This is a genomic window from Paenibacillus campinasensis (genome assembly GCF_002272015.1).
GTDB lineage: Bacteria > Bacillota > Bacilli > Paenibacillales > Paenibacillaceae > Paenibacillus_AQ > Paenibacillus_AQ campinasensis.
In genome coordinates this window covers 57,672-102,692 of record NZ_NPBY01000059.1, presented here as the reverse complement: position 1 = coordinate 102,692, position 45,021 = coordinate 57,672, and the positions used below count along the sequence as shown (strand labels likewise).

At 49.1% G+C, this 45,021-nt stretch carries 42 protein-coding genes and 2 pseudogenes; 9 read left to right on the top strand and 35 right to left on the bottom strand.

Translation table 11 applies throughout. From position 1 onward, the window contains the following. The 8 genes from CHH67_RS26540 to CHH67_RS18660 form a co-directional block, all read right to left on the bottom strand. Window positions 1-269, bottom strand: a 269-nt coding sequence (locus CHH67_RS26540; protein WP_218832036.1) for a hypothetical protein, incomplete at its 3' end; no start/stop codon positions are given. 48 nt (window positions 270-317) lie between these two features. Next, entirely contained in the window at window positions 318-1,424 is a 1,107-nt protein-coding gene (locus tag CHH67_RS18690; RefSeq protein WP_095266737.1) for a TolB-like translocation protein, read from the bottom strand. A gap of 95 nt (window positions 1,425-1,519) precedes the next feature. After that, window positions 1,520-2,932, bottom strand: a complete 1,413-nt coding sequence (locus CHH67_RS18685; protein ID WP_179292164.1) for a sensor histidine kinase — start codon at window positions 2,930-2,932, stop codon at window positions 1,520-1,522. Further along, complete coding sequence (locus CHH67_RS18680; RefSeq protein ID WP_095266751.1) at window positions 2,904-3,617, bottom strand: response regulator transcription factor; 714 nt, start codon at window positions 3,615-3,617, stop codon at window positions 2,904-2,906. Before CHH67_RS18680 ends, CHH67_RS18685 begins: the two co-directional genes overlap by 29 nt. 303 nt (window positions 3,618-3,920) lie before the next feature. Next, on the bottom strand, window positions 3,921-4,286 hold the full coding sequence (locus tag CHH67_RS18675) for a GntR family transcriptional regulator (protein ID WP_095266735.1): 366 nt from the start codon (window positions 4,284-4,286) through the stop codon (window positions 3,921-3,923). Next, complete coding sequence (locus CHH67_RS18670) at window positions 4,286-4,945, bottom strand: ABC-2 transporter permease (protein WP_342351963.1); 660 nt, start codon at window positions 4,943-4,945, stop codon at window positions 4,286-4,288. Before CHH67_RS18670 ends, CHH67_RS18675 begins: the two co-directional genes overlap by 1 nt. Continuing rightward, on the bottom strand, window positions 4,932-5,786 hold the full coding sequence (locus CHH67_RS18665) for an ABC transporter ATP-binding protein (RefSeq protein ID WP_095266750.1): 855 nt from the start codon (window positions 5,784-5,786) through the stop codon (window positions 4,932-4,934). Before CHH67_RS18665 ends, CHH67_RS18670 begins: the two co-directional genes overlap by 14 nt. Before the next feature lie 114 nt (window positions 5,787-5,900). Continuing rightward, window positions 5,901-6,350 (bottom strand): MerR family transcriptional regulator, encoded by a 450-nt coding sequence (locus tag CHH67_RS18660; protein WP_095266731.1) that lies wholly within the window; start codon window positions 6,348-6,350, stop codon window positions 5,901-5,903. Window positions 6,351-6,517: 167 nt separating this feature from the next. Here CHH67_RS18660 and CHH67_RS18655 point away from each other — a divergent pair, with 167 nt between their 5' ends. Continuing rightward, the gene (locus tag CHH67_RS18655) at window positions 6,518-7,369 is read left to right on the top strand and encodes an aldo/keto reductase (RefSeq protein WP_095266729.1); all 852 of its coding nucleotides are present in this window, start codon (window positions 6,518-6,520) and stop codon (window positions 7,367-7,369) included. A 75-nt stretch (window positions 7,370-7,444) separates the two neighbouring features. Here the strand turns inward: CHH67_RS18655 and CHH67_RS18650 are convergent, their stop codons facing one another. After that, a complete protein-coding gene (locus CHH67_RS18650; protein ID WP_095266727.1) occupies window positions 7,445-8,041 on the bottom strand; it encodes a LysE family translocator in 597 nt (198 codons plus the stop codon). A 114-nt stretch (window positions 8,042-8,155) separates the two neighbouring features. Between CHH67_RS18650 and CHH67_RS18645 the strand changes: the two genes are divergently transcribed. Beyond that, window positions 8,156-8,710: a helix-turn-helix domain-containing protein gene (locus CHH67_RS18645; protein ID WP_095266725.1), complete on the top strand. Its 555-nt coding sequence runs from the start codon at window positions 8,156-8,158 to the stop codon at window positions 8,708-8,710. Window positions 8,711-9,217: 507 nt separating this feature from the next. On the opposite strand, the pseudogene CHH67_RS26840 reads toward CHH67_RS18645, so the two are convergent. The 10 genes and pseudogenes from CHH67_RS26840 to CHH67_RS18595 all read right to left on the bottom strand — a co-directional run. Then, window positions 9,218-9,372 (bottom strand): annotated as a pseudogene (locus CHH67_RS26840) (short-chain dehydrogenase); the annotation flags it as partial. A gap of 23 nt (window positions 9,373-9,395) precedes the next feature. Next, window positions 9,396-11,168 carry a stalk domain-containing protein gene (locus CHH67_RS18635; RefSeq protein ID WP_095266723.1) on the bottom strand — a complete coding sequence of 591 codons (1,773 nt, stop codon included), beginning with the start codon at window positions 11,166-11,168 and terminating at the stop codon, window positions 9,396-9,398. Between the two features lie 232 nt (window positions 11,169-11,400). Further along, window positions 11,401-12,312, bottom strand: a complete 912-nt coding sequence (gene cas7c, locus CHH67_RS18630) for a type I-C CRISPR-associated protein Cas7/Csd2 (RefSeq protein ID WP_095266721.1) — start codon at window positions 12,310-12,312, stop codon at window positions 11,401-11,403. Beyond that, window positions 12,309-14,096 carry a type I-C CRISPR-associated protein Cas8c/Csd1 gene (gene cas8c, locus CHH67_RS18625; protein WP_095266719.1) on the bottom strand — a complete coding sequence of 596 codons (1,788 nt, stop codon included), beginning with the start codon at window positions 14,094-14,096 and terminating at the stop codon, window positions 12,309-12,311. Before cas8c ends, cas7c begins: the two co-directional genes overlap by 4 nt. Further along, window positions 14,093-14,827 carry a type I-C CRISPR-associated protein Cas5c gene (cas5c, locus tag CHH67_RS18620; RefSeq protein ID WP_095266717.1) on the bottom strand — a complete coding sequence of 245 codons (735 nt, stop codon included), beginning with the start codon at window positions 14,825-14,827 and terminating at the stop codon, window positions 14,093-14,095. Before cas5c ends, cas8c begins: the two co-directional genes overlap by 4 nt. A gap of 21 nt (window positions 14,828-14,848) precedes the next feature. After that, window positions 14,849-17,080, bottom strand: a complete 2,232-nt coding sequence (locus CHH67_RS18615; RefSeq protein ID WP_095266716.1) for a CRISPR-associated helicase/endonuclease Cas3 — start codon at window positions 17,078-17,080, stop codon at window positions 14,849-14,851. Window positions 17,081-18,218: 1,138 nt separating this feature from the next. Continuing rightward, a complete protein-coding gene (locus CHH67_RS18610; protein WP_095266714.1) occupies window positions 18,219-19,829 on the bottom strand; it encodes a hypothetical protein in 1,611 nt (536 codons plus the stop codon). Further along, window positions 19,813-20,541 (bottom strand): ABC transporter ATP-binding protein, encoded by a 729-nt coding sequence (locus CHH67_RS18605; protein ID WP_155618909.1) that lies wholly within the window; start codon window positions 20,539-20,541, stop codon window positions 19,813-19,815. Before CHH67_RS18605 ends, CHH67_RS18610 begins: the two co-directional genes overlap by 17 nt. Window positions 20,542-20,802: 261 nt before the next feature. Next, a complete protein-coding gene (locus CHH67_RS18600) occupies window positions 20,803-22,230 on the bottom strand; it encodes a serine hydrolase domain-containing protein (protein WP_095266711.1) in 1,428 nt (475 codons plus the stop codon). Between the two features lie 53 nt (window positions 22,231-22,283). Further along, a complete protein-coding gene (locus tag CHH67_RS18595; RefSeq protein ID WP_095266709.1) occupies window positions 22,284-22,856 on the bottom strand; it encodes a TetR/AcrR family transcriptional regulator in 573 nt (190 codons plus the stop codon). A gap of 226 nt (window positions 22,857-23,082) precedes the next feature. Between CHH67_RS18595 and CHH67_RS26835 the strand changes: the two genes are divergently transcribed. The 3 genes from CHH67_RS26835 to CHH67_RS18580 all read left to right on the top strand — a co-directional run bounded on the left by CHH67_RS26835 (window position 23,083) and on the right by CHH67_RS18580 (window position 24,276). Next, a complete protein-coding gene (locus CHH67_RS26835) occupies window positions 23,083-23,271 on the top strand; it encodes a response regulator (protein ID WP_095266707.1) in 189 nt (62 codons plus the stop codon). Further along, window positions 23,205-23,354, top strand: coding sequence for a response regulator transcription factor (locus tag CHH67_RS26830; protein WP_095266747.1), 150 nt, complete (start codon window positions 23,205-23,207; stop codon window positions 23,352-23,354). Before CHH67_RS26835 ends, CHH67_RS26830 begins: the two co-directional genes overlap by 67 nt. Before the next feature lie 280 nt (window positions 23,355-23,634). After that, window positions 23,635-24,276, top strand: coding sequence for a CPBP family intramembrane glutamic endopeptidase (locus CHH67_RS18580; RefSeq protein ID WP_244908249.1), 642 nt, complete (start codon window positions 23,635-23,637; stop codon window positions 24,274-24,276). 122 nt (window positions 24,277-24,398) lie between these two features. Here the strand turns inward: CHH67_RS18580 and CHH67_RS18575 are convergent, their stop codons facing one another. Next, window positions 24,399-25,025, bottom strand: a complete 627-nt coding sequence (locus tag CHH67_RS18575) for a type 1 glutamine amidotransferase family protein (RefSeq protein ID WP_095266704.1) — start codon at window positions 25,023-25,025, stop codon at window positions 24,399-24,401. Window positions 25,026-25,267: 242 nt separating this feature from the next. Further along, entirely contained in the window at window positions 25,268-26,278 is a 1,011-nt protein-coding gene (locus CHH67_RS18570; protein ID WP_095266703.1) for a carbohydrate-binding protein, read from the bottom strand. 614 nt (window positions 26,279-26,892) lie between these two features. Here CHH67_RS18570 and thyX point away from each other — a divergent pair. After that, window positions 26,893-27,576, top strand: coding sequence for an FAD-dependent thymidylate synthase (gene thyX / locus CHH67_RS18565; protein ID WP_095266701.1), 684 nt, complete (start codon window positions 26,893-26,895; stop codon window positions 27,574-27,576). Between the two features lie 168 nt (window positions 27,577-27,744). Here thyX and CHH67_RS18560 read toward each other — a convergent pair. From CHH67_RS18560 to CHH67_RS18535, 6 genes and pseudogenes are all read right to left on the bottom strand, one after another. Next, window positions 27,745-28,445: pseudogene (locus CHH67_RS18560) on the bottom strand (aspartate/glutamate racemase family protein). A 188-nt stretch (window positions 28,446-28,633) separates the two neighbouring features. Continuing rightward, the gene (locus CHH67_RS18555) at window positions 28,634-29,590 is read right to left on the bottom strand and encodes a hypothetical protein (protein ID WP_095266700.1); all 957 of its coding nucleotides are present in this window, start codon (window positions 29,588-29,590) and stop codon (window positions 28,634-28,636) included. 238 nt (window positions 29,591-29,828) lie between these two features. Then, complete coding sequence (gene rlmH, locus CHH67_RS18550; protein ID WP_095266699.1) at window positions 29,829-30,308, bottom strand: 23S rRNA (pseudouridine(1915)-N(3))-methyltransferase RlmH; 480 nt, start codon at window positions 30,306-30,308, stop codon at window positions 29,829-29,831. A gap of 247 nt (window positions 30,309-30,555) precedes the next feature. Further along, window positions 30,556-31,131 (bottom strand): GNAT family N-acetyltransferase, encoded by a 576-nt coding sequence (locus CHH67_RS18545; protein ID WP_095266698.1) that lies wholly within the window; start codon window positions 31,129-31,131, stop codon window positions 30,556-30,558. Between the two features lie 424 nt (window positions 31,132-31,555). Next, window positions 31,556-31,723, bottom strand: coding sequence for a CxxH/CxxC protein (locus tag CHH67_RS18540; protein WP_095266697.1), 168 nt, complete (start codon window positions 31,721-31,723; stop codon window positions 31,556-31,558). A gap of 273 nt (window positions 31,724-31,996) precedes the next feature. After that, window positions 31,997-33,331 carry a S1C family serine protease gene (locus tag CHH67_RS18535; RefSeq protein WP_095266695.1) on the bottom strand — a complete coding sequence of 445 codons (1,335 nt, stop codon included), beginning with the start codon at window positions 33,329-33,331 and terminating at the stop codon, window positions 31,997-31,999. A gap of 691 nt (window positions 33,332-34,022) precedes the next feature. Here CHH67_RS18535 and CHH67_RS18530 point away from each other — a divergent pair. Continuing rightward, window positions 34,023-34,286, top strand: a complete 264-nt coding sequence (locus CHH67_RS18530) for an alpha/beta-type small acid-soluble spore protein (protein WP_176475600.1) — start codon at window positions 34,023-34,025, stop codon at window positions 34,284-34,286. A 154-nt stretch (window positions 34,287-34,440) separates the two neighbouring features. Here CHH67_RS18530 and CHH67_RS18525 read toward each other — a convergent pair whose 3' ends face one another. The 5 genes from CHH67_RS18525 to yycF all read right to left on the bottom strand — a co-directional run bounded on the left by CHH67_RS18525 (window position 34,441) and on the right by yycF (window position 39,924). Then, window positions 34,441-35,244, bottom strand: coding sequence for an MBL fold metallo-hydrolase (locus CHH67_RS18525; protein ID WP_095266693.1), 804 nt, complete (start codon window positions 35,242-35,244; stop codon window positions 34,441-34,443). 8 nt (window positions 35,245-35,252) lie between these two features. Further along, a complete protein-coding gene (gene yycI / locus CHH67_RS18520) occupies window positions 35,253-35,999 on the bottom strand; it encodes a two-component system regulatory protein YycI (RefSeq protein ID WP_095266691.1) in 747 nt (248 codons plus the stop codon). A gap of 72 nt (window positions 36,000-36,071) precedes the next feature. Then, complete coding sequence (locus tag CHH67_RS18515) at window positions 36,072-37,367, bottom strand: YycH family regulatory protein (protein WP_095266690.1); 1,296 nt, start codon at window positions 37,365-37,367, stop codon at window positions 36,072-36,074. Next, the gene (gene walK / locus CHH67_RS18510) at window positions 37,364-39,193 is read right to left on the bottom strand and encodes a cell wall metabolism sensor histidine kinase WalK (protein ID WP_095266688.1); all 1,830 of its coding nucleotides are present in this window, start codon (window positions 39,191-39,193) and stop codon (window positions 37,364-37,366) included. Before walK ends, CHH67_RS18515 begins: the two co-directional genes overlap by 4 nt. Then, a complete protein-coding gene (gene yycF / locus CHH67_RS18505) occupies window positions 39,193-39,924 on the bottom strand; it encodes a response regulator YycF (protein WP_095266687.1) in 732 nt (243 codons plus the stop codon). The genes walK and yycF overlap by 1 nt, the downstream gene beginning before the upstream one ends. A 307-nt stretch (window positions 39,925-40,231) precedes the next feature. Between yycF and CHH67_RS18500 the strand changes: the two genes are divergently transcribed. Both CHH67_RS18500 and CHH67_RS18495 read left to right on the top strand, forming a co-directional pair. Next, a complete protein-coding gene (locus CHH67_RS18500; protein WP_095266685.1) occupies window positions 40,232-40,576 on the top strand; it encodes a DUF4181 domain-containing protein in 345 nt (114 codons plus the stop codon). Between the two features lie 107 nt (window positions 40,577-40,683). Then, window positions 40,684-40,869: a hypothetical protein gene (locus CHH67_RS18495; protein WP_095266683.1), complete on the top strand. Its 186-nt coding sequence runs from the start codon at window positions 40,684-40,686 to the stop codon at window positions 40,867-40,869. 98 nt (window positions 40,870-40,967) lie between these two features. Here CHH67_RS18495 and CHH67_RS18490 read toward each other — a convergent pair whose 3' ends face one another. The 3 genes from CHH67_RS18490 to CHH67_RS18480 form a co-directional block, all read right to left on the bottom strand. Beyond that, window positions 40,968-42,533: a peptidoglycan DD-metalloendopeptidase family protein gene (locus CHH67_RS18490; RefSeq protein ID WP_095266682.1), complete on the bottom strand. Its 1,566-nt coding sequence runs from the start codon at window positions 42,531-42,533 to the stop codon at window positions 40,968-40,970. Window positions 42,534-42,784: 251 nt separating this feature from the next. Then, entirely contained in the window at window positions 42,785-43,480 is a 696-nt protein-coding gene (locus CHH67_RS18485) for a hypothetical protein (RefSeq protein WP_095266681.1), read from the bottom strand. A 203-nt stretch (window positions 43,481-43,683) separates the two neighbouring features. After that, window positions 43,684-44,970, bottom strand: coding sequence for an adenylosuccinate synthase (locus tag CHH67_RS18480; protein ID WP_095266680.1), 1,287 nt, complete (start codon window positions 44,968-44,970; stop codon window positions 43,684-43,686). Between the last annotated feature and the right edge of the window lie 51 nt (window positions 44,971-45,021).

Here is a 45,021-nt window from a genome sequence, read left to right as displayed (position 1 = left end):
CGGAAGTCCTGGTGCCCCCGGAAATCCTCCTGGAATCCCCGGTCCCCCCGGCACACCGGGCCCGCTTGGAGGTCCCGGAAATCCTCCCCCGGCCCCAGGCGGTGGAAAAAACCCCATATATAATCGCTCCTTTCCAACGAATAGGCATAATCATCATATGCATTCGCGGAAAGGATGCCCGGGCGAAGGCCCATAACAACCTGTTCTTTCCCTACTTCTAATTCATCCGTGCCAACCGGGGAATTCATTTGCGGCGGGTTATAATACATCCGCTCAAGGCCAATACTGTGGGGCTAGCCCCCTCTTGCTCACTATAGTTACAATGAAGAATCTATATGAACGATGTGGCTATTGAACTGCGTCCCGCTCCATTCTGTATACGCCAGCGATTCGCCTGACGGGCTCCATCGCGTCACGGTATTTCCGATGCCCACCGCAATCTGGGTCGACTCGTCGCTTAGCATATCGTACACATAAAGACCGTGGGTCGTCCCGCTGACATCCGCTTTGAGGCTGTACGCAATCATCCGCTGATCCTGCGACCAGGATACGCCTCCAAGCTCGGCTCCTTCCGCAATCGTCTTACGATTGCCCCCGGTCTCATCACACCACACCAGTGTGCTTCTATCCCCAACCTGCTGCAGCACAAGCAGCTGATCTCCGCTCGGCGATGGTACGACATCGTACACATGCTCCAAGCCGAGGCTTGCCTTCTCCTTGGTTGCAAGGTCCAGCACCTGCAAGGTTTCATCAGCACTGGTGTTGTAATACCATTTATCCTTCATCTTGTGAACGATGAATAACGCTTCCTCCTGTAATTCATCAATCGTTGTGATCTCCCCTGCTTTAGTCGCCATATAAGCACCGCCGCTGTATGCCGCACCGATGATCGTATCATTATCGGCCCATCTGGCGCTCATAGCTCCACCAATCGATTCGCCGTAAAGACCGACTTCCTCCCCCGTATCAAGGTTCATCATATAGTACACCGGGTCGCCTAAAGAAACTTCGCTATAGAGCAGATAGCCTTTGTCTGCGGATAAGGCAGCTTCCCCCAGAAAGGCGTTCTCCCGTTCCTTCAGCAGCTCATATTCCTTAGTATCAAGATGGTATACATACAGGCTTCTCGGGTAAGCATCCGACAGCTCTGCCAGGCTCATCTTCTCCAAAGCTTCGTTGTCCTTGGCAACGATCACCGTATCTTCATCCAGCCAGTCGGAAATTTGCATATTCTCATACGGGTCGATCCGCTCTACCTTGATGCTCGGCCTGCCTGCGGGTTCACCGGCATCTTCAATGACGGTAATCGTGCCGCCCGGCTTTTCAATGACGGTTGTATTCCCCTCCTTCTCCTCTTCACAGGCTGTTATGGTGAACAGCAATGCCAATATCGACACAGCTTTTAGCAGCGTTGTATATTTCATAAGTTCATCTCCTCCTTGCTCCTTATGCTATCAGGAGATTGTTTCCGAATTCGCCGCCACCTATTTCGAAGATGTAAACAATTGTTTCGAAAATATTACCGTCCACCCGTACCCGAGAAATCACAGGCTGGCAACGAGACGCGGAACGTTGTTCCTTCCGTTCCGGTCTGCACCAGCTCGACGGAGCCTTCCTGCGATTCGGCGTACTTCTTGGCAAGTGCCAGCCCTAAGCCGACCCCGCCGCTCTGCCGGGATCTGTTCTTGTCCACGGTATAGAACGGTTCGAAGATTTGCCGCGCCACCTCATCCGGGATGCCGATGCCAGTGTCGGCAACTTCAATGACCGCCCGGCCGTCCTTCAAGTAATTCTTTACCACAATACGCCCTCTAGGCTTATTGTACTTAATGGCATTGTCCAACAGGTTAGCAAGGATAATGGTCAGGATGTCTTTATCCGCCTCGGCGTAAACTTCCGTCAGACGTTGTTCCAATTGAATGCCAAACTTGTCCATCTTCCCCTTCAACCCGTCCAGAACCGGTACAACCACTTGCCGTATATCCAGCCGCTCTTTGCTGAATTCGAAATCGTACTTCTCTAATGCAGACAGCTGCAGCACTTTATCGACCATCTCGTACAGCCTCTCGGTTTCGCTCCTTATAGTCGCCTTTGCCGTTTCCAGCAGCTTCGGATCGTCCGGATACATATCCAGCAAGTCGAGATAGGCCTTCACGGAGGTGAGCGGCGTTTTAAACTCATGCGTGACGTTGCCGATAAATTGCTTCTGCTGCTCGATATGTCCCTTGATCTGCTCGCTCATGGCATGAATGCCTTCACTGAGCGTTCCCATCTCATCCTTGCGTTTAAGGACCATCGTTTCATATCGACCTTCCCGGACACTGTTCACCATGCGGTTCAACCGGATGATCGTATTCGCGAATGAATTAAAATAGACATAAGCCAACACAAAGCTAAGCATAAATACGCCGCCGCCGATCCAAATAAAAAGCTGCCTGATTTGATTATAGAACGCCAGGTTCTCCGATAAGGAGTAGTAGAACTGGACGACACCCACCTGATCGTTACCGACCCTTAGCGGGGTCATATAATACAGGGAATCATGCTCAGCCCAATAAGCGGTTTTATTGTCAAGCGCAAACGTCAGTGTCTCCTTCAAGCCGTCGGATAAACGAGCGGAGCTCCTGGAGCTGACGACGGCCCCTTCCCGGTCGTATAGAACGACCGACTGCCCGCTGATCAATGCCAGCCGCTCTGCAAACTGTTCTCCTTCGGACGCAAGGAACGCTTCAGGAACCTTGCTCGGTTCAGCCAGGATGGTCTGGATAAAGAATATGTTCGCCGTGACCGCCTGCTGGGCTAAATATTGCTCATACGAGCTCTGCTGATTTCGTTTGATTCCCTCCAATACGAGCAGGCTCAACACAAATACGGTAAGCAGCAATAAGACGGCCAGAAAAATACTAAATTTTATTCTTATGCTGTTGGTCACTGCGCCCTCCTGCTGCTTTATAACCGACGCCATGAACCGTCTGGATCAGGTCGCTGAACTCCGCCCCGAGTTTCTTTCTCACTCGCTGGACATGAATATCCACGGTGCGTGTGCCCCCGATGTAGTCCATTCCCCATACCGAATCCAGCAGCTGCTCCCGCGTATACACTCGGCCGGGGTTTACCGCCAATAGGGCCAATAGGTCATACTCCTTCGGTGTTAGCTCCAGAGGAATATCGCCTGCCACCACACTTCGCCTGCCCACATGCAGCCTCACGCCGCCCAGGTCAATCTCTTCCGGCTCCGGCTTCTCCGCTGCAGCCTGCATTCTCCGCAGCAGTGACTTCAAGCGAGCCAGCAGCTCTCGCATATCAAACGGCTTGGTCATATAATCATCCGCTCCGAGCTCCAGTCCCAGCACCTTGTGGACAATATCCTCTTTGGCCGTAAGCATAATGACGCCCATACTGCCCCGGTCAGGAAATTTCTTCAGGATATCGTAGCCATCCATTCCCGGCAGCATCACATCCAGAATAACGGCATCCGGCCGAAACTCAAGCATCTTCGGAATGGCCGCTCCGCCATGATCGACCACCTCGACGCGATATCCCTCTCTTCTGAGCGCATAAGCGATAGCATCCGAAATCTGCCTTTCATCCTCCACCACTAGAATTTTCTCATTCATCGGACGGTACGTCTGCGATGGGTTCGTGAACCACGCACACACAGCGGTGCTCCGTCCAGCCTGCCAAAGCCCTTTTCGAAGATACGTTACATTCGGTTACTCCCTGGCTCATCACATGCCCTCCCCAACAATAACTTCCTTCATCCATAATATCGCAAGCGGGATAGAACATGCACCTGGGAATGAGTATCTGATCGGCTCCTATTTTATTCTGTTGAGGATATATATGAAAAAAAACCATTGACGCACTCCCGCCATCAATGGTTGTTTGGTTCCTCGGTACATGTCATTTATGCTTTCGTTCTAATATACCTTCTTCAACATCTCAATCGCTTCATCCAGGGTAAGCCCGAAGGATTTGTAATACGAGGTGTCAAGAAGCATTTGCTTCAGGATCATTTCATTGCGAATCTCCAATTTTCGATCAGCGGATAGTTCGGCGACAAAACAGCCCTTCCCTGTTACGGTATGAATCAACCCGTATCGCTCTAGTGCCTCCCAAGCCTTTTTGACCGTAATGACACTGATGCTAAGCTCCTGAGCCGCTTGTCGGATCGGTGGAAGACAATAGCCGTTTTCCAATTCTCCCTTCAGAATCTGGGCGCTGATTTGCTCAAAAAGCTGCTGGTATATCGGTTTGTCCGATGCGTTCGAGATTGCAATGTTCATTAGACTTCCACTTGGAGGAATCGTTTCACCGCAAGCCGATTAGCGATGACGGAAAACGCCGAGAAGATCACGATTCCAGAGATCAGGATGAAGGCCTGGAGCCTCACTTGCTGCGCGCCGGTTCCGTAGAAAATCTCATTCACAACCGGGCTTTGAATGCCGATCCATTGGGTGATTCCGGCGAACAGCATGGCGGCCGTAACGGCGGCGAGCAGCGCCCAGCCGAATTTGTAAGCCGTTTTATAGAACATCGGGATAAAGATGAGGTTAAAGATCGCAAACATGACAAAGTTTAACCCCCAGAAACCCATATTCGGCGGGAAAAAATAATAGGTTACATTCGGATATAAGCTCATCGAAATGGAACCGAAGATCGCGGCAATCACAATATGCAGCAGTTCAAAGCCGGCGACAAGGGTTACCCTTGCTTTTACCATATCTCGTTTGGCGACAGGCATCACCGACGTAAACATCAAATCGTTCTGCGCTTTAAATTGGTTGAACACATTCGGAATCGTGATCCAGCAGAAATACAGCGGAACCACAAAGTAAATCCAACCGGGAATGAGCATTAAGGCACCAAACAAGAGAGGAAACAGAAAGAAAAAGGGGGGCACGGCCAGCCGTACATCCTTCATCACCAGGTTATACATACTCATCCTCCTTCTTCGCATAATAGACCATGATCTCCTCCAGGCTCGGCGTTGCCGCCTTTATGTTCCAGGAGTTATCGAAGTCACTCGCGGGAATCAACCCTGTAAATCCAAAAGAATTCATCCTATAGGAAATCAATCTGTCCTTCACCTGGTTCAGCTGCGCTGCAGAACCATTGAGAAGAAGATAGGACTCTTTGAACTCTTCCTTCTCCCCGCTGTGGACGATTTGCCCATCTACAATGAAGGTTATATAATCCGCACACTTCTCCAAATCTGAAGTAATATGCGTCGAGAACAAAATGCTGATTTCCCCGTCGGCGACAAGTCCTTGAAAAATATCCAACAGCTCGTTCCTTGCCACCGGGTCAAGCCCGCTTGTCGGCTCATCGAGAATGAGAAGCTTTGCCCCGTGGGACAAGGCGATGGCAATGCTGTATTTCACCTTCATTCCCGTCGATAGCTCGGCAATCCTTTTGTTCTCATCCAGCTTGAATCTCCGAAGGTAATTGCGGTAGGTTCCCTCGTCCCATTTGGCATAGAACTTCTTGATCACATTGGTCAATGTCTTCAATTTGCTTCGGGTGTAGAAATCTACACCGCCCATGGCGTACCCAATCTCCTGCTTCAGTTCAAGTTCGTACTCGGCCATATTTCTCCCCAATACATGAATTTCTCCGCTATCCATGCGGGTCATATTCAGAATGGATTTGATCGTTGTGGTCTTCCCTGCGCCGTTCGCACCGATAAAACCCATAATATAGCCCTTCTCCAGCTGAAACGATACATTCCTAAGTTGAAAATTGGGGTATGTCTTATTTACATTTCGAATGTCTAATGCAAGCACCTCATCCATCCCTCCTCACCAAATTGTGCATATCGTGTATTCACAATATATCTCTTGCGAGGTGATCTTGTCAATGCCTGCCAAAAAGTTTTTATCGAGAGGCTTATAACGATCTCACGCTCTACGCGCAGCGCTGGAGTAAAACACATCCCCATGCATATGCTGAATTCTGTCCCAGTGCGCGGGGTTCATTGTATCTGGAGAGCGATTCTCCAGAATGCCCTGGTACAGCGCTGTCTTCTCTACCAAATGGGCAACGTGCCGTTTGGCTTCTTCGAGCTTAGCGAGCGCTGCTTCTTTATGCTCCATCATGAGTGCGTAGCGTTGCGGAATGGTCGAATCCCCCTCGAGACATAAATCGATGTACTTCTTAATGACATCGATCGGCATCCCGGATTGCTTGAGGCATTTGATGCCATGCAGCCAGTTGATCGATTCTTCGTCGAATAATCGAATATTATGCGCATTGCGCTGTATGCTTGGCACCAGACCTTTATCTGTGTAAAAGCGAACGGCGTGCTCCGTGAGTCCCGTAATCTGAGCGGCTTCTTTGACCGTATACATGTGGATTCCCCCTTAAAAAAATAAAAGCCTCTTGCCTTCGTGTTACACGAAGGCACTAAGCTTATTGTAAAGCAGCTGAGCCGTAATCGGAAATCCCGCTCCAGTCCCCGATGCTCGGGGATACGCACCAGTTGCTGTTATACATTTGAACCATAGGAGGAATCGCAATGCAAACTGTAACTTTGAATAATGGTGTGAAAATGCCCATCCTAGGCTTCGGGGTGTACCAAATTCCCGATGCGGAAGAGTGCGAGAACGCCGTGTACGAAGCGCTGTCGGCCGGTTACCGCTTGATCGACACCGCCGCCGGTTACCTTAACGAGGAAGCGGTTGGACGTGCGATCAAACGCAGCGGTGTGCCGCGTGAAGAGATGTTCATTACGACCAAGATCTGGGTTCAGGATGCTGGCTACGAGAGTACCAAGCTTGCGTTTGCCAAATCCCTGAAGAAGCTGCAGCTGGACTATCTCGATCTATACCTGATTCACCAGCCGTTCGGCGATTACTACGGCACTTGGCGGGCGATGGAAGAGCTGTACCGGGAAGGCATCATCAAGGCCATCGGGGTCAGCAATTTCATGCCGGATCGTCTGATGGACCTGATTGTGCATAACGAAATCGTCCCCGCCGTCAACCAGATTGAAACGCATCCGTTCTATCAGCAGACAGAGAGCGCTGCCTTCTTGAAAGAGCAGGGCGTGCAGCACCAGTCATGGTCGCCGTTCGCGGAAGGACGGGGCAACCTGTTCGGCAACGAAGTATTGACTTCGATTGCTGAACAACACAACAAGTCCGTGGCCCAGATCGTATTGCGCTGGCTTGTTCAACGGGAAATTGTTGTCATTCCAAAGTCGGTTCGCAAAGAACGAATCATTGAGAATTTCAACATTTTCGATTTTGCATTAAGCGAGGACGATATGGAACGCATTTCGGCTCTCGATACACGGGAGAGTCTATTCTTATCGTACCGCGATCCGGAGGTCGCCAAGATGATGGGCAACTGGAAAATCGAGCTGTAAGCCTGGGTTCGGTTTCTCCATGTATCGGATCTATCGGCGTAAACATAATGGCGGCTATGCAGCCGCCATTGCCCATTAATGCAAAACTATTGAAATAGCACTATATACCAATAACAACGCCATAATTACATTAAACGGTCTTCTATACTGTATTAAAACCTTTTGAAATATAAAGCCGAATAAGCCCCAACTGCAAGAACTCATTATTCCAACCACCCCCAAAAAGAGTGAGAAAATGAAGTAACTAATGTAGGAATTATAATAAGGAAGAAGGAAGGTTCCCACCACGGTTATGCCATAAAGCACGCCCTTTGGATTTATAAATTGGAGTAATACCCCCATTACAAAAAGATTTCGATCCCTGCCTTCATTCCCCTCCCTACCATGATGATTGTCATTTTTACTGGTAAGTGTTTTGAAAGCCAGATAAAGCATATACCCTACACCTAAAATGGTCAGTGGAAGCTTTATAACTGGCAGCAGGTTTATAAGCACAAGGTTAAAAAAACTACACAATAAGGCAAGAACAAAAAATCCTGCTCCGACTCCTAAACAAAACGTCATTGTTTTCAATAATCCATATTTGTTCCCAAACGACATCGCCATAAAGTTATTGGGGCCTGGGGTAAAGCTGTTCACAAAAACAAACAACAAGAATGAAAACATAGGCATGTTGATCTCCCTCCTTCGTTCGTGTGTTATAATGTATGAAACGTACAGTATAACTTATTATAATATATTGTACATACCGGACGTTATAATGTAAATTGCATAGGAGTGATTTTTATGGAAGAAATCAACATGATATTGGCAAGAAATTTAAAGGCGATTAGGGAGAAGGAAAGACTAAGCTTAGAAAAGGTCTCAGAATTAAGCGGTGTCAGTAAAGCTATGATCGGACAAATTGAGCGAGGAGAATCCAGTCCGACACTTTCAACGATTTGGAAAATTGCTAATGGATTAAAGGTCTCCTTTACTTCTTTAATTCATAACCCACAGCCTGATGCCAAAGTGATTTTAAGAAATGAGATGCAGGTCTTATCTGAAGACAATGGAAGGTATCGGGTATTTCCCTCCGTTCCCTTTGAGGAGGAGAGACGTTTTGAAGTTTACTCTATCGAAATGGATAAAGCGGCGAGGTTAAGTTCAGATCCCCATAGAAAGGGTACCGAAGAATTTATTACGGTTTTCGAGGGGGAGGTTACTATTACGGTGAATGATTGCCAATACAGGCTGAGCAATGGCGATTCTATTCGATTTAAAGCGGATCGGCCCCACACCTATTATAATTCCGGAGTAACATTAGCTCGTTTAAGTATGACCATTTATTACCCCCTGTAAAATGCCTTTAGGAAATTCACCACTGGTCCAACGGGTGATTTGCACAGGGGTATACCCCCCTGCTACCAAACCGCGGCTAAATACATAGCCTAACCACAATGCGTTCAGGCTCAATGTTATTTGTTGCTTCCACTTACCAGTTAAACTGGTTTACTTCTGTTTGTTCCGTTGCTGCTAAATGGGATCTTTCGTACTCTGCGCGTTTCACGTACTCAACTGGCTAAAGCCAAAACAAAATGGCGGCTATCCAGCCGCCATTGCCCATTTTCTCCAGCTTGTCTTAGTCCCTTACACTAACACTTTAGACAGCCGTATCGTCAGTTGCGAAGTCCCTGTCCACCTTAAACACCACCACGGTTTTCTTCCTTATACTGTTGGAGTTCAAGCGCTATATTGGCTCTGAAATGATGTTTGGCACTCCATTTCAATATCTTAGCTTTTCCTGCCCATTCTCTGCCTTCATCGAGAACAAGAGTACCCTCCGAGAAGCATTCGACATCCCCGGCACAACTGACGCTGAATAGAGGATATATGGACAATCACCCCGTTATGCTGATCCACCATACAAGGCAAGAATCCACGGTCGAGACGGACCGATGGAACTGGTTGGCGTTAACGTCGTCTGCAAAATCCTCATCTGTTAGAGCTAGAGCCCCTGGAGTTTAAACAATTTTATTTTACAGTCTCACTTTATACTTACAACTCTTAGCTTTCCATTATAAGTATAAGCCCAATAGACAAGACCATTATGATATATTGGCATTTCATAAGAATTTAGTTGTATTCTGCCGAGTGAAGTCGCGGGAGTAATCACATCGCCGCCTGCAGACAGTACCATATAAAAGGATTCAGGCGCAGGTTTACTATCTTCAGTCCACAATATGACAATACGGTCGTCAGCAACGACCACCTGTGGCGCTATAACATTCTTATCAGTATAGTTTGTGAGCCAAACTACGCCATAATCCGTTACTTCTGTTAAAGGTGAATTTTTGTTGTCATTAATATCAAACGATGTTGCACCGCTGCGAGAGCTACCTCCAACAAACGTAGACGGGGACAATTCTTTAGCAAGCGGGTCGAATATTTGAATAAACAGATTTTGCTTTTCCATCTTTGCCGCCTCACTAATAGACTTGGCAGATGCCCCAACAAGCACTACCCCTTTGCTTGTTTCCGCAAGTCCACCAAGTTGCGCAAAGGTCTTGTTTACTATCGACATATCGTAATTTGCGTTTGCTTCAAGATAGAAATGGAACACAATTTCATTGCTATCACCATATTTTCCGTTACTATTATTTATTCTGAACCCGCGGGGATATGCATCGCCTTGACTGGCAAAGAGAATTCTTGAGGATAACTTACTGTAAATAAGACTCTGATTAAAGGAGTGACCGCTGAAGGTATCATTAGGCAATTGATACACCGACATGTCTGAAGTTCTTACTGCAATAGCATTATCACTTTGGTGGCCGTCATACCTTAATTTTGAATGATAATTAACCAATATACCATCTGCGATGACAGAAACGCTATTACCCGAGCTAAATGGAGTCTTCGTCTTGGCTGCATTGCTATCACCCCACGGAGACGACTTCCCGACAAAGCCTGTTGTTTTAATATGTTGGCCTTCTGGTGAGTACTTTGAAATAAAAACATTTTCATTTATAAGACCATTACTATCATTTTGCTTTCCCCAAACTACATAGATATTTCCATCGTCGTCAGATATCACATCTCCAAGTATGGGGTATTTCATTTCAACACTCAATTGTTTACTAGGCGTTACAATAATAAGGCTTTTATCCTTGACATAGGCATATGCGAAACCCTCATTCTTGTAGGAAAACTGCTGTACGGGTGAAATGCTTGCCGTATTGCTTATATAATCTTTTTGTGTATTCTCTAGATTTATATCACTTCTATAAGAGTAGCTGTCGCCAGTGTTTTCCGGTATATAGCTAAACATTGACTCAATCTCGATACTATTTTTTTTACCGTCCCACTCTACATAGAAATCAAAAGTGCTACCAAGATCACGAAGCTTGAAATAATTGTTGCCGTCGATGATGTAAGCCGCGAGCGTGATCTCCTTATTATCAAGGTAGACTTTCGAGGTTGATAGTATCGCACTCTTTGTTTTTCCACCTGTAGACATAGCCATTTCACCACCGATAACGGTGTAAGGCCTGCCGCTTAAAAGGCTGATTGCGTTTTTTCCCCCATCCCATGTGACATCAAACTGCTTTGTCGTGCCAGACAATATGTAAGCAATATCGCGGAGCTTGAAATAGTTATTGCCGTCAATTGTGTAAGCGTCGAATGATTTCACAACGCCATCAACCGTGATTTTAGATGCTGTTTTTGTTGCGGTTAGAGAACCTGCAGCGGAAATGGGGTCAGGGATAAACGTGAATAACATAATCATTGCTAGTAGGCTAGAAAAAAATTTTTTCACTTATTATTCCTCCTGTATATATTTTGAGCTAATGCCGCGAAGTTAACATGTGTGTCACAACGAAAGGGACCTTGGAGATTCTCCAATGATCCCTCGTAAAGTGTGGTGCTTTCGCTATTTTGTTATTATTCTTAATAAGAATAGGGACCGGTTTGTTGAGAGCTTTACTCCGTCCACAATCTGAGGCATCCATTTGGACGTCTTTAAATTCTTGTACTACCCCCAAATGTACTTAACGTTGAAACACCCTTACACTAGACGGAATCGCATCTTGATTAATTGAAATTACGTAGTCCCCATACCCACGGGCCGGCTTGCTTTCGTCCTTCAATTCGGCAGTTACCGCATCGAATAGGGGTTGGACGGAGATGTTCCCCATCTTGGACGAATGTTCAAAAATGATTAGCTTCCGTGTGCTCATCAAGCCGCGCGCTGCCGATCGGTCGTGCTCGAACATATTGACAATCGATTCCCATAGCAACTCCAGATCGACTTCTGAGAATCCGGTTTGGTTAGCTAGTGGAGCGGATACAAATCCGTGCGCACGATACAAGCCATAAGGAATCGTGAACTTTCTACCCATCGTACGATTATCGCCGCCTTGCTTATCGGCTTCAGCTTCTGTCGCCACGGCCATTCTCGTAATACTATGCTCCAATGATACGACCGGATGAATCGACCTGGCAAACGTCATCTGCACGGGACCGCGCACTTGTCCGGCATTCGGACCGGTGGACAGAACGGCGCCGAATGTGCGAATATCATAAAAGTTCTGACACATGAATTGTCTTGCACGGTCAATCTCCTTACCTTGTCCTTGTCCGACTTTGTTCCGCTTTTTACCATCCCCCGGATCCGTCGGCTTTTCATTCAGATCAATACCCAAGCTGATATAGGCTTGTTCAATGGTATGGTTCAAAATTGATTTTTCCTTCACAAAGATGGAGTATGGTGGGTTATCCTCCATCTTTAAGCTGACATAATTACGGATTTTTCTTTTCAAGCTAACATCCGTCACCAACCCATGTCCCGTCTCAGGATCGACTCTCGGCAGGTTTCCAGCATCTGGATCTCCATTAGGATTTCCATCCTGTACGTCAAAGAAGACGACAAAATCATACCGTTTATTCAATGCCTCATTCATACTTCTTCTTCCTCCTTCATTATCGTTTCATTATCTACCTTTCCCGCTGCATCTGCCTTCTTGCTTGTAAACAGGTCTTGTCGCTGATGGTAATAACCTACGGCAAACATGCCTTGCTCTTGCAGATTAAGATGGGATGGGAAATGACTTAACTTACCCATTGTTTCTGTAAGCAACTTTTCGAAATTAATTACACGACCTTTATTATCGAGCTTGGCCAAATGATGATTCTTCAGACGCAGCAGGTTCGAGAAAACCGTGACTGGCGTCGTACAAGCCGCTCCGTAGTATCTTTCGCGAATCGTAGCATTAATGCCCGGATTTGCTTCTTCCTGAATCTTCTCCAGTACAGCAAATAACCTGCCCAGATGATAGCCAATCGACGTTTGATGAGTATCCAATGCTCTTCCTACCTCCTTATAACTTTGATTAGGGTAAAAGCGAAGATAACGATTCAGATAAGCCTTTATCAAAGCCGCCCGAACAGGCTTTACACGATATTCGGTATCGCTGCGAATACGGCGCAGAACAGCCTGCAGCAATGTTTCTGGATACGGTGTTCCCTCCAATATGGAACGCATAAACTCGCCTGCTAGATTGGGAGGAATATTTTCGCTCTTATCCTGCACAGCGACATTGACGAGAATTCTCCAGACCGAATAGAACTCCGGCTCTTTGGGAGGCTTGACGATCGTGAAATCCTCAAAATATTGCCTGATTCGGCTCGCGAACTCGTACACGGTCCCGACTTGCCAGAAGCGGATAGAGATACGAGCCATATTCGGAGACAGACCAAGGATATAAAAACGAGTCCTGTTGCTGTCCTCTACATAACTTCCTGAATGAACGGACTGAAACAAGGCTTTGATCCTCTCCGTTCCTTCGTCAGGATTATCCTTCGGCGGCTCCTCGAAAAGCGCGGAAAACTCAGACTCGAAATCATCCTCATGCTCAGCCCAGCATACAATCGACATGTCACCTGCGAATAGCCTCTGCTTGGATTCAAGCAGCATGTTCAGTGCCTTCGTATACTGGGATGCCGCTCTTTTACTGACAGGTGCATTCAAGCTTTGCCTTTTGGCATACGAGGTAAAAACCTCTTCATTGAAGCTTACGATACTCGCTCCGGCTGACTGTGATCCTCGCACACCCTTGATCACGGGATGTGTAACGGCCGCCGCAACATTCTGCTCTCCTGTGATCAGACAGGTCGCTGTCGCCCATTTGTCAGTCCCCTCTTCCTCTCGATTTAAAGCCGCGACTACTGCAGGGGATTGGAAGACAATCGGATACGGCGTCTCCAGAATGCGAAAGCTTACTCTGACGCTGCCGGTACCTAGTACCTCTCCATACTCCGGATGCTGCAATGCCCGTTCAAAATGACTGCGATCCTCCAGCCCCTGCTGAAAAAAAGCGCGGACCGCCGCAACGCCAACATCATCGGTTGGCCCCAACCATTGGTCGATTGCACTGATCATGCTTCGCAGATGCAAATCGCCTTTCGGCCCAAGACCAAAAACGAACTTGGCATTATCCCACAGCAAGTTAGCGTCCGTTCCACTGTTGGTATGCTTCAAAGCTTGATTGCCGATGTTCGGAAGCTGGAATAGTCGAGGCTGTTTTTTCTTTCCTGTCCCTTCTCTCAAATCCGTAATATCACGAAGCCGACCTTCCCAATCCAGTTCAAGCAGAAAATCAATCCCGCCTCCAATCCAGCCATCGGCAGCCATTTCTCCAATTGCAGCTTTTCGATCGTAATATTCCTTCAAAGCAAGCAAGATCATCCTCTCACCTCAATTTCCCGGCGGTCGGTATTCACAACCCCATTCTTCATAAATGCTCGAAAAAACAAAGGTGGCGGGCTTACTGGATCATGCTCAAAATCCATGTCATACAGCATAAAGCCTAAATCTCTCGTTTCTTGAATTGGCCGCAGCAATTCCTGCTCCGGATTTTTAATCAGTCGGAAATCACATGCGAACTCCCGACAACCTAGGTACGGTCGGTGGAAGCATTGCCCCTTGCGCGCTCGTCTCTCGAACATAGCCGCATACTTGGCTGGACTCTCATCTAATCGGACCATTTCTGTGCGTTCCAGCTCGTCAGCCCAATGCTCCTGTTCAGTCGGACGATTGTTCATGCGTTCTTCCGGCGGGATGAATTCGAAGTACCCGTGAATACGGTAACGCACGTCTTTAAGAAATAGACCCGCGCGTTGAATTCGCTCACTCACTGCCATTCCCATCGGGGGGCCAGGCAGGCCGGCCATTTGTTTGGCTGTCGGGGCTGCAGCTTTCTTATCCAGCTCATTTCGGCGCACGCTGATCCATTTGATAGGATGCAGTACTTCAATTTGGGTAACATGCCAGCGTATCGCCGGCTTCCACAGAATCGCTTCGAATATCGCCCGCGCGGCGGAAGGCGTCATGACGTCGTAGCTCACCCGCTCTGCCTTCATCTCCGGGCGCGTGTAGCAAGCGTAATCGCCCCATACCTCCAGACACCAGTTATGCAAAATGCACCCTCCTCTCTTTACTTACAATAAAGCTTCAATGAATAACCCTGCATGCTCGGTATAGTGCTTTATAGACGATAGAGCGAACATCTCGGGCCAAACTTCTTCTACGGCCTCTTGCCTCAGTAACTCCTCGAATTCCCGTCTATACACGGTTACCATATAACGCTGAAGCTTTCGCATGAGATAACGGTCAGGACCGTTCGTTCTCAGATTATCGATCAATCCATGTCCATCCCGGTAGGGGATCAGGATCGTCTTTTGATTGGCGTTATCAATAAGTTCGAATTGTTCCGCTGCTGTTCGAAAAAAAATGCTGCACTCCTTCGGATCATTCCGCTGGGGATCAAGCAGCTGAACAATTTTCTTTTCATCCAAGGAGTGAACTCTCCAATACAATTCTTCAAAAAACTTCTCGATAATAGCAGGGCTAGTGAAAGCATCAGCAGTGGATGAAGACAAAATGCTTCTTGTTGTGTCTGCCGCTTTGCGTAGAATCCCAATTGGAGCAGGTCTGGGAGGATGAAACACGATAACCTTGCCCAGCTCAGGCCATAGCCTGCCATTCCGATTACATCGACCAGCTGCCTGCATGATGGAGTCCAATCCCGCAAAAGCCCGGTAGACAATCGGAAAATCCAAATCCACGCCGGCTTCTACCAACTGCGTGCTGATGACTCTGACAGGAACACGGTTCTCAGGCCTTTGCGTACGGTTCTGCACAAGCTTTCCCTTAATCTCCCTGATCTTGTCACTGAGATGCTGGCCGCACATTAATGCCGACAAATGATAGGTTCCTGCTGGCATATGAGCATATAATTCACGACAGCTCTTTCGATCGGAAACAATACACAGCACTTCATCGGAATGCTTCAATTGATCAGAGATTTCATCCCAGCTCGAAATGATATGAGAGTCGTTGGGAAATTGAATTTCCGTGCGTTTCAGCGCTTCATAAAGCGACCGAACCTCCTCATCCGTTCCGACAATCTCCTTTACCTCTTTAAGGCCTTTAAATCGCTGACCATCTATCATTCGCTCTTTCAATGCCGGTTGGGTTGCCGTCATCAGAACAATGCTAACGTTGTAACGATCAACAAGCAGTTGAAGCGTTTCTAATATTGGAGCCAGAAATGCCGGTGGAAGCAACTGTACCTCATCCAGCACAATGACAGCGTTTGCGATATTGTGAAGCTTGCGGCAGCGGCCTGGCTTCGCCGCAAACAACGATTCAAAAAATTGTACCGAGGTCGTAACGATCAACGGCGCATCCCAATTTTCCATTGCCAACCGGGATCTGACGTCTGTTTCATCATCAACAACGTTAGTGTGATGTTCAACAACTTGATCTTTACCGACGGCCTCACGGAATACTTCCGCATTCTGTTCGAGGATGCTCGTGTAGGAACTGACATAAATCACCCGGTCATGCTTGCAATTGCTAGCGTGCTCCAAGGCAAAGGTCAGCCCACTCAACGTTTTGCCGCCGCCAGTGGGTACTGTCAATGAATAGATGCCTCGCGGTCCTTGCGCAGCTTTTATACATTTTCGGAGAATTTCGTCGCGGAGGTCGTTCACCTCCGTTCGCTCAGCAATCTTCCTTACTCCCTTGTTGTACAACCGGAGACGTTCCTTCAGTGCCTCAACGGGAAGATACATCCCTCTGTTCAATGCCTTTGCTTGATTCATATAGGATTCCGTATCGAGGAAATCAGCATCAACCAAACAAGAGAACAGCATCCGAATCCAAAGCGACATGTCAAGTCCGCCCTTAAATTTCCATGGAGGCTGCAAAGGCTTGGCCTCCCTGAGCTTTGCAATTAACGAAGGGTCGATCTGTTCAAGCTCCAAATCACTGACTTGCGATTTTCTAAATTGCAGCGAGGCTTGTCCAGCCCCTTCGCCACCGGACCAATCCGGCAGCCCGGTATGGTGACCAGCTATGCAATAGGCCAGCACGCGACCAATCCCCTTGCCATATAGTTGCTCGACCATTTCCGCTCCATGAATGGCATGAGGAATTTTGCCTATGCTCGTTTGACAACGCGCTTCTGGATCGTAACCGCTCTGCACCTTTAAATATGTAAGCCATTCAGCTCTCCCTTTGCCTACATCATGCCCCCATCCTGCAGCTTCACCCCATTGTTGAGACTGAAATTTGGAGGCAAAGGCTCCGGCCATACTTGCTGTTCTTTCGGCGTGATTGTCCAAATCATGCGGCTCTGCCCAACTACCATCCTCATTTTTTCGCACATGGGCTATGTATTTGGTACTAATAGCTTCTCACCTCCTTCTACAGAAGTCTGACGTCGATTCGCACATTATTGTATATGCCAAATAGCCTGGTTCCTTTATCCTATTATAGGATACTTTGAAAAAATGGGTAACAGTTTTATGTATTTTAGTGAAATTTTTCTTCTAGACTTGAAATCCATATGTAGCCGATTATCTACATATGCCCGAGCAGAAAAACAAGAAAATGCGCGCAAAATAGCATTGCAACAGTCCAACGTCCGTGATGCAAACAAGTGACCGACGGCCTCAAGCCCATTTACAAAGCCGCAACGGAAGATGGATTGCTGCTGGAGTTGGCCCTCTTCGAGGAAGTCTCGGGCGCAAAACCATGACAGATGTGACTCAAAAATGAACCCGCCGTGTCCAGAACTGGAGCAGATACTCCTTCAGCTTTCGGTCTTTTTTTGCCTGATCGGGTCAGCGATTACTTAGGTCAGAAACGCCAAATCCCCTCGGATGAGGGGATTGCTTAGACATGAGTTTGTACAAAAAAATTCACAAGCCAGACAATGACAAGATGATAAAGCATGTCCTTACGCTTCAAAATCTATGAAATGAAAACCCGTTCTGTGCTCAATTATTCTTTAACACCAACCAACCTTCAATACTAGACAGTCTACATGCGTCGATTGACTCAATTTAACCACTGGTGATGGCGGTGCACGACGCTATCGCAATTCTGTTTACTTTAATTTCCAAAGATCGTACTCTTCAAATGTTTTGTTTTTATGCGTTCTATTATTTAGAAATACAAAAAATATTGTTTAAGAAAAACGGAATGAAATCGTTATGAAGAAGTTAGGGGAAAATTCAGTAAGGAGCACTGAACTTCACTGATAGATTTTCAGGTGTAGGAGCAGTTATATATTGGACCTATAGAGGGTTTGTGACGGTAACTTGTTCCTTATTGACTTTGCTTGTTTTTAAAGCTAAAAAGAAATAACCATACGAGAACATAATAACGAGGCTGTCTCTTTGTCATCTACGATGACTTTTGAGACAGCCTCTTAACTAATCGGATTGTCAAGAGATCAGACCCCCGTGGATTCGCTCTACAATCATTAGAATTATAGTCGCGACTCCATCACCTCTCCGGTTACTTCACTCTAAACGTTCGATGTGCATACTTGCGGACGGATACAGCCGAAACCGCCAAATAAGCAAGTGTAACCACGAGAACAAAGCTCGTGAAAATAACGGGCGGCAGCGGAATAAAGACCGCGGCTCCACAGATCCCCGACACAACCATCGTCACGACGAAGTATAGCGGATTTTTCACGTTCAGATCCGTGGAATACGGCTGAAAGATATAGTATAGAAACAAATGATGGTTGGTGAAGAAGACCGCCAGCCCAATAATGCTGAGCCATAGCAGTACGGTATCCCATTGCAGCAGGTCCCCACCCGACGTGAAGCTTAACAGTGTCAGCGCGCCCCCCACCACAGCAGCAATTTGCAGATTCTGCCAAATCATTTTGCGAAGCCGGATCATGAAATGCTCATAAGCGGCGTCTCGGTAGAAGCTGTAACGGGTTAAGCTGATGTCACAATGATAGAACATTGCTCTGCACGTTGCTTCCCCAACTGCCAAGAAGCTCATCGCAATCGGCAAAATAGAGAACACCATGTTCAGCTCCAGCTGCGGGGACTCCGGCAGAATCCGGCTCATGGCCACCATCACGATCGAGCCGATGATACCGACACCGGCCACTATTGCAAGACGCTTGCGGACCGGTCGGCGGACCAGGCTGCGATGTCTAGCGAAGAAAATCGCGTTGAGATAACCATAGCCCTCCTTGCCCTCCACTGGCTCACGCCGCAAGGTTTCCTCTGCATAGTCGCTCTCTTGGGCTTGAACGCTCGTTTTATTGGCATCCGCAATCATGGCACTGACGTTCAAGTACGGATCGTCCCGCTTCGTGGTGGCATCCACTGCCTCCCGGTAATGACGATACCGCATCAGCTGAACAGCTGCCCATGTTCCTACCCCTGCTATCACCAGCACCGTTAACCCATGCATCGGGAGTGGCTGGACTACCGGCAGCTTCTCGAGGAACAACGGCAAATACGCAGCGGCATAGCCTACGATAATGACGGTCCATACAATGGCCATTTGCTTGACCAGCACCATCCCCGTCCTCTCGAATAGCTTCAGATGGAAGTACTCGCACAGCACCCTCCACCCTGTGACGGCAACCGCAAGCATCACCGCCAGCATCACCGTGCCCTGCAGCAGCAGCACGAATACCAGCAGCGCCGGCAGGTAACTGATGAAGAACACGACATAACGGTAGGACAAAGCCGCGTGCATATAATGCTTGGGCGACATTCGCATCAGCTTTACCGCCACATACTTCTCCCGCTTCGGTTCCAGCACATTGGCACTGCTGACTCCAGCAACCAGTAAGCTAATCAGTACAAAGACGTGAACGAACAGCGTGAGCGGATCGTGAGTGCGCGTCCATTCGCTGAACGCCGTCACCGGCCAATAGACAAAAAAGTATAGGTACAGCAGCTTGGACACAAAGCTCCACAAGAACAACACCACGAACACCAGAACACCGGCCGAGCGCTTCAAGTCTGTTCTTGCATAGATGGAACTCTTGACCAGCTTGCCAATCAAGGGCAGCCTCTGGAAATAGTAGAAGAATAAATTGATCGCTGACGACGTCCGGATCGCGAGCAACGTACTAAGAACCTTCAACATGGCTCTCGTCCTTCAGCAGCTCGATGATGCTCTGCTCGAACTCCGGACTGCGCAACAGTTCGGGCGATACAGACGACAGCCGACCGTGATTCAGAATCACGAGTTCATCGCAAAGGTCGGATGCCAGCTGCAAAATATGAGTGGAGAAAATAAGGATATGGTTATGCTTCATCTCGCGGAGCAGCTTCTTCATCTCCAGCGCGACGATAACGTCAAAGGATGTGAGCGGTTCATCCAATAGAATGACCGGCGGCTTCGTGATCAAGAACAGCAGCATCTGCAGCTTGTTCTTCATGCCGTGGGAATACCCTTTAATGAGGCGATGCCGCTCTTCCTCCGCCATGCTCATCATGTCGAAATATTGATCAATCGAATGGTCGATCGTCACCTGCTGACGGCGGGTCACCTCGATGAAGAACTTCACGAATTCATAGCCTGTCAGGAATTCCGGCAGGATCGGCAGCGAATAGACGTACCCCACATCCTGCTCACGCAGTTCGCGCGTCTCGCCGTCCGTCACTAACAAGGATTGGCCGCTATCCATCTTCAGTTCGCCGCTAAGGCAATTGAACAGTGTCGTTTTGCCTGCCCCATTCCGTCCCAGCAGTCCGTAGATCTTCCCCTTCTCGAATCGATGCTCCACACCTTGAAGCACCTGCTTCTCGTTGAACTGCTTCGTAATCTTGTCCAGCACCAGTTGTATGGTAATCATTCCTTCCTCAACATAATACAGTAGCTCGCAAGGTCCGTGTTCCTATTTTCTCCTGCTCCTGGTCATCTTTCTATTCATCGAGCCTGGAGACATTCGTAGCTTTATGCATAATTCCGTTCGTATCGATGGCTTCGCTCTTGCCATCATTCCTCCTTCTTCAGTTATTCATATAAACAATTATACTATAGCTTTTGGAGACTTGTATTTATGACACCCGTTTCGCGTAATGATCTACACACTATAGCCTCATTGCTATCCAGTTCATCGACTGATATTCAAGTGTTGTTTTTTTCGTTTCACTGCAATAATAAGGAAGATTAAGAGACCGTGCATTGCCAATATCGCAATCAGACATTGAATGAGAAATTCGATGTCTGGAAGGAAAAGACCAACCGTCCTCCACGAAACACCCACACTATATGTGAATAATGGAATCAGTCCGACAGCGAATGTGATGGAGAAGATCCCCATAGTAACCCATAACTTTTTATTTATCGTGGTTCTACGTTTTAGACGGAATAAACTAAGAAAAGATACAATAGCCGACAATAATACAACACCAAGTGTAATCCATTGCGTGCTACCGTCTAATTGTGCCAAATCCGGATTCTCTCCGTTCATAATGGCCCGAATTCCCTCCATGATACTTAAATACGAAACAGCTTCCAATTCATGGTATTTATTCATCAAAAGAACGGCGCCCAAATTTTGTTCGGGTATAAAGAATACTTCCGATCGATATTCGGGCGTTGCACCTGTATGATAAGGATACGTATTGCCCGTTCTTGGGAAGTGCCATCCCAAACCATATCGTTTGCCATGTTCAGGTGCAGTTTGTAATTGTTCTAGACTTTGTTCTGTTAATAATTCTCCGCCGTTTAGCATGAAGTTTATGAATTGGGTAAGGTCACTGGCGGTTGAAGTCATATAACCATAAGGCGCTCCCGATTGATCATACAAGCCATCGCCTTTAACGGGTCTGCCGACCCATGAATGAAAGCCGGGCACAAATCCTTTGTCTATCGCACTTTCGTAATTGGCAGTCGTGTTGTTCATGCCAAGAGGAGAGAAAATATGCGTATCCATATATGCTGCGAAGGACTGGTTGGACACCGCTTCAATAATAGCTCCTAAGAGCAAATAATTGGCTGAATTATATTCATATGCCTCACCCGGAACGCGGCTTAACTCTACCCCACTCAACTCTGTAACGGCTTGAGTTATACCTTTCTCCTTATCACGACCTCGCTGATCTGTCACTTTCAATCCATCATAAGCGCTTATCCCGCTTGTTTGTTCTAATAGATGACGCACCGTTATCGATTTCATTCCATCTGTTCGATACTTAAACCACGGGATGTAAGCTTCTATCGGTTCATCTAACTTTACTCTTCCCTCTTCCACTAACATCATGATTGCAAGAGATGTCAAAGGCTTACTTACTGAACCTATAAGAAAAGTCGTGTCTTCCGTTACTGCTGACCCGTCACTCATTGTTCCCCAGCTATCTTGAAAAATGGTCTGGCCATTATGTACGATTGCTAACGAAGCCCCGGGAATTCGATATTCCTCCAGCGCTTCTTTCATAAATGTTTCGATTTGTTGAGCCGTATCTCGATCTTGAGCGGCAACAGTAAGGGAGGGAGCGACGAGTAGGAAGATGAATAAACCGATTACTATTTTTTTCATATGATCACCTTTCGGGTTAGTTTAGTTGTATATACAAGTGAACACATGAGAGTTTATACAGAATGGGACTGGCTTAAATAAAGGTCAAGGAGTTCGCCCAAAAGTTGATACGCGTGGTCTATATCAAATTCATCGTCTACAATTTTCTGAAGCGCTAACCCATCGAAGCAAGCCAACAGTATACTGGCAAGCGCAGAAGCATTATGGGAATCGCCTAATATGTGCTGAAGTGGTGTGGAAAGACTTTCTCTCCCATTCTTGAGAATAGACGCTACTTGCTGTTCAAGATGCCCACCTTCGTCTTTGATCCCCAAAGAATAAATTTCATATCTCCAACGATACCAGTCAGGATTGTCCTCCGCTCTGGATTTGATTTCAAGCAAAAGTCCCTCGTGGCTTACAGCATCTTCTGTCCGTCTGTCATATTGCCTGTGGTAATGCTTTTGGACTTCATCTTGTACGGAAAGCAACAGCTCTTCTTTATTCTTAAAATAATAATGAACAAGTCCCGATGTCATATTGGCTTCGTTTGCGATATCTTTTATCGTAGAGTTAACATATCCTTTTTTCACAAATACTTTGTAAGCCGCCTCGATTAATACTTTCCTTTTATCCTGTGTGCTCATATAATACCACCCTTTCTTGGTTGGTTGACCAACAAAATTGTACTAACCTTATAATATAAAGTCAATAAATGCATGTTGTTGGATTTCTTCACATAAGCCTATCTATATGTTTACAATGGTTCCAAGTTTATGGATTTCCTGTATGATGATGTTATGAAAAAAATATTACCGTTCATGGAATGGGGCCTAACACGGATGCGAGCAGTTTCAGCCCGACATTGTGCTGATGGATATCAACATGCCTGTCATGGACGGCGTGGCGGCAACGGCCCTGATCAAGAAGCGATTACCTGATATCAAGATTATTATGCTGACCTCTTATAGAGAAGTGGAGTATGTGCTTGCGGCCTGCGCAATCAAGAGATTGCCGAGGCGCTTTTTCTCAGTGAAGGGACCGTTAAGAATTACATCTTAACGATTTATTCGAAGCTGCATGTCAAGGGAAGGCGAGAAGCTGCCCGCTTAGCCCGAGATTCGGTCATATTGGATCACAAGTAACCATGTCATGACCAAAGCGCACTGTGCTTTATGACTTTTTCAGCCTAAACTCATAACTAACCAAATGTGATAGGAGTTGATGAAAGACATGAAGAAGATAAGGTCCAGCAGCATAGAGAGGCTGCTTCGCTTCCCAATAATCTGGATGCTTGTGGGTGCAGTCGTCATTATTCTTATACAAGGATTACTCTTTGTGCTTACCCAGCGAATAGAAGGGGCTGGCTCCCTACTCTTAACCCTCCTGTTGGGCTTAGTAGCCATCCTGGTATATAAGCTTACTATGAAATACGTGGCTCGGCGGCCCATTCCAGAGCTATCCCGGCAGCATGCTGGGGTGGAAGCTGTCCGAGGCGTCATCACGGGGGCGATGTTTATCGCAGCGTCCACGCTTATTATTGTTATGCTCGGCGGCTACTCCTTTCAATGGGCGGCGCCGGCAGATCCGGGTTCTATTGTCATGGCGTCCATTGAAATCGCGCTGGGCGCAGCGATACTCGAGGAACTGGTGTTTCGTGGATTAATGCTTCAAGCTATACAGAAATTAGGGGGCAGCTGGATTGCACTTGCGGTAACCTCACTTACCTTTGGGGCCTTCCATCTTGGAAATCCAGGAGCAACGCTATGGAGCGCTGTTGCCATCACCCTGGAAGCAGGGGTTCTGCTCGGAGCTGCATTTTTGTGGCGGCGCAATTTGTGGTTTGTCATGGGGCTGCATTTTGCCTGGAATGCACTCGAAAGTTTGCTTGGCATTCCTGTATCCGGACTCCCTGCGGACGGGTTGTTTACTGTGCAGGCACACGGAGCAGCATGGCTCACAGGGGGAGATTTTGGCCTGGAGGGCTCTATTGTCACGGTGATCCTAGGACTTGTGATTGCTATTCCGATGCTGATCGGTGCTGCACGGAAAGCGAAACCAAACTGAATGCGATTCATTGACTTGCAAAGAAAGAAAGAGCGCATGTCTCCGCTCCTTCTTTGGCTTTTGGGAACAGCACTGAGCTGTGCCTTATAGGAAAATGTGGCTGTTCAACAGTTCCTATACTGTCATTGGACTGAGTTCATTAACTCGTAAAAATATTCAGGTTCATGAGTTTTGTTAAGACGATACCAAGCGTCTAATGTTTTTGGAAGAAGAACGTCGAGCGCTTTTAAAACATGAACAGAAAATTCTAATGGAGCTACTCCGGATGCAGTGATCAAATTCCCGTCGGTGACAGCAGATTCCATTTTGTAATAGGCTTCGCCCGTGTAACAATTGCACACCATTTTAAGGTAGGCCAGGTCATTGCTTGTGTGCCAACGTGAATCTAACAACCCTGCTTGAGCAAGTCCTAAGGTAGCGCCGCAAATTGCTCCAACTATGATTCCTTCCCTTAAACACATCCCGGCCATTGTTAATATGGGCGCATGAACCGCTTCTGTCCATGTATTTCCGCCCGGTAAAATCAGAGCATCTGCGCTTTTAATGCTGCACTCATCCACTCTAACGTCAGGCATTATTCTCAATCCGCCCATTGTAGTTACTGGGGTCTTATCTATCCCAACCGTGACTATTTTGGCCGGAGCCACACCCCGTCTGAAGTATCTTCCAGAGTTCAGTTCAGCGGCTAAATAACCGATTTCCCAATCGGACATGGTATCAAAAACATACAGATATACGGTATTATTCATTTCTAATCACTCCTCATCAAGTTCATTTTAGATAACAGCAACCCTTCACCTGTAATGAGTGGTTGTCATTATCATAGAACAACTTCACTGACAGCTGCTGTCAGTAAAGTTGTAGACTTGATTCATGGCGGTCACTAATATGAAATGCCGATGGAAGCGCAACACTCACATAAGCCATGCCCGCAAGCACAAGAAAGACGCTGATTCGCTCAGCGTCTTCCCAGGGCATTTCCCTATTCGACTTAATTCCTGCCTCCATAGCCCTTATATGTGGCATAAACTGAATTTGCATATTGATCTGCCAGAATAGGACGGCCATAAGAGTCCGTTGCGCCCGGATACCAGTTATCTCCTCCGTTATAGTGTAGTAAGCCATTGTATATGTTGCCGAATCTAACAATTTTATCATTTAAAATCAATGCACCCAAGTATACCTGATCTTGTTCACTGCTGTGATTATAGGCACGGCCAAATTTTGAGACGAACTGAGATGAATAAGCACTGCGTGTGTTTGGCTCTACCTGCATCAATCCGTCGCCGGCCGATGGACTACCTGGTAAACCTGCTCCAAAACTGCTTTCCTTTTTGATAACCGCACTGAGCAATAAAGCAAAATCCCCGCCTTTACCGTAAGCATTATCCGCATTCATGACATAGGTCCATATATGACTCGGCACCTCGGCAGGCTTTGTTACTCCAGGAGATGGTGAGCCCGTATAAATCTTAACCGATGACATTTTATCATTAGCTGCATTGCCGACCCAAGAGGTATCTGAGGTAAAGGTCCACTTTGTTCCTCCAAAATGATCATTCTCATATACTTCAACCGTCCAACCGCTAGGAACCCTAAGAGAGGACATCCAGTCATTCGGAATTCCATGTGCATTCAACTGGGACAATGTATAATTACCTACTCCAAGGGTTACTGCTGTTCCACCATAGTTTATATCTGCATAGAATGTCACGCCGTTTGTTGCTGGTGGCGTGGTTGGAGGTGTAGTTCCACCACCGCCTCTCTGCCATAAAGCAGGAACATTGGACGGTTCCCAACCTACAAGGGAAGTATGTGCCTGAAGACAGGTATACGTGCTTCCGTTATACGTTACCGTATCATTTACTGCATAGGCAGTATTAGGAGCCCATGCTCCTCTAGCGGCTGCATCTGCCGGCAAGGCCGGGTAAAATGTGGATACGATGAATGCAAAGACCAGCATAAGTGAGAGGGCTTTAAAAGAAAACTTTTTATTAGTCATTTTAAAACCTCCATAGATTATAGTTGTGCTATACCAGCTTTCGTTAAGCCGGTATACATATAAACCTTCTAAACAAAATCCGGGTATTCCGCAGGAAGTATATAATCACTGACTTATCCTAGTAGCTAATCAGCTTATTATTACGTTTGATCGTAGGCGTTCGTATGACCTCGACTTTCCATTCATCTATTCATAATGAGTCCCTCCCCCATCTATAAATTAATTTATAATATTCGTTAAGATATATCGCTTCTCCTTCTCAATATTTTCCAATATAATAATTTTTTCCTACAATTGTACGGTTCTCTGCAATATATCTAAGTACAAAGCTTGACCGCTAAATCTACATCAGTAGATAAAGAAGAAGCCACTCCTCTAATGGAATGGCTTTCACTATTCTGAGTATCTTGCCCCTACGGTCAATTGAACTCTGCTATGATACGATGCAATATATTTTTGCTATCTTCGTCCTACGGTTTGACCACAAAGTTTAAATTAATATATAGGGTGAGTATAACCATGTTCCATCTTCACTTAAAGAGTCTGGTCCACCTCCCCATTATTTGTTATGATATTTCTTTGAGAACATATGATGTTAGGAGGGATGCCTTATCATGAAAATCAATGTGCTTGATAAAGGATATGTTAGACTCGTAGACCATATGGGTGGGGATCTCTCCGTTGTAAATAGTGCAAGGGTTTCCTACGCAAAAGAATCAAAGGAACTTACACCTAACGATGTTAAGCTTATCAAGTTTTTAGCAAGGGAAGATCACATGTCCCCCTTCCGCCATGCTACTATTCAATTTGAAGTTTACGCCCCCCTTATGGTAGCGCGGCAACATTGGAAGTACGTAGTGGGAAGTGACCACACAATGGATGCTTGGAATGAAGCTTCTAGAAGATACATAACGATTGATGTAGAGAATTATGTTCCTAACCCAACTGATTGGCGAAGTAAGCCTGAGAACTCCAAGCAAGGAAGCGGAGAGCCTGTAACTAATACAATCGGTCTTGAAGCCACACAAAGATTACTTCGGCAGATTGAACAAGGGCTAAAGGATTATGAATGGGCTTTAGAAAATAATATCGCTCCTGAACAAGCACGTCTGCTTATCCCTTCAGCGTATGGAATGTACACAGCGTATTATTGGACAGCCTCACTTCAATCTGTTTGTCACTTCCTCAATCAAAGGCTTGCCCATGACTCACAATATGAAATTCAACAATATGCTGCGGCAGTTTATGAGTTGGTAAAACCGTTATTCCCCGTTTCGCTAGAAGAATTGATCAAATAATTGTGTCCCTCTCTTTTCTGATAAAGATTATAACTATGCATGCTGGCGCCATCCAACCAAAAGAAGCGTCAAGGACATTGAACTGTTCTTTGACGCTTCCCTTAGCGATGAGTTTGTGCTTACTTATGATACAGCTCTACTATTCTGTCCATACGGATTGCCTTCATTTTACGCCTCGTCCCCTAACGCAAAGTCAACGGCGGCCTCGGCATGAAGTCGTGTTGTATCATAAATCGGGATATTGCAGTCTTCTTGCGAAATGAGCATTGTGATTTCCGTACATCCTAGAATAACAGCTTCCGCTCCCTTACGGATAAGACTGTCAATTATCTCTAAAAATTATTCTTTGAATGTTCATTTATAATGCCAAGACAAAGTTCATGATAAATGATATCGTGGATGACCACTCTATCTGCTTCATCCGGAACCATAACTTCAAGTCCAAACCGGTTGATAAGCCTACCCTTATAAAATTCTTCCTCCATAGTAAAAGCGGTCCCTAACAAAGCCACCTTTTTTATTTTATCGCTAATAATTTTATTTGCTGTTGCATCTGCAATATGAAGTAAAGGAATCGATACCGAGTTCATCACTTCCAACGCCATCTTGTGCATCGTATTCGTGCATATGACGATGACATCTGCTCCACCTGCTTCAAGTTTTTGTGCCGATTCAATCATGATCTTCGTTGCCGCTGTCCAATTTGCTTGATGCTGGAGATCCTTGACTTCTTGAAAATCTACGGAATACATCAAACTTTTTGCAGAGTGGTGTCCACCTTTCCTTTCTTTTACCCTTTCATTAATGATTTGGTAATAGAGTAAAGATGATTCCCAACTCATCCCACCTATAAGTCCAATTGTTTTCATTACCTTCTCACATCCCAACCTTTTATCTTATTTTGGCATAAGTATTTCTAGTTTGCATTAGGATGGATCAACCTTGCCGTCACTTATGATACGGCTCTCCTCGTTGTCTGTAACGGCAAGTTTTAGGCCATCCTGCAAAGGATGGCCTCTCAGTTCTCAGTATAGTACACACCCATAAATGTCCAGGTTCACTTTGGTTGACGCTGGAGCTTCCCTCTTTCATAAAAATAGTTTGCCGCTTCATACGCTTCTTGTTCGAGGCTCATAACGGCCGTGACCTTGATGTGATTGGTCTGCTCGTCTAGCGTGGCACTGCTGAAGGAAACATTCGGCATCCTGAGCGTATTCTTAATAGAAGCACTATACGAAAGACCTTGGTCACTCCATCGGTAAATGGTTACATCCGGCCAGCTCATGTGCAACCCAGGGAATTGATTTATGAGCTCTTCGACTCCATCGCCATCCAAATCAGAGACCCTTGGGTAACCCCAATCTTCGAATCCGAACCATTCTCCTTGTATGGCATCGTAATAATAATAAGCCATTCGACCTGGTCCATTGGCAGCCAATTCAACGGCTCCATGCACAATAGACTGTACCCCTTGCTCTTTCTGCTTATAATCCAGCCTAAACAACGCCTGCTGTTGTTCGGGAGTTTCGTGTTCAATACTGGACGAAAAACAGTCTGGATACCTGTAATTCTCGTTCTTGTGGGTTAGAAGCACGACTCTTTCGTAATCGAATCCGCATAAATCATCTTCCGGCACTTTATACACGTCCAGCACGACGGGATCCCCATTGATCGAACCGAACGGAACGGTTCGGGTCTTTACCCATCCTTCCCCAATCTTCGAATTGACAAGTGCGGTCAATTCTACTGGCTTGAACTGGAGTTCGATAGACTCGGGAAATGCGTATCCTACAGTTCGATCTGCCATCACATGATCAGTCTCTTGCTCGGAACCGGCCTTCTCATCTTCCTCAACGATACCGGATTCGTTCTCCTCGCCCGCCATGGGAACGACAAACTCCTTCAAGGAAGACGATGTAGCTTGTTTGTCACTTCCGCACGCGGTAAACAACAACCCTACAACCAAACAGGTTGCTGTGATCAGGAGGCTGCGCAGCTTCGCCTTTGTTCTCACAATGTCCCTCCTTTTACATTCTCTACTAGATCAAACGTGACATACAGGGAAAAGTTGCATCCTAATTGCTCATAAAAACGAATACAGAATACCTAAAGAAGATTCATAAAAAGAAGGCGGTAAAGGAATTAGTACGCCATGTTAGCTGAGTGTACTGTTGCCAACTAGCAACAACAGCAATACCCTAAAGGCAATGTAATTAACACACTCACGCGGCCTCTTCTCCTAAATTTTCGCCCTACTTATGATATGGTTCCCCCCGATTTATCTTCACCGCCCGATAAATCTGCTCCACCAGCACCAGGCGCATAAGCTGGTGCGGGAGGGTCATGCGCCCGAAGCTCAGCTTCTGCTGGGCGCGGCGCAGCACGGCATCGGAGAGGCCGTTGCTTCCGCCGATGACGAACACGACATGGCTTGTGCCGTAGGTCGCGAGCTTGTCCAGTTCGGCGGCGAGCTCCTCGGAGCTCCACAGCTTGCCGTCGATGGCGAGGGCAATCACATGCGCCTCGCTCTTGATCAGGGCAAGCAGCCGCTCGCCCTCGCGTTCCTTCACTTGCCGAATCTCGGCTTCGCTCATATTCTCCGGCGCCTTCTCGTCCGGCACCTCCAGCATCTCGAATTTCACATAAGGGCCGAGCCGTTTGGCATATTCCGCAATGCCCTGCACTAGATACTTCTCCTTCAACTTTCCGACACCTACGATCTGTATGAACACGGCTGCCGCCCCCTCGTTTCATATCTATCCAACGTATCTAAATCACACCACCGATCATAACCGGCTTGCACGAGATCGTACGCTGTAATTGTTCAATGCTATTTGCTATTTGCTATTTGCTATTTGCTTCATCAGATCCACAGGCTGATGCCTCTGGCCCTTGGGTTTGCATTAGTTTTTCAGTTTTTCAGTCTTTCAGTTATTTCAGTCCTTTAATCTCTAATCCTCAGCCTTTGCCATGGGCCCTTCAGCCTCTACGCTCCCACTGCTCCCTGAGCAGCGCATACATATTCAAGTCCTGGTACCGGTCACGGAACAGCGCATACTGCTTCAGCAGCCCTTCCAGCTCGAACCCGAGCCTCAGCAGAAGCCCTGCGGACGCCTCATTCTCCGGATACACCAACGCTCCGATCCGGTTCAGGCCCATCGCCTCAAACGCATACTGGATCGCTGCGGTCAGCGCTTCCTTGGCAAGCCCTTGTCCGTGGTAGACCGAGTCCAGCTCATACCCGATCTCTGCCCGGTTATAATGGGGCACCCAGGCGTGGAACCCGGCTGTTCCGATCAGCTGCCCGTTCTCTTTAAGCTCCAGCCCCCAGCGGATGCCGCGAAGCTCCTCGAACAGCAGCCGGTGACGCTCTATCATTTCCTCCGCCTCGATGATCTCGCTCATCGGATACCGCCCGTAATATTTCATCAGCTCTTCCGATGCGAACAGGCGGAACAACGCCTCTGCATCTCCTGAAGTCAGCTCCCGCAAACGCAGTCTGGCCGTTTCCAGCACCGGAAACTCCAGCAGCAGTCCTTCATGAACCGTAGACATCCCGAGCCCTCCCCTTTATGGTTTCTCCGTATGCAGTCTGCATCGCATATACCGCAACACCACACCTGCACACCGCTTCTTCTATTGAGTGTACGTAGGCCGCCCAACATTATGTATGTATCCCATCCTGTGTTCTCCAGACGAATCCTGAACTCTAACGACCCATACTGCTCACATCACCACGAGACAACATCTATAGCTCCATTCTACCATCCACAATCTGGTTGTTACACACCTTGCGATCCGGCAGGGCATAATGCCCACTTCTTCATCCTTAGCACAAAAGAACACATCTGAGTACTTCCAGTCTCAGCCCGCATCCTCTCAGATCCATCTACCCACCCACAAGTGCAAAAAAAAGCGTGATCTCTCACGCTTTCCCAGGCTCTATCTATGCTATTGAGGCCGCATTGGCGCGATGCCTCTACACAACTAAAAATTCCGCATGCTTCTCGCACTCCGCACACTTCACCGGTGGGTCCCAGTCCGAAAACTCTGTCTCCTTCAGATCCACAATATCCGGGGCGTCCTCGTATTCGTCCACAAAATTCTCGATGGCAATCTCCACATGTTCCTTGCATACGACGTACATGAATTAAGCATCCTTTCTATCTTTCGCATCGTGTTGGGTAATGTCTATTATAGCCACTCTTCTGTTCTACCACACTCGGTGGAAAAAGGAAATGCCTTTAACAGAAAAGGAGCGCCTGATGCGCCCCTTTCCGTACTGCGTCTATTCGATAACCTTTTTCATGATTTATCTATTTCTCTAAGTTAACCTATTATTTATTATACCGATCAGTCCGATCAGCTCATTGCCGGTGGCGGAGTACACATCCGAGAACAATTCCGAGGTCTCCTCGGGTTAATCTTCCTTCTTCTCCTCCAGCTTCACCTTGAGCGACTGCAGCACCCCTTCACGATAAAAGGTAACGGTCATACTGCTGCCCACCTTCGTCTCGCGATACAGATGCTTGCGCAGCTCCAGCGTGGTGTTGATCGGCTTGCCGTCCAGCTTCACGATGACATCGTTCAGCTTAAGCCCCGCTTCCTTGGCAGGTCCAAGCGCATCCAGAATGACAACGCCCTCGGTCACACCCTTCGGCAGCTTCAGGTTCTCTCGCTCCTTCTTGCTCAGCGGAGCATACGGATTGCCCAGATCTACCGTATATACGCCGAGATATGGACGGGCGATGTAGCCTTTCAGCATCAGCTCCGTCACCACCTCCGTAATGTCATTGACCGGAATGGCGAACCCGAGCCCTTCCACGCCGGTATCGGCAATCTTCATCGTGTTGATGCCAATCACACGGCCATTAAGATCGACCAGAGCGCCGCCGCTGTTCCCTTCATTAATCGCCGCATCCGTCTGGATAACCGTAGCTTCCCAGTCGTAAATGCCGTCCTGATTCAGCGACACCGGGATCACGCGATTCGTATAACTCACCACGCCTGAGGTCAGCGTACCGCCAAGCCCCAGCGGGTTCCCGATCGCAATGACCGTCTCACCGAGTCTGACCTTCGAGGAATCCCCGAACTCGGCGATCTCGTCAATGCCCTTCGCATCGATGGATAATACGGCGATGTCGCTGACCCGATCCGTGCCGACCAGCGTCGCCGGCTTGATCTCGCCGTTCACCGTCACCACTTCATACGTGTCCGCGCCTTCCACCACATGGTTATTCGTTATAATATACGCCTTGCCCTCCAGCTTCTTGAAGATCACACCCGAACCGAGCGCATCTTCCTCAGACAAGCCGAACTCTTCTCCAAAATCGAAATCCTCGCCAAAATCAAATCCTTCCGGCAGTTCAAATTCCTCCGGCAGCAGTGTTGATGAATCCTCTTCTTCCACCGGCGGCCTGTTCTTATGTGTCAATACACTGACGACAGCCGGGCGCACCTTCGCAGCGGCATTGGCAAGCCGCTCGTACGGGTCTCCCTCGAACTGCGCTACCTGTTGTCCCCCATTCACATAGGTTACAGCAGGTCTATCCGCCGGACTTCCGGAGATCAAGCTGAACAACATGACGGCAATCAACGCACTACATACCGAGCTGATCGCCGATATTTGAAATGTAGTCAGCCCCCTCCGGCGACGGCTGGATCTCCACTTCACTCGCTCGGATCGGTCCTCGCTGGCATTTTTGCTTCGTCTGGATACTTTTGTAGAATAAAAATCGTCGTCAAACAATCCCATTGCGATCCCTCTCTCCCTCGTTGTTTAACGCAAGACATTTCCAGCTGTAGACATTCTGCCTGAACGACAACGTCCGAACGTACTTGCCTTAAAACAACCTGCCATCAAACCGTGTCCAAGCTATCTATGATCGCCTGACATTCAGTTGCTTATCTCTATATAGTATTTAACTGATGATATCCCCGAAAAGTTGCATCCTTATCGTACTCTTTCACGAAATGCTTGTGCAAAAAACCGAAACAGCCGACAAACCAATGATTGCTAATTATATACATAAAAGGTATGTATTCCCGCACCACTGTTAAAAAAGTACCCTGTACTCTTTATTACCACAAACAGGGTGTGCGAAGCATGGCATATCCGTTTATACAACAAGAAATGCTGGATTATAGCGGCCTCATTCCATCTGCCATTATCTCCTATTGTAACATACGAGCGAAGCTTCATGTCAGCGTATCTTTAGAACCAAAATAAGGGTAGGCCCCTCATCCACTCGCCCCGGACAAGCCTTCTAATCTCTTCTAACAACCGTTATCCCCTGATGCGCATACCTATTCATACGTGCTAAAAAGACCTCGGGTTTCATATTTGGCCGATCTTCCTAAATCCCGCACTCATGTTCTTGTTCCCCGCAGGGAATGCTAAAGAACACGCGATTGTTCGCAATCATATAAAGGAGGGTTGAACTTCGATGGCTAGAAGATCCCGCAGACACAGATCTCCGGAAATGCAGCAATTCATGAACCAGGTGATGAAACAGGAAGGCTTTCATGTCGATCCGAGCGCACAGAAGGAAGTGAAATACGAAGTAGCCGATTCGTTGGGAATACCTCTGAAGCCTGCGGGCAACAGAGACCTCACAACCGAGCAAGCCGGCAAAATCGGCGGCAGGATCGGCGGCCCGATGGTCAGAGAGATGATCAGACGGGCCCAGGATGAACTGAGCAAATCTTAACCAACCGCTGTCCCGGCTATCAGCTGTCCCACATAACCAAGGCTGCGTTCTCTCTTATTCGATGAAGAAGCAGCCTTGTTCCCGGTTCTATTCTATGATTGGAATGATAGCTTTCATGCATGAAATCTTGCACCAGCTTCAAGAAACGGCCCTTCTACTCGCCTACCTTATCCCAAGGCGTCGGGCGGTCATAATACGTATCACACAACTTGAACTCACTCTCTTTGAAAAAACAGCCCGCGTCTTCCATTGTGTCGCGCACCGTCATTTTGGCTAAATCCATCATATTGTGATCGAGACTGAGGTGGGCCAGATAAGCCCGCTTCGTATCCCCGGTCAGCAGCTCGCTTAACGCTTCGCCTGCCGAATTGTTGGACAGATGGCCCATATCGCCAAGAATACGGCGCTTGGTGTTCCACGGATAACGTCCCATACGCAGCATCTCGATATCATGATTCGCCTCCAGCACCAGCACGTCAGAGCCGTCCAGCGCCTTCTTCACCTTATCACTGACATAGCCCAGATCTGTCGCAACGCCCAGCTTCTCATCCCCATCATAGAAACAGTAGCCGACCGGCGCTGCAGCGTCATGGGAAATCTCGAAGGGCTCTACCCGCAGACTGCCAAAATCCTTCACCTCATGGCTTTCCAGCACAATCCGGTTCTCCTCCGCAATCGCGCCAATCGACTTCTCCATGGCCTCCCATGTCTTCTCATTGGCATAGATCGGCAAGTTGTACTTGCGCGCCACTGCGCCAAGGCCGCGAATATGATCGGAATGCTCATGCGTGACCAGAATGCCGTCGATTTCTTCCCCCATGACTTCCCGTTCCTTCAGCAGCTCATTGATCCGCCGTGCGCTAAGGCCGGCATCAATCAGCAGCGTCGTATCCTCGTTGCGGACAATCGTTGCATTGCCCGTCGAGCCGCTCGACAGCACGGAAAATGAAATCCCCATAAGTCTGTTTACTCCTTTGTATCGCTTTTGGGCGTGAAGACATCTCCACTAATGCCCTGAACATAGATCATTTCTCCCGTATCCAGCGTAAACCGCCAGGTTGGCGCGGCCAGCTGGACCTCCGTATTAAACAATTGCCCATAGTAGCCGAGCTGGATATCCCTGACCACCGATTCCGGCGGGATAAAATTCCGCTCAATCAACGTTTCCAGCGCCTTCGATGCCGGAAGCACCTTCTGCTCCTCCACATCATCGGTAGGCTGTATATCGAACACAGGCTCATGATAGGCCTGAATTTTCTGCGATTCATGATAGAACTCAAGCTCCACATTGAACAGCGGCCACTCCTTGAGCACAAGCGGACGGAACACGAATACATTCTCCTTGTCCGACTGCGGATCATGGCGGTACTGATCCAGCTCTTCGACCTGGCCCTCCAGCGCGCTTCGCAGCTCCCGCTCATCAGCGTAGATCAGCTTCGTATCCACCGGGGTGTCCATCACCACCGGTTCCCTCTGCTCCTGCGCACTGAACGTATACGCGATCTTGGGCAGCTGCGGCGTCTCCGTCGGAATCGGGCTGAGCACCTGAATCCGGTTGTCCTCCATGATCCGCTGGGTGCTTGGCGACAGGGAGGTGAAGTCCAGACCGGAGCCGGCCTGTTCCCGATAATCAATCCAGAGCTGATAACCGAGCACCAGATTGAGCAGCAGAAAGGCGTATATCAGCACATTTTTGGCTCGTCCCCAGTCCATCTTCTTCCCTCCTTCACATATAGCTTAACCCTGCGTCCGGTCTCGGAAATTGGCGATTCGCCATCACTGGTTTCACTCCACAGCGGCGACCGTACGAATGCTGCCATTCTCCAGTCTTACCGCCCATACCGGCTTAAGCCGCACGCCATCGTCCAGGCTTTCCGGAACATAGGCCGGATCAATCGAAGCAATGGAAGCCATAGAGGCTTCGCCGACCAGTTCTTCAAGGCTTGCCGCCAGCTTCTCGCCGCCCGGCAATTTCACCACCTGCTTGGCCAGCGGCTCGTCCTGCAAGTACAAGAGCGAGCGTTCATAAGACGTGACCGTTCCCTGCTGCAGATCCAGCTCCATAACGCCAAATGGGAAAGCACGCGTATTCAGAATCGGATACCCGCCATAATACTGCTGGAATCCGACCTGGGTCCGGTCCTCGGATTCATCCGCCCAGCTCAGCCGGAAGATGCCGTTCCATCCGCCATGCTGATTCACGAAATCAATGGCAGACAGCACATCCTTCCCGGGGTTGCTCTCGCCCGACGGCGGCGCTGCCGGGTCCGTATAACTGATCCAGCTCTGGGCATGGTCTACCTGCAGGCTTCGCTTGCTGTCAGTGTAGATCTGGGAGCCATCCCGCTCCCGGATATTGCGCGTAATGCTCGGATCGAAGAACAGGCTCCGCTGCATCTGCTCAATCGTGTACATGCCAAGCGGCATGTCGACACGGATCATATCCATATCGGTACCGGGCAAATAATAGCCGCCATCGGTCAGCGTGTATGACATCCAGTTCTGGCCAAAATCCACCAGCTGCTGCACATCCTGCGGCGTCAAGTCGGCCTGTCCCGCCTCGTAGACGGCATCCCCTTTTGTACTGAAGAAGAGTACATGAATCTTGGGCTCCCCCTCCACGCTGTACAGCCACATCCGGTTGATGCTCTCGCCTTCAAACGTAGAATCCGGGCGAATCTGCATCACTCGCTGCAGCAGCCTGACCGGGACACCGGAATCGAAGCTCAGCTCGATACCCTGACTTTCCGACCGCAGCTTCTCCCAATCCATATTGGTCACCATGCGGCGCTGAAAGCTGTCAAAGGTGCGTCCCTTGAGCCGGGTGTAGATCAGGTTGTAGAACGTATCATTCGGATAGAAAATCGTATGCTTGCTCTCCCCCATATGGACGATCATTTTATCCGGGTACAGCAGATTTTCGGCTTTTTCCTCCGTCCCCATCTCCTCGGTGCGGATGTAGGCATTGGGGGACTGTACGGCCGAGTCGTTGCCCGGCAGACGATAGATGAGGAAGAAGCTCTGCACCAGACTGCTGACGACCAGCACGGTGAGCACAATCGTTTTGAGCCGCTCCTTCACGTCGCAGACCCCCCTTCGTCTTTCAGAGGCAGTGTAAAGGTGACGACGGTTCCTTTTTCAAGCTCAGACTGCAAGGATATGGAGCCCCCGTGGGCCCTTACAATTTCCCGGGCAATGGACAGGCCGAGTCCCGTCCCGCCGAGATTGCGCGTCCGGGCTTTGTCCACCCGGTAGAAGCGCTCGAAGATCCGGTCCAGATCCTTCTTCGGGATCCCCATCCCTGTATCCTTGACGGACAGCGAGAGCATTCCATCCTCGGTGATCGCCGCTCCCATCGTAATCGTTCCGCCATCAGGCGTATACTTCAGGGCGTTGGAGATCAGATTGTCCAGCACCTGGTCAATCCCGTCGCGGTCCAGCATGGCGGTGGGTACCCCCGGTTTGATCTCAATCAGCGTGCGAATGCGTTTCTGTTTCATTTGAAAAGAGAACCTGTCCTCTACATCCTCCAGCATTTCCAAAATATCCGTCGGCTCCTTATGCAGCGCCGCTTCCTTGGAATCCAGCCGCGACAGATGGAGCAGATCCGTGACCAGCCGGATCATCCGCTCCGTCTCATTCTGGATAACACCGACAAATCGCGGTCCCATCTGCTTATCTTCCAGCGCTCCGCTCTCCAGCGCTTCCGTATAGCTCTTGATCGTAGTCAGTGGCGTGCGCAGCTCATGCGATACATTGGCCACGAACTCCCGGCGCGAAGCCTCCAGCTTCTCCTGCTCGGTAACGTCCTGAAGCACCGCAATCGTGCCTGTAATGCCAATCTCCCGGCGATGAATCGGGGTGAACGTCACCCGCATCATCACCGGCTGGCCGCCCTCGCGCGGCACAAACTCCAGCAGCTTCGAGCCAACCTCGCCGCCTTGGGCGAGAGACTCGGCCTCCGGCTCTTCCAGCCCCAGCAGGGAGCTAATCTCGCGGCCAGCCAGCTCCTCGCCCTCCACGCCAAGCATTTCGCTGGCCCGGCGATTCATCAGGATCACGCGGCCAGCATCGTCGGTGGCGATCACGCCGTCGCTCATGTTGGTCAGAATGGAGGCAAGCTTCTCCTTCTCCTCCTCATTCTGTGACAGAGCCTCGCGCAGACGGCTTGTCATATAATTGAACGCCTGGCTGAGCTGGCCGATCTCATCACTGCCGAACACCGGCGTTTTCTCGGTGAAGCGGCCTTCGGCCACCGCACGGGCATGCCGGGTCAGCTCCTTGATCGGATGCGTGATCGTGTGCGACAGAATGACGCCAAGCACAGCGGTCAATCCCAGCGCCAGCAGAATCCCGGATATAAAAATATTGTTAATCCGCTGCATCGTGCCATACAGCTCGCTCATGCTCGCAACGATGTAGATGGCCCCTACGATTTTTTCGTTGTAGATGACCGGCTTGGCAACCACCTTTTTGCGGATGTTATCATCATCAATAATGTATTCCTCATTGTCCCTGATCCCTTGCAGCGCCCGGCTGACCACTGTCTGGGTGTTCTTCGTTCCCACATAATCCGCGTGTGTCGGCAGCGAGGTCGTCAGTACCCGCCCCGTTGAATCCAGCACCTGGATCTCAGCCCCGTTCAGGTTGAACAGATTGTTCACCATGACGCGCAGACTCTCCACCGGGTCATCCTCCGATTCATTCTCGCCGCCAAGCGTCTTGGCAGCCAGCACGGACATCAGCTCCGCCCGCTCCTGCAAATCCTTGGTGAAGTTGCTGGTGAGCGAGGTTTTCATCGCGCTGACAAAGTACACCCCGATCAATTGCATGGCAATCAAAATGAGCAGCACATAAATAATGATCACCTTCGCCTGGATTGTGCGGAAGAAGGACAGCCATTTCATTAGAGGCCTCCGTTTTTAGGGCTGCGCATCAAATAGCCAAGCCCCCGCCGGGTCAGAATATACTCCGGCTTGCTCGGATTCTCTTCGATCTTCTCGCGAAGGCGGCGAATCGTCACATCGACCGTCCGCACATCGCCGAAATATTCAAATCCCCACACCGCCTGCAACAGGTGCTCCCGGGTCATCACTTTGCCTGCATTTTTGGCCAAATAATAGACCAGTTCATACTCCCGGTGGGTCAGGTCCAGCGCTTCCCCGCCTTTATAGACGAGGTACATATCGGTATCAATAAACAGGTCAAACAGCCGCAGCCCCTGTCTCGTGTCATGAGCTTCCTCTGCTCGTCCCACACCGAAATCCGGCTTGTGCTGCCGGCGCATCTGCGCCTTCACGCGGGCCAGCAGCTCCCTGGTGCTGAACGGCTTGGTCACATAATCGTCCGCACCAAGCTCCAGTCCGAGCACCTTGTCGATCTCTCCGTCCTTGGCCGTCAGCATGATGATCGGGATCTGCAGGTTGGCGGCACGCACCTCACGGCACACGTCCATACCGTCTTTGCCGGGCAGCATCAGGTCGAGCAGCATCAAGTCCGGATGCCGCGTCAGCGCAATGTCAACCGCACTGATGCCGTCAAATGCGCAGATGACCTCATAGCCCTCTTTCTCCAGATTAAACTTTAAAATATCGGCAATGGGTTGTTCGTCATCCACCACCAGAATCGTTCCCTGCATACCTTTCACCTCATACCTTCACTTGAACGGTCTTCTTTTCATTTTACCACACCTAGGGCGCAGGTACACCCTACCACGGAAGCAGTTCCGGTCTGCCCGGCCGTACGGAAGGTGCTGGGCCATACCCGGGGACTCGCGGTGTTCTGGGGCGCTCATGTGGCTGGAGTATTGCCTTTCGCTGGGCTGGTCGTTCTGTCCGTCGCCGTTAACCGATATTGGAACCACAGGCGCCGAGTGTCCGTAAAACTAGATAAGACGTGTAAACGCAGGGCTGGACACTTAATCAGATGCTCTGGAGGCGATTTATATGGAAGTTGCCGGTATTTTTGTTATCCTGGTTTTCCTCCAAGCGGCCCTTCGCAGGCTGCTGGTGACCGAAAAGGTATCGCTATTCGATACCGAGGGAAGTGACAGCTATTTTCGCATATTAGTGTGTTTCATTGCTTTTGTAATCAGTATGATGGTTCTCGACTGGGGCGGAATCATCGACAAGGCGCTGGCTACCAAGCTGTGGCTGCTCGGGGGCACGGTGTTCCTCGGAGTAAAAAGATACATGGATAAGAAGTATATCCCGGAAACGAAGGAGCATGTCGTCACGACTTATCTGGTATCCCTAAGCGGGATAGTGACGTTATGGGTGCTGTTCCTATAAAGATGAGTTCCCGCTACCGCTGCCCTCCATCCCCAACTCCCGCTCCCCCAAGCAGGACCGCTTCCTTCTTTGGGGGACCGGCGCTTAAGCTTCCTGGATCAGCCAGCATGGTGACGGGGATGCCGCTGGCGGAGCGGGAGGAAATCAGCTTGGAGAATGCCTTTGGGAGCCCTTTGCCACTTCTGCCCGGATTCATTCAGCGCAAAGGGCGGACAACTGCAGGCGGAAAGATGAATTCCCGCTACGGCGGTCCTCCATCCCCGACCCCCTACCAGCTGCTTCCCGAAACATAAAGCAGGCCGCCCCAACAAAGGAGCGGCCTGCTTTACTGTTATGATATATGAAACCATAATGGCTTATGTCACATTGACGCTACAAGTATATCACAGATTTATAAATATTTCATCGGATTTTGCGGAACTCCATTTTTTTGAATTTCGAAATGGAGATGGATGCCGGTTGAGCGGCCTGTGCTGCCCATAACCCCGACTTTAGAGCCCTGCTGCAGAGACTGGCCATTACGCACGGAGATGCTGTTTAAATGGCCGTACAGGGTTCTGTAGCCGTTGCCGTGATCGACGATGACCACCTTGCCATATCCGCTCTGCTCGCCTGCAAATACCACTTTACCGGCGGCCGAAGCCTTGATGGTCCGATTGCCCACAATATCGATCCCGTCATGGGATCTTCCCCAGCGGCTGCCGAAGGAGCTGGTCACCCTTGCTCCGCTGACCGGCCAAGCGAACTGCTTGCTGCTTGACGCTTGGACCGCAGGCGCGGCAGGTTTCTCAACCTTCGTGCCTTTGTAGACGACCTCCGGCAGCGCTTCCTGCACCACCTCTTGGCCGAGCCACTGCTTGGCCACGACCTGGCCGTTCTCCTTGGTCACTGAATAGTTGACCACCTTCACACCGTCACGCCCGGGGCGCACGACCTTGCGCGTGCCCTTCGGAAGCTCATCGCTCTCGCGAACGATGATCTCCGGCTTGCTCGGCTGTTTCTCGGTGACTGTTTCCACCGTTCGTACCGTAATCGGCGCTTCCGGCTTGGTCAATCGCAGCTCGGAGCCGATCTGCACATACTTTTCCTCAACTTCCGGGTTCAGCGCCATCACTTCCGCACTCGTCATCCCGTATTGCTGTGCGATCGAGGAGATGGTGTCTCCCTCTTTCACCGTGTAGATGACTGGCTGATCCTTCGTATCTGTCAGCACCTGGACAGCGGCCTCCACATCCAGCACTTCCTCCGGACTCGCCTTCGTTCTGGCCAGCTCGATGCTCTCCTTAATGTTAACCGACTTCAGTTCACTGCCCTCGGATGCCTTGTTGTCCGATGAAGCGGACGCCGAGACCTTGGTGAACTTGACTTGGCTCGTCTCTACCTGAGCTGCATCCGGCGCATACTTGAGCTTTGCAGCTTCCAGCGCTGCCTGTGCCGTCTCCTGATCCTTCACGACCGCCACCGTCTCGCCGTTCACCTTCAGCTCCACACCGCGCGCGTAGGCCTGCAGCATACCGTCCAGTTTCTGAAGCGTCTGCTCACTGTCAATCTCCGGCTTGTATCCACGGTCCGCTCTCGTTGTGATGCCTTCGGTCTGCAGCACCATGAACGTGCCCGGATACTTGTCCTGATATTCCTTCTGCTTAGCCTCAAATAGCTGATCGAGCTGGGCGTCATCCTCGATGGCGCCCACATGCTTGCCATCAACATATACATGATAGTAGGGGATTGTATTTGCATTAACGTAGGCTTTGCTTGTTGTATAAATTGAGCCGGCGATGATGATTGCTCCAGCCGTGATCCAGACCCACTTGCTTTGCTTAGCCCACCACCCGCGACGTTCGGGATGGGATGGCGATTTCGAAGCACTGCCGGACGCCTGAGGCTCCGCAGAGCTTTGAGCTTCCTTTTTGAGCAGGGCGCTGTCTTTCCACCACGATCCTTTGAAACCTCTCATGTCCCTCTCCTTTGAGTGTCATTTCTAATCCGAATGATTATGTAAGTTGGCACATCATTCTTTAAAAGGTATCAAAATTTTAACCTTTTTGATCTCCGTTTACTTTAGCACAGGCACAAACCTTTTTTCAAGTTCCGACAGAATGCGAAAAACCCGCGCCAGGCGCGGGTCTCATAAATTTTCCCATTTTACAAAGTATTCGATTTGGTGACAAAATCGTGACAACGCATCCGAAAACACGGAATGATCGTCTATTCCTGCAGCTTGGTCAGCAATCGGTCGAATTCTTCCTCATTCAAGTATTTGGATACAATCTGCTCGATTTCCTCCAGCTCTGCGGTCGTCAGTCCGTTCTCCATCGCCTCGGATATTTTTTGCATTTCCGCTTGCGGAAGCCGCTGCATCAGGATCAGGAAGATCTCCTCTTTGTCCTCCACAGGCAAGCTGTCCTTCTTATCCACAATATCATTCGGCGTCATCACAAGCTGCTCATTCTCCAGCCCTGAGTCTTCAGATCGGCTATCAACACCGCCCATGACCGGGAGTGAATTGTCTGGAGGCTGATCTTCATCAGTGACCTCGCCCTGGCCTTCTGTCGCGGTGGACTCCTCTTCCTCCAGCTGACCCGTCGCCCCGCCATTTCCATCCCCCTCAGGGGTCGACTGCCCTGCCGTATGTGAGGACGGATCGTTAGCATCACCCCGGCCGCTGTCCGCGGCGTTCTGGACCGGCGATTCCGCGTTCTTCTTCTCCGAGGCCCCCCGATCACCCAGCATGCTTTGCATCATCGTGCTTAAACCGAAAGGCTGCCCCTCCAGTTGAATATTAAAACTCGCAAGCAGAGACTGAATATAAGCATTGACGACGAACCCCGTCGTCATAATGGTTAAGAAACTGACCAAAATAGCAGACAAACATAGCTTGAGCAGCCATTTTAACATATTCATCAGGACTTCCTCCTTCTATCCCACCCTCTCATCATCAAAACCGGGCCACTCTATGATCCGATTCTCTCTTGTTCCAGTATTGACGGGATCTCATAGGTTCAGTCTCCGACTTTCATATTTTCTCGAAAAAAGAAGGGGAAGCCGCATGAAGAAAAAGCCTGCCGATCCCGGCAGGCTTCCATCTGTATGTTTATTCAATTCTATTATTCGTAAATCGGCAGCACCTGATTCGTCTGCTCACGGTTGCGTCCCACGGAGAAGATCGCAATCGGAATGCCCGTCAGCTCCGACACGCGCTCCACATAGCGGCGCGTATTAGCCGGGAGATCATCCAGTGTCTTCGCGCCTGTAATGTCCTCGCTCCAGCCCGGAAGCTCTTCATATATGGCCTCACACTCAGCCAGCATCTTCAAGCTGGAAGGATAGTGGCTAATCTCTTCGCCGCGATAGCGATACGCGGTGCAGATTTTGACCGTTTCCAGCCCGCTGAGCACGTCGAGCGAGTTCAGCGACAGGCCGGTAATCCCGCTCACGCGGCGAGCATGACGGACAACGACGCTGTCGAACCAGCCGACACGGCGCGCACGGCCGGTTACGGTGCCGTATTCATGGCCTTTTTCACGGATATAATCGCCGATCTCATTGTTTAGCTCGGTTGGGAACGGACCGTCACCCACACGGGTCGTGTAGGATTTCGCTACCCCGATCACCTGCTGGATCTTCGACGGGCCAACGCCGGAGCCGATACATACCCCGCCCGCAGACGGATTGGAGGACGTCACAAACGGATAGGTCCCCTGGTCGATGTCCAGCATGACGCCCTGCGCGCCTTCGAACAGCACCTTCTTGTTATCGTCAATCGCATCGTTAAGCACCACGGAGGTATCCCGTACATACGGACGGATGGCTTCCGCATAACCGAGGTATTGCTCCAGAATCTCTTCTACATCCAGGGCTTCCCCGCCGTATACCTGGGTGATCACTTGATTCTTCTCCTTCACCATATGGCGAAGTCTCAGTTCGAACTCTTCCGGGTCCATCAGATCCGAGATGCGGATGCCGTTACGCGCCGCCTTATCCATATAACAAGGACCGATCCCCTTGCGCGTTGTACCGATCTTGTTCGGTCCCTTCCGATCTTCCTCCAGCGCATCCAGCACCATGTGATAAGGCATAATGACGTGCGCGCGGTCACTGATGACCAGATTGTCGGTTGTAAAGCCATTGTCATGAATATATTGAATCTCTTCGATCAGCGCAGCCGGATTTACTACCATGCCGTTGCCGATGACACAGATCTTATCTTTATAGAAAACTCCGGATGGAATCAAGCTAAGCTTGAATTTTTTGCCGTCAATCAGAATGGTGTGGCCGGCATTGTTGCCGCCTTGGTAACGGGCGACCACGTCAGCGCTTTCCGCCAAATAATCCGTGATCTTCCCTTTCCCTTCATCTCCCCATTGCGTTCCCACAACGACTACCGTTGACATATTCATTCCTCCGTCGGTGTTCATACACCCTGTATTATTCCTTGACTCTCT

Bases quoted from the DNA above. Each gene is read 5' to 3' on its own strand.
- CHH67_RS18690 (WP_095266737.1), bottom strand. From the start codon at position 1,424: ATGAAATATACAACGCTGCTAAAAGCTGTGTCGATATTGGCATTGCTG.
- CHH67_RS18680 (WP_095266751.1), bottom strand. From the start codon at position 3,617: ATGAATGAGAAAATTCTAGTGGTGGAGGATGAAAGGCAGATTTCGGAT.
- CHH67_RS18675 (WP_095266735.1), bottom strand. From the start codon at position 4,286: ATGAACATTGCAATCTCGAACGCATCGGACAAACCGATATACCAGCAG.
- CHH67_RS18670 (WP_342351963.1), bottom strand. From the start codon at position 4,945: ATGAGTATGTATAACCTGGTGATGAAGGATGTACGGCTGGCCGTGCCC.
- CHH67_RS18660 (WP_095266731.1), bottom strand. From the start codon at position 6,350: ATGTATACGGTCAAAGAAGCCGCTCAGATTACGGGACTCACGGAGCAC.
- CHH67_RS18655 (WP_095266729.1), top strand. From the start codon at position 6,518: ATGCAAACTGTAACTTTGAATAATGGTGTGAAAATGCCCATCCTAGGC.
- CHH67_RS18650 (WP_095266727.1), bottom strand. From the start codon at position 8,041: ATGCCTATGTTTTCATTCTTGTTGTTTGTTTTTGTGAACAGCTTTACC.
- CHH67_RS18645 (WP_095266725.1), top strand. From the start codon at position 8,156: ATGGAAGAAATCAACATGATATTGGCAAGAAATTTAAAGGCGATTAGG.
- cas7c (WP_095266721.1), bottom strand. From the start codon at position 12,312: ATGAATGAGGCATTGAATAAACGGTATGATTTTGTCGTCTTCTTTGAC.
- cas8c (WP_095266719.1), bottom strand. From the start codon at position 14,096: ATGATCTTGCTTGCTTTGAAGGAATATTACGATCGAAAAGCTGCAATT.
- CHH67_RS18610 (WP_095266714.1), bottom strand. From the start codon at position 19,829: ATGTTGAAGGTTCTTAGTACGTTGCTCGCGATCCGGACGTCGTCAGCG.
- CHH67_RS18605 (WP_155618909.1), bottom strand. From the start codon at position 20,541: ATGATTACCATACAACTGGTGCTGGACAAGATTACGAAGCAGTTCAAC.
- CHH67_RS18600 (WP_095266711.1), bottom strand. From the start codon at position 22,230: ATGAAAAAAATAGTAATCGGTTTATTCATCTTCCTACTCGTCGCTCCC.
- CHH67_RS18595 (WP_095266709.1), bottom strand. From the start codon at position 22,856: ATGAGCACACAGGATAAAAGGAAAGTATTAATCGAGGCGGCTTACAAA.
- CHH67_RS26835 (WP_095266707.1), top strand. From the start codon at position 23,083: ATGGATATCAACATGCCTGTCATGGACGGCGTGGCGGCAACGGCCCTG.
- CHH67_RS18580 (WP_244908249.1), top strand. From the start codon at position 23,635: ATGAAATACGTGGCTCGGCGGCCCATTCCAGAGCTATCCCGGCAGCAT.
- CHH67_RS18575 (WP_095266704.1), bottom strand. From the start codon at position 25,025: ATGAATAATACCGTATATCTGTATGTTTTTGATACCATGTCCGATTGG.
- CHH67_RS18570 (WP_095266703.1), bottom strand. From the start codon at position 26,278: ATGACTAATAAAAAGTTTTCTTTTAAAGCCCTCTCACTTATGCTGGTC.
- thyX (WP_095266701.1), top strand. From the start codon at position 26,893: ATGAAAATCAATGTGCTTGATAAAGGATATGTTAGACTCGTAGACCAT.
- CHH67_RS18545 (WP_095266698.1), bottom strand. From the start codon at position 31,131: ATGTCTACGGTTCATGAAGGACTGCTGCTGGAGTTTCCGGTGCTGGAA.
- CHH67_RS18540 (WP_095266697.1), bottom strand. From the start codon at position 31,723: ATGTACGTCGTATGCAAGGAACATGTGGAGATTGCCATCGAGAATTTT.
- CHH67_RS18535 (WP_095266695.1), bottom strand. From the start codon at position 33,331: ATGGGATTGTTTGACGACGATTTTTATTCTACAAAAGTATCCAGACGA.
- CHH67_RS18530 (WP_176475600.1), top strand. From the start codon at position 34,023: ATGGCTAGAAGATCCCGCAGACACAGATCTCCGGAAATGCAGCAATTC.
- CHH67_RS18525 (WP_095266693.1), bottom strand. From the start codon at position 35,244: ATGGGGATTTCATTTTCCGTGCTGTCGAGCGGCTCGACGGGCAATGCA.
- yycI (WP_095266691.1), bottom strand. From the start codon at position 35,999: ATGGACTGGGGACGAGCCAAAAATGTGCTGATATACGCCTTTCTGCTG.
- walK (WP_095266688.1), bottom strand. From the start codon at position 39,193: ATGAAATGGCTGTCCTTCTTCCGCACAATCCAGGCGAAGGTGATCATT.
- yycF (WP_095266687.1), bottom strand. From the start codon at position 39,924: ATGCAGGGAACGATTCTGGTGGTGGATGACGAACAACCCATTGCCGAT.
- CHH67_RS18500 (WP_095266685.1), top strand. From the start codon at position 40,232: ATGGAAGTTGCCGGTATTTTTGTTATCCTGGTTTTCCTCCAAGCGGCC.
- CHH67_RS18495 (WP_095266683.1), top strand. From the start codon at position 40,684: ATGGTGACGGGGATGCCGCTGGCGGAGCGGGAGGAAATCAGCTTGGAG.
- CHH67_RS18490 (WP_095266682.1), bottom strand. From the start codon at position 42,533: ATGAGAGGTTTCAAAGGATCGTGGTGGAAAGACAGCGCCCTGCTCAAA.
- CHH67_RS18485 (WP_095266681.1), bottom strand. From the start codon at position 43,480: ATGAATATGTTAAAATGGCTGCTCAAGCTATGTTTGTCTGCTATTTTG.
- CHH67_RS18480 (WP_095266680.1), bottom strand. From the start codon at position 44,970: ATGTCAACGGTAGTCGTTGTGGGAACGCAATGGGGAGATGAAGGGAAA.